We start from the raw sequence: 49,107 nt of genomic DNA, 5'->3' as shown, positions 1-49,107 counted from the left end.
AGCCGCCACATCTGGTTGCCCCAGCCGCCCTCCACCTCTCGCAGAGGCAGCCTTGCGAGGTCCGGGTGCTGATCCCCTAACAGCTCGAGGACGAGGGCGGCGGTGATCTCAGGCTCGGTCCGGGCCACGCAGGCGACCGTAGTGGGGCCCGCGGAGGACGGGGTGATGCAAGCTCTGCGGGCCGCACTGGCCTCCGGAGAGGAAACCACGACCGCAAGTTGACTGGCGCACGTGCAAAATTCAAGAGCTGCGCTGTTCGCAGCCCGCGGCGCCCCCAGCCGAGGCGTCCATCGTGATCAGCCGAGCCGGCCGAAGTCGATGATGGACTCGAAGTCGACCCCGCGCAGAGTGCCGTAGCCCGGGCCCCACCCGGTGCCGAGTCGGGAGGCGATGAACGCGTCCGAGACGGCGGTGGGCGCGTGCTCGACCAGCAGTGCGGCCTGGGTGGTAACTGCCAGTTTGGTGACCAGGTAGCGGGTGGTCTGCTCGGGGGCCATGACGAGCTCGTCGATCTCGTCGAGGGCGGCGGCGAGCAGCGGGTGCTCGGCCGCGGCGGGGCGGATCTCGTCGAGGACGGGTTCGATGGCCTTGGGCTCGCGGGTCAGGACGCGGCCCACATCCATGACCATCATGTTGGAGGTGCCCTCCCAGATGGCGTTCAGCGGTGCCTCGCGGTAGTAGCGCGGGCAGGGGTGTTCCTCGATGTAGGCGTTGCCGCCGATCGACTGGATCACCTCCTCGGTCACGCTCGAGACCCGCCGGCAGTTCCAGAACTTCGCCACCGGCGTCAGCAGACGGCTGACCAGACGCTCGGAGACGTCGTCGCGGGAGTCCTCGGCCCGGGCGACGCGGAAGCCGAGGTGCGCGGCGCCGGCCCACTCCAGGGCCAGGTCGGCCAGGACCGGCGCCTGGATGGGTAGCTGCGACAGCTTCGCGCCGAACGCGGAGCGGGTGTCGTTGTAGTGCAGAGCCTGGGACAGCGCGGCTCGCATCAGTCCGGCGGAGCCGACAGCGAAGTCGAGGCGGGTGTACTCGGCGGAGGACAGGATCGTGCGCACGCCCTTGCCCTCCTCGCCGACGAGGAAGGCCTCGGCGTCGTGGTACTCGATCTCGGAGGAGGCGTTGGCCTTGTTGCCGAGCTTGTCCTTGAGACGGTTGATCTTGAGGTTGTTGAGTCGACCGTCGGGAAGTCGCCGGGGGATGAGCAGGCAGGACACGCCGCCCTCGGTCTGGGCGACGGTGAGGTAGCAGTCCGACATCGGCACCGAGGCGAACCACTTGTGCCCGTTGACCAGGTACTTCTCGCCGGGGCCACGCTTGCCGACCGGGCGGGCGACGGTGACATTGGCGCGCAGGTCCGAGCCGCCATGCTTCTCGGTCATGAAGTAGCCGATGGTGGCGGCGGACTTGTGCTGGATCGGCACGTCGGCCGAGTCGTAGCCCTCGGCTTCGAGCGCGCGGGCGAACTCGGCGAGCTCGGGCTGGCTGCGCAGCACCGGGATCGATGCGTAGGCCATACCGATCGGGCAGGCGGTCGAGCCGTCGATCTGGTTCCACAGATACGACAGCACCGCGCGGGCGGAGTGCGCGCCGGGCTGCTCGGCGGTCCAGGCCAGCGAGTGCGCGCCGGAGCCGAACCCGAGCGCCATCAGCTCGTGGTAGGCGGGGTGGAACTCGATGTCGTAGACCTCGTCGCCGATCCGGTTCAGCGTCCGCAGCTCCGGGGTGTAGCGCTGCGCGTCACGGGCGTTCTTGAGGACCCGTGGGTCCCACACCTGACCGCCCAACGTCGCGGCCCGATCCCGCGCCCACGGCGCGAAGGTGTCGATGACCTGGGAGGCGACCTTGTCGGTGGTGAAGGCGTTGACGTGGTTGAGGTCGGGGACCAGGTCCTCCCGCGGAATCGGGCGCTGGTGGGTGTAGTCCGAATGCTCGGCGGTGGTGGTCTCATCGGTGATGGTCATGACTGTCCTCCGTGAATGACTCGGATGCGCGCATCCGGGGTGCTGGTGAGTGCTGCGCCGGCGACCGCTTGCTGGCAGAAGCGGGCCACTTCGGCGCTGACTGCGGCCCGGTCCAGCGGCCGGGTCACACGCTCGGCCAGCGGCGCGACCACCGCTTCGAGGAAGGCTCCGACGATGGCGGCACCGCGGATGCGCGCGTCCTGGGCCGGGAACTCCTCGGCTGTGACGCCGTTCTCGATGAGCTCGGCGAAGGCCTGTGCGAGCCCGGCTCGGGCCTCGAGCCGGACCTGGTCGACGTCGGGGTCCATCGGTTCTGCGATCACTGCATAGGCCAGGCCCTCACCGCGCAGGGCCCGGTCGACGAACGTCGCCACCGCATCACCGATGCGCTCGGTCGCGGTCCGGCCCTCCTCGGCGGCCACGGCACGGACCACCTCGAGCTCGCGGCGGCAGACGTCGCGCAGCATCTCCGAGAACAGCGACGCCTTCGACGGGAAGTGCCGATAGATCGACCCGGTCGCCACGTCGGCTACCGAGGCCACGACTGCGACCTGCGCGGCGGCGAACCCGTGCTCGGTCACTACTTCCCGGGCCGCCTCGAGGATGCGGCGACGGGCGTCGGCCTTGCGGGCTTCGACCCGACTCGACCGCACCGCGCCCCCAGCAGTGTGTGTAACCGACTCGGGCATCCCCACGCTCCTCCGATGACCCATGGATGAAATGAACCGAAGTTCAGTACTGAACCAATATTCATTTCGGGTGTCAACCACGGACTCGGAGCAGGGTCATCCGGCCAGCTCTCCGACGAGCAGACCGCCGGCACGGCGAGCATCGCCGTGCCGGCGGCTATCCGGGGTAGCGCGCGACCAGTCCGGGCGCGCCGCGGTGCCTGCGCGCGGCAGTGCCGACACCGGCGTGGGTGCGCGCCGTCCACAGCGCCGAACAACATCGTCTGAACCGCCGCCGGAGCTGTGTGACCTCATCGGAGCTTGCTTGCAGGAGCTCATCGCTGTCTTGTCCGTGCTCGGCCAGCAGGTGCTCGCCTGAAACGACGACGAGCAGCAAGGACGCACGTGCCGGACACCCTCTCGCTCGACGACGTCATCGGCGGCGTCGACAACCAACTGAACACCCATCACGGCGCAGTGATCGACGCCGTGGGGCGTCGGATCGACGACGCTCAGTTTCCCGCGACCGCCAGCGGCCAAAGAACAGCTGCTGACCTGAATGCGAAGCCGCGGCAACGTCGTCCGACTCGGTGTCGAGGGCACCGGGTCTTATGGGGCTGGGCTCGCGCGTCTGCTTGCCGCGCAGGGCCTGGCGGTGGTCGAGGTGGACCGTCCCGACCGTCGGGCGCGGCGCCGGAGCGGGAAGTCCGACGCGCTCGACGCCTACTCCGCGGCGATCGCCGACCTCAACGGCATATGGTCAGCGGACCGTCGCTGTGTCTGTGACCTGCGTGCCCCCGGCAGGATTCGAACCTGCGGCACCCGCTTTAGGAGGCCGGAAGACCGGGTGATCCGTGGCGTGCCACCTGGGCCTACATGGACCTCTGGCTCGACGTGCGGGTCGCTGTAGCGCTGCTGGGACCTGCAGTTCGTCCCACGACGCGTTCCACGAGGACGACCTCAGCCGATGGGCAAGGCCCTGGCAAACAGACACGGTCGAGGACGCAGGTTCGTTCGGCTATGCGGGCTGGGCTGTGGCGTCGATCGATCGCATCGTATGCGTGATCGCGTCGATGTCGACCTCGACGAAAAGATCTTCTGGTCCGCCGGGTGCGATGGAGGTGAAAGGCGGTCGATACAGCACGTCAACCTCGATCCTTCCGTTGTGTGTCACGTAATCGACCAACTCATTGACAAAGCGCAGCTGTGCCGAGGTGAGAGTTCTGCCCTGCTGGAACGCCCCGAATGCGGCGGCTGCAGCCGCCCGATCGAGACCTACGAGCGATCGAAGGAACAGGCCGAGCCCACCAGAGTTCTCCTTGGCCGTGCTGATCTCCGCCTCGGTACCGATGCCGGACTCGATGAATATGCCCTCAAGCTCGTCAAGGTCGAGCATGGTGATCTGGCGGTTGCGGCGAATCTTCTGGACAGCAAGCTGGTTCTCATGGGTGCGGAGGTAGATGCGTAGCTTCTGCTCGAAGCGGGAGAGATCGGCGCCGATCTCCATGCCGCGCAGTGACGCCGCGGACAGCTCGCCGAGCTCGTCCTCGAAGTCGGTGTAGACGACGCCGCGCCTGGTCTTCTCGATCAGCTTGACCAGGCTACGGATGCGTCGGCGCATCACCTCCAGCATGGGCAGCGTGACGTCCGCCCACCAATCGTCACCGGAAATCTCGTCGAGTAGCTCCTGCTGAGCGCGGACGGCGGGGATGGTGAGTTGATCGAGCAGTGCTGACGCGACTTCCTTGACCTGCTCTTGGAGCCGTCCGTACCCCGGTTCGGCGTTGATCTGGGCGAGCTGTAGGCGCAGCGCGAGCAAGTCGAAGCGCTTGGCCTCCTCGCTGCTGTCCTCGTCGCGGAAAGCGGTGGGGAGACCGGCGAGGTGATCGACCACCTCGGCGTGGGCCTCGGGGGTCAATGCGAGCCAGGCGTCGAAGTCTGCGAACTTGTCGATCTGCTCGCGATGCGGACGGACCAGGAAATTCTCCGGGTTCATGGCGCTCACCTCCTCGTGGAGGCGTTTCGCAACGTCGTGGCGCAGCCCGCCATCGCTCGTGGTGCCATCCGCTCCGTCCTCGGCAGCCGGGACCCGTTGCTCGTCCAGCGCGAGGAGCAGGTCGGCGCGGCGCTCGAACAGCCGCTCGCCCAGCGATGGGGCGAGGCCGCCCTCGGCGGGCATGAGGTTCTGGTTGAAGAACTCAACGTTCTGGCAGAGGTCGAAGACGAGGAACCCGGTCTTGTCGCGGTTCGGGCCGAACAGATCTGGGCATAGCCGAGTACCGCGGCCGATCATCTGCCAGAACTTGCTCTTGGAGCGCACCAGCTTGAAGAAGACCAGGTTGAGGACCTCCGGCACGTCGATGCCGGTGTCGAGCATGTCGACGGAGATGGCGATGTGCGGTGCCCCACCCGGGACGCCGAACGCCTCGATCATGCTGTCGGCGTACGTCTTGGCGTAGGTGATGACCTGCGCGAACGAACCCTTGTGCTCAGGGTAGTTCGCTTCGAAGCGCTTCTCGATGAAGTCGGCGTGATGAGTGTTCGCGGCGAAGATGATCGTCTTGCCCAACCGGTCACCGCCGGCGACCTTCAGACCATGCGTCATCAGGGTCGCCAGCGCCTTGTCGACGGTGTCCGCGTTGAACAGGTACTTGTTCAGCTCGTCGGAGGAGATCTCGGTCGGGACGCTGCCGTCGTCGTCCCATTCCAGCTCTTCCCAGCGCTGCTTGTCCTCCTCGGACAGGTCGTCGTACTTGATTCCACCGCGTTGGAACTTCAGCGGAACATCCACTACCCGAGGTGCGACGAGGTAACCGTCCTCGACGGCCTCGTCGAGGCTATAGACGTCGGTGGGGACGCCGTCCTCGAGGTGGAAGCGGCGATAAGTGTTGCGGTCGATCTCGTCCTTGGGGGTAGCGGTAAGCCCGACGAGTAGCGCGTCGAAGTAGTCGAAGATCGCGCCGTACTTCTGGTAGATCGAGCGGTGCGCCTCGTCGATGACGATAAGGTCGAAGTAGCCCGGCCCGAAGCGCCGCAGCCCACCGCTGTCCACATCGTTGATCATATTCATCAGCGTCGGGTAGGTGGAGACGACTACGCGCGCGCTGAGGTCCTTGTCCTCGACCAGGTTGACGACGGGCGTACCGGGAAGGTGCGCCTTGAACGCTCCGACGGCTTGGCGCACCAGGGCTTTACGGTCGGCGAGGAAGAGGATCCGCTTGGCCCAGTTCGCCCGCATCATCAGGTCGGTCAAGGCGATGATCGTGCGGGTCTTCCCCGAGCCGGTCGCCATGACCAGCAGGGCATCGCGCTGCGCGTCGTTCTCGAACGTCTCGGCGACACGGCGGATCGCGTGCGACTGGTAGCTGCGTCCGGCGATCTGCTCGTTGATCGGGAGCGTCGCGATCCTGAGCTGGCTGGCGCGGCGTTGGATAAGCAGCCGTAGCTCGTCCTTGGTATAGAAGCCTTGGACCTCGCGCGGCGGATAGTTGAGATTGTCCCAGATAAAGGTCGTGTAGCCGTTGGTGTAGAAGATGATCGGACGCTGCCCGAACTGCTCTTCCAGCCGGTCGGCATACAGCTGAGCCTGGTACTTGCCGGATTGGGCGTCGCGGGTGGTGCGCTTGGCCTCGACGAGCCCGAGCGGGCGCCCGTCGTCGTCCCACAGGACGTAGTCAACCTTGCCCTTGCCCGAAGGCGCAGCCGACACGGGCATCCCGGTGACCGGGTACTCGCGGTCCTGGGACTGGCCGAGCGTCCAACCTGCTTCCTTGAGGAGCAGGTCGATGATCAACGAGCGGGTTTGCGCCTCGTTGTAGTCGTGTGTGTCGGGCCGAGTCTCGTTCGCGGTCTTGGCCGCCTTGATCTCGGCGCGCAGCGCGGCCAGCTCGGTGTCGAGATCCTGGTTCCTGCGGCGTTGCGCGGCCAGCTCGGCGTCCTGCTGCGCGAACTTCTCCGCCCGCGCCTTGAGCTCCGCCTGCTTGGCCAACCGCACCTCGGCCGGCAACGGGCGCGGGATGACAGACTGGTCGAATGCCAGCCCGGGCCTGGGCAGGTCTTCGGGGTTGCGGGAGTACAGGCGGGCGACCCAGTACATGACGTGGAACAGCTCGGCGACCACGCGGACCGCGTCGTTCGACGCAACCGAGCCGCTGCGGTGTACTGCCGTATTGCCCTGCCGACGGACGACGTCCATCTTCGTGCGAATGGCGGGACCGGCCAGTTTCACCAGTGTCGGCTCGGCGATCTTCGCCGCCAGGTCGTCTCGGTAGGGGCGCTGTAGCGTGCTGTCGGCCTCGAACAGCCAGGTGAGCGTGAGCTCCAGGGTGCGGCGGGCGTAGAAGCATGACGCCCGTGGGTCCGCCAGGGCCAGACGCTCGGCCTGCAGCGCTTCGGTATGCAGGGAGGGCCATTCGGCCTGCAGGAACCCGAAGTTGCTCACGACGATGCCCTTCCTGGGGTAGACGATGTCGAGACTCAGGCGGCGGGGGAATCCCACAGCTCGCCGCGAAATGCGCGGTGCTGTAGAGAGATGAAGAGGGCGTCAAGCTCGGCGAGGTGTGCCCGGTGTGCGACCTTGAACCTTTCTAGCTCACCAACTCGCGCTGCGAATTCTCGCTGCAAAGCCAGCGGCACCTCGGCAATGTCAATCTCTTTCAGTTCGCGCGCGTTGATATTTGCCATGCCAACAATGCTTTTGCACATGTTGCGTAGTACGCGCTTTGCGTGAGAGGTATTCAGGAAGGCGGCGAGATACTCTCCGTTATTCTGGGAGTTGGCACGCACCCGGATTAGATAGCCCGCATAGGCCAGCGGCAAGTCTCCGCGGTAGATGGCAGACTTGCCGACTAGTTCGGGACTGTTCGTTCGATTGAACAATACATCACCACTGTGGACAATGTGGCGTTCATTGGTTGCGTCTCGATCCGTATACTTCAGATCGCTTAGGTCTATCTCGCCGGTGTACGATACATTGCCCATCCTTAGCATCGGCAGGTCACCCTCTGGCTTTGCCTTCTCGCTAGTGCCGTATTGGGTAGATTCGATCAGGTCGCCGATCTTTCTTATTGGCCAGGTAGTTGCGTTGCATGAGGGGTCGCCGAACATGTCAAGGAAGATCGACCGGATGAGGTCGTCGAGAAGGGTGACTGCGTTGCGGCGTTTGGTTCGGATAGCATCAGTCTGGCCAAGGATCGCGGCGATCCGCCGTTGCTCGTCGTACGAGGGGAGGGGGATCTCGACCTGGGCGATCGTTGTTTTGGAGATCTCTTTGAACGTTGCACCGTTACCCAGCGACTGGAGGTGGGAGCGATTGGCCTTCAGCCAGTACGCAAGATAATGCGCATCAATTTGGTTAGACTTCGGAATGAGGCTCTTGAAGCCTTGATTGGTCGCCATTGGACGGCTGTTAATGGCGACGTGCCCGATAGGGGCTCGTGAGCTGAGCAGGACGGAGCCAGCAGGCAGAACGGTTGCAGCACAACTATTCAGTCCAGCCTCAGTAATCTTCCGTGGAGTATCTCCGATCTCCATGCCGGTCAGTTTACTTAGATCTTTCGGGGTAGCCCAGTGGATCTCGCCATCCCAATAATGGCGGACTCCGCTCTTTGGGGTGGCGCCGGAGATGACTTCGCAGCACTCGCCGAGCGGCGTATCAAGAATCTGCTTCATCGGAGCGCCCTCTTTAGGTCGCTCATTCCGTGCTGGATCTCAGATTCGATGCGATCGAGTTCCTCAAGGATCTCGCCAGGCGTCCGGTGCTCGACTTCCTCGTGCACAATCTGCTTGTAACGATTGAGACTGAGGTCGTAGCCCTGCGCGACGATTTCCGCCTTAGAAACGCAGAAGCTCTGCTCGGTCCGCCCTCGCTCTTGCTCAGTGCCGTTGCGTCGGTTCCAGCGGGCCAGCACGTCAGGCAGGTTGTTCCTAGTGTGCTCGGTAGCATCCAGCGCTTCGGGAGGGACAGGCCCAAGCTTGTCCTCGAACAGCAGCGGGTCGCGCTTGTCGTCCAAACTCCAGCCGTCGGCTGTCATCTCGTAGAACCAGACGTTGTCTGTGCCGCCGACCGTGGTCTTGGTGAAGATCAGAATTGCCGTCGACACGCCCGCGTAAGGCTTAAACACTCCGCCAGGCAACTTCACTACAGCGTCGAGCTTATGTTCCTCGACCAAAATGCGTCGCAGTTCCTTATGCGCCTTGCTTGAGCCGAACAGTACGCCGTCCGGGACGATGACGGCGGCCCGGCCTCCGCTCTTGAGTAGTCGCAAAAACAGCGCCAGGAACAGCAATTCGGTCTTCTTTGTCTTGACGACCACCTGGAGATCTTTCGCGGTGACTTCGTAGTCCAGGCTCCCTGCGAATGGCGGATTGGCGAGGATCATCGAGTACTTCTCAGCCTCACCGGCCGTGCTCTCGGCAAGGGAGTCGCGGTAACGGATATCGGGATCATCGACCCCGTGTTGGAGCATGTTCATGCTGCCAATGCGGAGCATGGTGCTGTCGAAATCGAAGCCGTGGAACATGCTCCTGTCGAAGTGCTCGCGCCGTGTAGGCGTCATTAGCGCGTCGCGGTGCGTCCGGTTCACGTAGTCGGCCGATGCAACTAGGAACCCGGCGGTGCCACACGCTGGGTCGCAGATCTCGTCATGAGGCCCGGGTGCCATCATCTGGACGATCAACTCGATGATGTGGCGCGGGGTGCGGAACTGTCCGTTCTGACCGGCCGTTGCGATCTTGCCGAGCATGTACTCGTACAGGTCGCCCTTTGTGTCCTGCTCGGTCACAGGCAGATCGTCGAGCATAGCGACTGCCTTGGCGAGCAAGTTGGGCGTGGTGATCGAGAAGCGGGCGTCCTTCATATGCTGGGAGTATGTGGAGCCCTCGCCGCCGAGTTCACGCAGCCAGGGGAAGACGTCGTCCCGGACAATGATCAGCATCTCGTCGGGGGACCGGTTGGCGAACCATGACCAGCGCAGGGTCTGGGTCTTCTGTACATAGATCGGCTTCTCGACCGGCTTGCCGGTCCGGATGGCCTGGCGTTCCTTCCGGTTCTGAATCTCGTCTAGTCGGCGGATGAACATGAGATAGGTGATCTGCTCGATGACTTCGAGAGGGTTGGAGATTCCGCCGGACCAGAAGGCGTCCCAGACGCGGTCGATCTTGCTCTTGAGCTCGCCGGTGATCACCTGGAGAGGCTATCGGCTACGCGCGAGCAATCCAACTGGGCCCGCGTGCTCGCAGCAGCTGGCGAGCATCCTGCCCACGCGGACGAGATGGCGACCCCTCGGACTACTCAGCCTCAGACGCGCGGACGACCGCTCGGTGTAGCGGCCGGGCGTCCGAGGCTAAAGAGTCACGAGCGGAAGACGCCGGTACCACGATCAACCTGGTGGCTATGCGCTGGTTGCCGTCTCCCCATGCTCTAGGTATCCGGGTCCTGCGTCCGCAGTGGACCGGATCCGACGTGCGAGGCGCGGGATAACGTACTTCTCGAGGTCGTCGATATGAACCCACTCCCACCGATCCAACTCTGCCCCGTCGAGCTGCAGATTCGTTGCGTCCTCACCAAGCTTGCCGCAGTCGAACAGGAACAGCAGCTTGTCGCCTTCCTTCTCGCTGGGCGCCCAGTCAACCGAGAGGAGGCGACGGGGCTTTCGGTCGAGCTGCAGTTCTTCGACGAGTTCGCGCCGGCAGGCAGCCGCCGGCGACTCACCCCGCTCGACGTAGCCGCCCGGCAGATCCCAGGTGTCCTTGTAGGTCGGATGGACCAGCATGATCCGGCCCTCGTCGTCGAAGAACATCGCACCGGCGGCGACTCGGGGCGTTGCGAACGTCTCGCTCGGGTCGGTCACACGACCGAGCCTACGGCGGAGCGTCAGGCGAGATGGAGACGACCTGCGAGCTGTTCCAGGGCCACGCTCCGGGGTCCGCGGGAGTTGCGGAGCCAGCTGAGTACGAGCTGTCGGCTGATGGCGTGGTGCCGCACCTGCTCCGGCGCCATCCGCTCGGCATCGAGCAGCACGGTCAGTGCGTCGTCGCGGCGGTTGCGCGCGGTGTAGGCCCGGGCCGTCTCGATCGCGTGGCGGACCCTGCGCTCTGCGGGTAGTCCGGAGGCGTCAATGTTCGGGGCCAAGTCGACGGCGACCTGGACGTCGCCCAGCTCCAGCGCCGTCGTCATACGGTGGATCGCGACGTTCGTCGGTCCGAAGGCGGTCCACATCGCGTTGGTGTCCCGGCCGACACGGTTGGCGCTCTCGGTGGCCTCGCGCAGGAACGTTGTCACCGATGCTCGGTCCTCAGCGCGAGAGGCTGCCACCGCGCCGGTCAGGAAGAGGGTCCCGTAGACCGACAGGAATGATTCGTCCGAGCGAGAGCTGAGGTGCGGTTCGAGCACGCTGGCCGCGGTCTGCACCAGCTCGACGCCGGCGGCGAACCGTCCAGTGGAGTGCAGCGCGTACGCGACCGACCGGAACAGCGATCCGAGGACGACGGGGTTGCCGGACTCCTGGGCAGCGGCGAGGCCGCGCTCGGAGGCGATCCACGCGAGGTCGGACTCGCCGAGCTTCGTCAGGACCGAGACCGCGACCTGGTAGGTAAGCGCGAGTAACGACAGAGCGCGGCTCCTCTCGGTCTGCTCGGCGCCGCGGACCGCGCCGAGGGCGTCGGAGAGGACGAGAGGCGCTCGACCGGTCACGTAGCCGTACCGGCTCGCCTGGTACGCCTCGAACACTGCGCTCACGTCGGCGTTCAGCGTTTCGAGATCGACGGGTTCGCCCGCCGCCCCCGAGCCGGCCAGCAGCGGCGTGATCTGCCGGTAGTCCATGAGCGCTGCCCGCAGCGCGGGCACCGTCTGCACCCCGCTGTCCGCGGTCCAGTCGAGAAGCGTGGGCTCACCCACGAGGTCGCCGATCGTGACGTCCAGCGCCTCGGCGACGCGGCGGATGACGGAGAGCCGGTCCAGCTCGATCCGGTTGTTCTCGACCTTGCTCAGCCAGTCCTCGGTCCGGCCGACGAGCCCGGCGAGCACGAGCTGCGACTGGCCCCTCCGTCGGCGGTAGAAGGCGATCCGCTCGCCAATGGTCATCGTCTCTGTCATTCCGCGCATGACGATCACCCTCTCCGCGAACCACGAAGATACCCCGGAATTTCCTTCCGGGTCGCCGTCCGGAACTGGTCTCAGGCTATCCGTGCTGCCCGGCAGAGCGCAGCAGTTCACGGAGGAGAGATCAGATGAACGTACGAGCTACCAGCGGATCGTCCGGCGCGACAGTCGCGCCGGCGCCCCGCTTCTACAGCGTCGCGGACGCCGCGAAGGTCATCGGAACGTCGCCGGTGACTCTCTATCGCGCAATTCGCGATGGTGAATTCCCCGCGGTGCGGATCCGGGGCAGGTTGATCATTCCCGCCCGCGTGCTCGACGAGATGGTCAGCGCCGCCGTCGCCGAGTACAGCGCGGTCGACGCCGCCCAGTGGGTCGCGCCGACGCTTCCGGCGCCGCGCTCACCGCGGGAGGTCTGACCGATGGGCAGCGTGGGGCTACTGATCCTGTTCGCGATCGTCGGCGCGGTCATCTGCGCGAAGTCGCGGTCGGCGGGCGGAGCGGTCGTGTTCGCCGGTCTGGCGTTGGTCATGTTCGTCGCCACACCGGTCGGCCAGGGGGTACCGGGGGCGATCTCGACGTTCCTGGACGTCTTCGACGGCGCGGCGACTCCGGTGCTGAGCCGCGAGCAGCCGGCGGCACCGCAGCAGGCCGGGGCGGGTGAGCGGTGATGGCCGTCCCTGAGCGGGTGGGTCCGGCCGAGATCGCCGCGCTGACGGCGCGATTGAGGGCGTTGTCGTCCGGAGCGGAGGTCGACGAGGGGGAGCGCGAGCGGTTCCTCGCCGACAAGGACCAGCTGATCGCCCGGATCCAGGCCGAGCAGGCCGGTCGGCCCGTCCGACCGGTGGGCCGGAACCAGGCCCAGAACGGCGCGGACGACGGGGCCGACGAGTGGCACCACGATCAGCCGCCGGTCGGGTCTTGCTACGAGCCGCTGTGCGACGGCGCGGACGACGGGTGGGGTGCTTCGTGAGCCCGGCCGGCGGCGGGCGCGGCCGTGGGTTCGCGTTCAAGGCCACGCAGGCCGAGAACCCGGATGGACCCGCCTGCGGCGGGGTGGGCCCCTCGACCCGAGCTGAGCACGGCATCACTCACGAAAAAGGGTGCTGCGCATCGCCTTCGGCGACGGCCTGGCGGCCGCCCTTGATCGTGAGCCTCGGATGCCGTGCGGACGCGCCGAAGGGCGGCGGGGACAGCGCCCGCCACCCACGTCAACGGGTCGAGCGACCCACCACTTCTCTCGTGGAGGCCAGCATGAGTGTCACTGACATCGCCCGCCAGGGCGTCGAGGTCGAGCCGGACGAGCTGGTGTGTCCGGGATGCGCCGAGCAGGTGGCGTGTGCGCCGCCGTCGGGGTGGCCGGAGCGGGCCGGCGCGTGTCCCGGGTTCTCGCACCGGGACGGGTCGGTGTTGTGCCCGGACTCGCGGGGCCGGGTGCCCGAGCCGGTCGAGGCGAGCGGGCTGCGGTACGGGCTGACCGATGCTGGCGCTGCCGTGTCGCCGGACGAGGCGCGGTGGTGGCGATGACCGGGCGTACGGCACGTGAGTGGGCGGTCCCCGAGCGTGCGGCCAGCGGTGAAGAGATCGACCCGCGGCTGCTGCGCCCGACCGGGCGGACGGACCTCCTGCAGGTCTTGGTCGACCACGACACGCCTGCCGCCGGCCGCTGCCCCGGGTGCGGGTATCCGGTGCTGCAGCGGCGGGACTGCCCGTCGCGGGTGATCGCCATGTGCCTGCTGGAGAACAAGCCGCTCCCGGTCCGGTTGGCGCACCTGGCCGAGGTTGTCCCTGGTGCACGGACCGGAAGGGACCCCGCAGCGGATCGGCACGCGGAACGGGAGACGCAGGACGCGCTACCGGGCCTCTTCGAGGCACCGGCCCGACGTCCGGAGACAGGGAGCGGGCGATGAACGGCAGGGACACGGACGAGGTGGGACGGCCCGGCGACGGGTTCTTGGCGGGACACAGCCGCCGGGCCGATCTCCCCGCACATCAGCAGACGGCAGGAGAGGTTCCGATGGTAGGACGAGGACAGACAATCAGCGAGAGCCGGGACTGGCGGGCACGAGCGGCGTGCTGCGACGTCGACGGCGAGTTGTTCTTCCCGGCGGCAGAGGCCGGCCCGGAGCTGGAACGGGCCGAGGCCTCGGCGAAGCGGGTGTGCGCGGGCTGCCCGGTGCGATCCGAGTGCCTGGCCTGGGCGATGGAATCGTTGCCGTTCGGTGTGGCCGGCGGGCTGGGCGAGGCCGAGCGGGTCGAGCTGCGTCGCATCGGCCGCCTATCCCGGCGAGTTCGCCGGACACCGGCGACGCTGCCGGTACCGACCCGGTCGCCCAGCAACGGGCGTGCCTCGCTGCAGCGGGAGGCCGGGACCGCCGCACTCGCAGCGGGGCGCGACCGAGACCGGGTCGCGGCCGAATGCGGCGTCTCGCGCCGCACCGTCGACCGGTGGGCCGCAGCCTTGCGGACCGACTCTGTTCGCGCTGGCGTCGGGGGTGCGCGATGAACGTCGGAACCCTGGTGTTGCTGCTGGCCCTCGTGGCCGGCGCCGCGATCGCTCACCGGCGGCGGGCGACGATGTGGACGCTCGGCCTCGGTCTGGCCGCGCTGCTGCCGGGCCTGGCGATCGTGTCGGGGCTGGTGGCGGCGGTGTCGTGGCCGGTCCTGGTCGGTGTCGGCGCGGTGGTGTTGCTGGTGCTGGTGCACCGGTGGCGGCAGTCGTCGACGCTGCTGGCGCGGTGGGCGGCGCGCTCGCGGCGGAAGTCCGGCGTCGCCTCAGGTGTCGACGTGCTGCGCGCCCGAGCCCGGGTGAGGCGCAAGGCGCCGGTGGCGCGCCCGTCCCTGGCCGGGCTGCCGCGGTGGCGGCGGCTGGTGCTGCCGACCACCCGGGCCGGGGTGCGGTTGTGCCGTTCCGGGCTGTTGTGGGTGTGGGAGTCGGTGGAGGGTGTGATCCTCATCGTCGGCGGTCCCCGCACCGGGAAGACCGGGGCGCTGGTCGAGCACATCCTCACAGCGCCTGGCGCGCTGGTGGTGACCTCGACCCGTCCCGACACTTACCAGCTCACCCGCACTCTGCGGGCCCGCATAGGACCGGTGCTGGTGTTCAACGCGGCCGGGCTGGGCGGGATCGAGTCGACGCTGTTCTTCGATCCGCTGCACGGGTGCGCGGATCCGGTGACCGCGACCGAGCGAGCCCTGGACATGATCCCCTACGGCGCCGGTGGAACGGGCGGGTCGGCGGACCGGGAGACGTGGAACGAGCAGGCGCGTCGCGTGCTGGCCGGGATGCTCTACGCCGCCGCGCTGGGCGGGCACACCATGCGCGACGTGCAGAGCTGGGTGTCGGACCCGTCCGGCGCGGGCCAGGTGATCCCGCAGCTGCTGCGCCGCGCCGGTGACGGGGCGTTCGAGCAGGACGTGCTCCAGTTCCTGTCCACGAACGACCGCACCCGTTCGTCGATCACCAGCTCGATCGTGCTGGCGTTCGGCTGGATGACCCGGGCGTCGGCGGTGGCGGCGGCCCGGCCGGGGTGCGGCCTGGACGTGGAGTGGTTCCTCAACGCCCGCGCCACGATCTACCTGCTCGGCGCGGAGGAAGCACGGATCGCGCCGCTGGTGTGCGCTCTGACCGGCCACATTGCCCGCGAGGCCCGCCGGATCGCCGCGGAGAAGCCCGGTGGCCGGCTGGATCCGCCGCTGCGCCTGGCGCTCGACGAGGCCGCCCTGATCTGCCCGGTGCCGCTGCACCGCTGGACCGCCGACATGGGTGGGCGCGGGGTGTCGATCTCGATCGTGGTCCAGTCCCGCGCGCAGCTGCTCGAGAAGTTCGGCGAGCACGCCACCGCCACGATCCTGAACAACACGAGCTCGGCGATGGTGTTCGGCGGGATGAAGGATCGCGACGACCTCGCGTTCTGGTCCGCCCTGGCCGGGGACCGGGACGAGACGACGACCACGACCGACCGCAACGGCCGGGTGCAGTCGCGCAGTGTGCGGCGGGTGCCGGTGATCCCGCCCGCGCAGATCGCCGGCCTCCCGGACGAGCGGGTGCTGTTGATCCGTCGCGGGATGGCGCCGGTGATCGGGCAGGCCCGGATGGGCTGGAAGCGCCGTGACGTCAAGGTGCTCTCGCGTCACGACGCCCGGATGGAGCGGGCCGCGCAACGGTCTGCCCGCCTGGACCCGGTTCGCCAGGCGTGGGCGCGTGCGGCGGAGCGGGTCCTGGCGTTGGCCGCGGGCCGGTCGGACCGGTTTCACGAGGTTGCGCGCCGGCGCCGGGACCTCAACGCCATGTTCGAGCAGCTGGAGCGCATCCACCGCCAGCCGATGCACCCCAGCGAGCCACCGGCCGGACTCGGGCCACGCCCGCGCACCGGTGACGGGTGGGCCCGGCCCGGGGCGCCCTACCCGCCGCACGGCGCCCTGCCGCTGCCCGCCGCGGGCGATATGCCCGCGCCGAGGCCGCCCAACGAGGAGATACCGACCGAGCCGGACGACGAGAGCTTGACCGAGTACGGGCCCGAGGGCCCGGACCGACCGGACGGCGACCCGGGCCGACGTCCGGGGTGGTGGACGTGATGGGCGAGCAGCAGCCCCCGGGTGAGAGCTACGCGCGGGCGGAGACGGTGGCCGCGCTGGTGGGGCAGGTCGACGGCCTGCGCCGGGACCTCGCCGCCGTGAGCGCCGCCGCGGCGAACGCGGCCGGCTCCGGTGCCGAGGCGGCGACGACGCGGGTCGACTCTCTCGCCGGCCGCGTCGACGGGGTGATGGAGCGGGTGGCCGAGGTCGGCGCCCAGGTGGCCGACCTGGTGCGCACGGTGGCGCAGCTGTCCGACGCCGTGACGGCGTTGTCGGCGAAGCCGCGGACCGAGGTGGCCCCGACCTGGATGCTGCTGCCCGCCGATCCCGCCGCGGCCGGGGAGGTGCTCGACGGGCTCGCCGGCTGGATGACCGCCGTGTACCTCCGCTACTCGGATGCGGTGGTGGGGCTGCCGGAGTGCTGGTGCTGGCACCCCGATGTGGTCGAGGAGCTGCTCTGGCTGATGCACGCCTGGATCAGCGCCTACCACGGCCCCCGCGCGTCGGTGGGCCTCGCGGGGGACTGGCACGACCGCCACCGTCCCGGCGTCGTCCGGCGGGTCCAGGCCCGGGCCGGAACGTGCTCGCGGGAGCGCCACCAGTGGCGCGAGGGATGGGACATGGCGCCCTCGGGCGCGCCGGTCGTTCCCGCCGAGCCGCACCTGCCGGTGATCGCGCAGTGGTGGGGCACGGCCCGCGACCGGCCTGCACCCGAGCCGCCACCACGCGACCCGACGCCAGGACGCCCGCGACCGCCGTCACGCCCTGCCTGACGCGTCATCTCAGTCCAGTCCATCCGACCACCGGCCCGCAACGAGCCGGGAGGGAGCCCTGCCGTGACCAGCCACCATCCCGACACCGACCACCGCCGAGCCGAGAACGGCCGAGGAGAAGTGGAGCCCGTCAGCGACTCGGCGGGACTGTGCCCGACCGCGATGGACCCGAGGAAGTCGGGCCCGGGCGACGGGCGACCGGCATCAGCCGCGGTCTGGCTGGCCGGCGGCGCGGTCGCGGCCGGCGCGGCGATCGCGACCGCGCACGGCCTCTACGAGGTTGCTGCCGCTTCCGGGGTTCCTCCGGGGCTTGCCTGGATCTACCCGTTGATCACCGACGGCCTGGCCCTGGTCGCCTACGCCGCGACCTCCCGGCTTTCGGGCCGAGCGGCGCGGTACGCGTGGACCGTCGTCGTCCTGGCCGCCGGACTCTCCGGTCTCGCGCAGGCCGCCTACCTCGCCGCTGGACCGTCGGCCGGGGCAGCCGGTCTGGGCGGGCCGAGCCCGCTGCTGCGCTTCGGCGTCGGGGCTTGGCCCGCCGTCGCGGCGGCCGTCGTGGCGCACCTGCTCTACCTCCTCGCGACTCCGAGCACCGATCCCGTCCGGTCGTCCGACGGCGTGCGGGGGACGGCCGTCATTGACACGTCAGTGTCAGCGCGGGGATCGACGGACAGCCGGGCACTGCCCGCAGTGAACGAGCGTCGCGCCGTGGCGGCCGCCGTGCACGAGCCCGACACGAGCGCGGCCGTGTCCACCGACCATCCGGGCACCGTGCACGCCCGCGTCCACCCATCGTCCCGCACACCGGCCGGAGGCGAACCGGATGAGCCGACCGGAACGGCGAGTGCGCCACGAGACCGCGCGGCCCGAGCCGCGACGGCCCACCACGACGCCTACGGCGCCTGGCCGAGCGTTCGAGACCTCGCCGCCAGCGCCGATGTCTCTACCGGCCTCGCCGCCAAGGTCCTGCGCCGACTCCGCACCAACACCGCCTGCACCGAGACCACGGACCAGGACCCGTCATGACCGGTCATCAAGCCACTCTCTCGACCCGAGAGCGCCAGACACAGACTGCGACCAGCAAGAACTCACCAGAGCACAGCGACTACACCGAACGTAGGAACAAGAGCAGAAGATCAAAAGCTGCACACCCTTGCATCACGATCCGAAGGGGCGGGCCGGCCTCCGGCCGGCCGCCTACCGCCCGTGATCGTCGTGCGCCCGGCAAGACCGGGGGAGCGCTCTCATGGTGCTGAGAATCAACACCGGCTACAGCCCCGAGTACCTGCTCAAGGAGGTCGCGACCGGTCGGGAGAACTACTACACCGACGCGGTCGCCGAGGGCGAGCCGCCGGGCCGCTGGTGGGGTGCAGGCGCCGAACAGCTCGGTCTCACCGGCCTGGTCGAGGCCCAGGACATGCGGGCGGTGTTCGAGCGGTACCTCGACCCGCGCGCCGAGGGGTTCAGCGACCCAGCCGCGTGGGACGGGGTGTCCACGCTCGGACACACCGGTCGCAAGTACGCGACCGAGCAGGACCTGTTCGACCAGGCGATCGCGCGGGAGCCGGACGCCGATCCTGAACGGCGTGCACAGCTGTGGACGGAAGCCGGGCGCAGTGCACGCCACAACGTGGCGTTCTTCGACGCGACGTTCAGCGTGCAGAAGTCCGTCACGCTCGTGCACACGGCGTTCGAGGCCAATGAGGTCGCCGCCCGCAACGCCGGTCGTGAGGAGGAGGCCGCGGCGTGGGGGCAGCTCCGCGAGGCGGTCGAGGACGCGATCTGGGCGGGCAACAACGCCGGCCTGGCGCTGCTGCAGCAGGAGGCCGGCTTCACCCGCGTTGGGCATCACGGCGGCGCGGCCGGGCGGTACGCCGACGCGCACAACTTCACCGTCGCCTCGTTCCTGCAGCACGACTCGCGTGAGGGAGACCCGCAGCTCCACATCCACAACGGGATCTTCAACCGGGTGCAGGGCCCGGACGGCGAGTGGCGCACGATCGACGGCCGCTCCCTGCACCGTGCGCGCCCGGCCGCCGCGGCCGTCGCCGAGCGGACGACGTCGGAGCGGTTCACCGCCGCGGTGGGGATGCTGCTGGCGACCCGGCCGGACGGGAAGGCCCGCGAGGTCCTGGGTGTGTCGGCGGAGGCGATGGGGATCATCTCCAGCCGCCGTCACCAGGTGACGGCGAAGACCGCCGAGCTCGTCGAGGCTTTCGAGGCCCGGCACGGGAAGGCGCCGAACAGCTACCAGCTCGAACGCCTCGCCCAGACCGCGACGCTGGCCACCCGGAAGGGCAAGTCGCACGACGGCAAGACCCGCGAGCAGCTCCTCGACGAGGTCGAGGCCCGGATGCGCGGCGAGGTGGACACGAACCTGTCCGCGATCGCCGACACCGCCCTGGCCGCCCGTCCCGAGGAGCTGCAGGCCGGGCAGTGGGCGCCGCACGAGGTGATCGCCGTCGCGCTGCACGAGGTGCAGCAGTCCAAGTCGGCGTGGACGCGCGCGGACCTGATCGCCGCCCTGGACCGGGCGCTGCCGGACTATCTCGGGATGGCCGACGGGGACGAGGTGACCAAGCTGCTCACGACCCTGGCCGACGAGGCGATCGCCTCCGGCGTGTTGGGCATGCAGGAGAAGGGGCCGGCGGCGGAGGCCGAGCCGGACGTCTACCGGCTCGACGACGGTCGGTCGGCGTTCGTCGCGCCCGGCTCGGAGCTGTTCGCGACGCCGGAGCACGTGCACACGGAGCGGATCCTCGCCGGCGCCGCCACTGTCCGGGACGGCGCGGTCATGGCCGGCCCGTTGGTGGAGCGGTTTCTGGCCGGGCTCGCCGCCGAGGGGGTCCAGCTCGGGGCGGCGCAGGAGGCGGCGATCCGCGGCGTCCTCACCTCCGGTGCGCGGGTGGAGACCCTGGTCGGTCCGCCCGGCACGGGAAAGTCGTTCGTGGTGGGCACGCTCGCCCGCGGCTGGACCGACCCGGAGCTGACCGGCGGGACGCCGCGGCGGGTGTTCGGTCTGGCGACCGCCGAGGCGGCGACCGAGATCCTGCGCGAGCAGGGGTTGACCGCGCGGAACACCGCGAAATGGCTGGCTATCCAGGAGCGGCTCTTCAACGGCCGGGCCGGAGCCGACGATCACGGGTTCGCGCTGCGGGCCGGGGACATCGTGGTCGTGGACGAGTCGGCGATGGCCGACACGTCGGCGCTGTCCGCGGTCCGTGCCCGTGTCGACGAGGCCGGGGCGCGTTTGCTGCTGGCTGGCGACCCGCGCCAGCTCGCCGCGATCGGCGCAGGCGGCGGCATGGCCCTGGTCGCCGAGTCCGGTGCACCGCGATACGAGCTGAACGAGGCCCGCCGCTTCGACGCCGCGTGGGAACGCGACGCCTCGTTGCGGCTGCGCGAGGGCGACCCGACCGCTCTCGACGAGTACCACCGGCAGGGCCGGCTCCGGGACTGCGGCACCCTCGCCGAGGCCGAACAGTCCGCCGCGACGGCGTGGCTGGCCGACACCCTCGACGGCAAGCGGTCGCTGCTGCTGGTCGACGACAACAACGCCGCCGCGCGGATCTCCTCCCAGCTCCGCGCCCAGCTCGTCGACCTCGGGCTCGTCGCCGAAGACGGGGTCCAGCTCGGGCTCACCGGCGCCCACGCCGGAGTCGGGGACATCGTCGAGGCCCGCACGATCGGGCACGACCTCGTCGGGTACGAGGGCAACACCCGCCCGCCTCGAACGCGCGAGCTGCTCCGCATCGTCAGGGTGCGCGACGACGGCGGGCTCGAGGTGAGCACCGACCTCACCCGCTCCCGGTCCGGCGCTGCCGACGACGTCACCGATGCCGACGACCGCGAGCGGATGGTCCTCTCGCCGCGCTACGTCGCCGAGCACCTGGCCCTCGGTTACGCCGGGACGCGGCACTGCGGGCAGGGCGCGACGGTGGACTCCGCGCACTCGGTGATCACCCAGCGGACCGACGCCCCGGCGTGGCTGGTCGGCCTCACCCGCGGCACCGCCAACAACGTCGCGCACTGCGCCACCGTGATCGAGGTCGACGACCCCGCCCGGGGCGGGCAGGCGCAACGGCTGCACCGCTCCCCGAAGGCGATCCACGCCGACGCGGTCGCCGCCGCGGAGCCGGACCGCTCCGCACTCGCCATCTCCGACGAGGCAGCACAGCATGCGCGGTCGTTGCAGACGGTCGGAGAGCGCCTGTCCGACGTCGCCCACGAAGCCGCCACGGGACGCACTGCGGCATGGCTGGACCGGCTCACCGACCACCAGGTCCTCACCCCGGGACAGCGCGACCAGCTCGCCGCCGAGGACGGCGCCGCCAGCCTGACACGCATCCTGCGCCGGGCCGAGGTCGCCGGACACAACCCCTACGAGCTGCTGCGCGACTCGATCGCCGGCCACCCGCTGGACGGCGCCCGCAACCTCACCAACGTTGTCTACGGGCGACTGCGCGACGGCGGGCACGACTTCACCCCGCGCCACGAAGGCTGGGCCGGGTTGGTGCCCGCCCTCGACGACCCGCAGATCAGCCGCTATCTCAACGAGCTCGCGGACCAGGGCGACCGCCGGACGGCCGAGCTGGGCGCCGACGCGGCCACCGAGCCTCCCCGCTGGGCCACCGACCTGCTTGGGCCCGTCCCCGACGCGGACACGGCCGAGCGGACGGAGTGGGAGCGCAAGGCCGGCGCCGTCGCCTGCGCCCGCGAGTTCAACGGCCACGATGACACCCACTCCGGGAAAGCGGGTGCCACCGCGGTAGAGGCGAGCGAGGTCCTGGGCCAGGCGCCCCGTCCCGGCCGGGTGGAGGCGTATGCGGCATTCCACGCCGGCTGGACGGCCCTCGGTCGCCCGGAGGCGGATCGCGAGGAGCTGGAGCTGTCGGATGGGGCGCACTTCGCCCGAATCCGCGCGTGGGAGCGCGAGCAGCGTGCCCTCCCGCCGTTTGTCGCCCACGAGCTGGCCGGCACCCGTCAGGCCGCCGACGACCAGCGTCACGCTGCGACTCTGAGACGGGTCGAAGCCGACACCGCCGAGCCCGAGCGGGCCGCCGAGCTTCACGACCAGGCCGCCGCCGCGATCGCCCAGGCCGAGGAACTCGACAAGCGGGTGGAGCAGCTCGCCGAGACCCACCGGGTCCGCAACCTCGCGCTCATGGACGCCGCGGTCACCCAGCACCACGCCGAGCGCTCCCGGCTGATCGTCGCCCAGCGCGGCGCCGACCGCGCCGATGACCCGCCCGTGACCGCCGAGGAGTGGAACGCCGCCCACGACACCGCACAGCGCAGCGAGGACGTCCACCGCGACGTCACCGAGAACGACCTCGCCGACGACCGCGACCCACGCGACCAGGCCGACGCCGACCGCATCTCCGACGACCTCACCGACGATCGGGACGTTCAAGTGCTAGAGACCGACGTCGAGGACGTTCGCGACGCCGCCGAGCGTGACCAGGTCCGGCCGCAGGCCACCCACGACCGGATCCCGTCCAACGACGAGAGCGCGGAGAACGCCGAACGCGCTCGTCGCACGCTCGCAGAGCGGGCCGCGCGACAGGCGTACGAAGCCAGCCAGGTGACCGAGGAGGACCGCGACGTCGACGTGTCCCGCGACAATCCGTTCGTAGACACCGACGCCTCCGCGGACGTCGACGAGTAGGGGATGGGAGCCCCTCGCCCTTGGACGAGACCGCGGATGGTGATCTGGGTGTCAGCGGCAGTCGCGGTCGATCTCGGCCGCCGCGTCGGCCCGGATCCGTTCGATCTGTTCTGCGAGTTCGCGTGAGCGCCGGTCATTGGCCACGTTGCCGTCCTCGTCGCGTGCCGGGATCTCCAGCGGAGGCGTACGACCACCGCGCCAGCCGTCGCCGTTCGCGATCAGCCATCCGAGCGCCTGGTAGATGCCCGTGCCATGGTCGAGCGTCAGCCGCTCGAAGTCCGGGCGGTAGTAGCGGACGCCCTCCCGCGTACACACGCCTCGCAGCGTTCGCTCCGAGGTACCGCCACCGTCGTTCAGGGCCATGGCGGCCCACATCTCCGCCGTAACCAGCGCCCGCGTTAGGGGCGACTCGGACCGGGCCGTCGCGGGTCCGAGCTGGATAGCGCCCTGCACCCATGAGATGGCTGTACCAATCCCCTCTGCAAGCGCCACGTCGCACGGATGATCGTTGGCCATGGATCGGCCGTAGGCGAGTAAGTGCAGGTCCCGAACCTGCGCCAAGGAGGGCACCACCCACCCCGGCTGCCATCCGATCGCCATGCCACACAGTCTGACCCCAGCCCCCGACAATCCCGGCGAGGCAATCGCCAGCACCACCGTGTCAGGTCGCTGGCTCCTGACCGGGCGGGTTCCTGCGTGCCGGTAGCTGCCGTCTGCGCTGGGCGTTCGGGCTCGGTCATGTCACGGCTGCCTTGTCGGTGCCGGGGCTCACACTCTGGATGCGCTCCGGTTCAGCGCCACCCTCGCACTCCGGCTCAGCGGCGGCTCAGTGACGACCACCAAAGAGATCGTCGGGATCCACGTTCGGCCACCTCGACGACAGCGCCGGCATAGCGATGGCAGCGGCTGCGCAACGGGCTCACAGGTCAGCAACCAGGCAGGCGATTTTGTCGGTGGTGGTCGCTACGGTTAGCTCATGACGGCTGGTCCCCCACCCACTGGCCCAGGCCGTCGCACGCGCCGAGACGAAGCGTCAGAGATCATCACCCGTCTCCCGTTATTCTTATCGAGCTACACACCTCTTTTCGCAATAATAGCCGTTCGGTTCGACACTCCGATATGGGTTCGTCCCGTAGCGTGGAGCTTGACCGCCCTCGGAGCGCTGGCCACAGCCGCCATAATCCTGGCGATGCGCCGGACTCCCACATCAGATATTTCAGTGTTGAGAGTACGAGACTCCGGCGCAGAGGCAGGCGGGTACTTGGCCACTTATATTCTCCCATTCGTTCCGATATCGACGCCGACCGGTAACGATATGATCGGATACGGGTTATTCTTAATCGTGCTGGCGCTCGTGTACGTCAGGTCCGATCTTCTACAGATCAACCCCATTGCGTACCTACTTCTGCATCGTATCGTTAAGGTCACCTCTAGCTCCGGCGAGGACGTATACGTTATCGTTCGCGAACGGCCGCGCACTGGGCAGAACTTGTCTGTTCGTAGCTTCGCAGGTGTTCGCGTCGAGTCGAGAGGTGCATGAGAATGGCGAAGTCGTCCACTGACTGGGGGAGTATTCGGCTGTCGCCGACATCACTTACCCTCATGTTGGGATGGAGGCCGCAGGCCAAGCGTTTATCTGCGGAGACGATTGATATTAACAGCGATGTCGCCGTTGCCCTGCGTGAGATCTGTACCGAGACTCTGAAGAAGTTTTCCGACCTTACATTGCGGGAGTACGAGGACACCGCAACTCTCGATGAAGGTGAAGAATACTTCTCGATTCGTCTGGACCAGCTGCCCAAGACCGCTCCGTCCGCGTCGCCCAATGCCGGTATCGACGACGATGAGGCGGAAGAAGTCACTCAGATCGCTGATCTAATTCGCATACTTCAGGATCCTGGCGCGGCAAGACGCATGACACCAGGACAGGCTGGTAATGGATCGTTTCTCTTTTACGCAATTGTTTGCAAGGACGCTGATGGGCATCAAGTATCCTTCATTAAGCAGCACCGAGGATTTCGAGTCGCTCGCACAGGTCGACTGCTCACGCTTTTTAGCGACCGGTTGACACGAATTGAGAGTCCCGTGTTCTCATTTGCGAGCGACGTTGACTTAGTGATACGCAAGGACGAATTGGTAGTTCTTCGATCAGAGGCCTATGTCCAACTGTTCACTGACATTGATATTCTGCGAAGTGCGGTGCCCGCCTATGTGGAGCGCCTGTCATCTAGCATTTCCGTGACGCTTGACGAGACCGCATTGCAAGTCGTCGAAAAAGTATGCCAGGAGCGAGCTAGTCTCGCAAAGCGTTTGCGCCGCTTGAATCGGAAGAGTTGGCTTGCGTCGATAACTGAATCCTCGCTACGAGCGCAGATTGACAGTATGCCGGAGCTGCCGGATGGTGTCCGGCTTTCCGGGAGCATTGTTTCTGTTGACGAACGCTCGGTTCCAATTCTACTTAACCTACTCGAAGACGTCTACTATCGAGGGCATCACGATTCGAGTCTTCGGTCGGCTCAGGCATATCGTTTTGGTGTGTCATGAGTTTTGAGCCCGGTACGATACGTCAGCCTAGCTGAGCCAGATGTGTCCCGACGCGGAGAACCTGCCCGCCTGGTGAGGGCATACATCGATCCTTTGCTCCCAGGCGCTGACAGGCCCTCGTCGACATGCGGTCGGATCGGTGTCTGCGCTGGTGAGGCTTCGAGTGAAAGGCTGGGACAGCGTCGAGTGGTATCCGTGGACGTTCAGCGGGTCCAAGGTCGCCTATTGCGCAGTTGGCCACCCACTCATCCGCGCCCGGCTGTGCCAACCGGCGCCGTGCTGCCCCCTCCTCTAGCTCTCCCGATAGAGGCCATCCTGAGCGTGGTTCGGGTGGTGTCTAGGGTCTTTGTAGGCGATCGCGGAGCGACGGTTCCGTGTGGGGCTAGGGGTCGCCGCGCAGGTTCTCGCCGGACGGCAGCCGAACCACGTTCGGCCCTCGGGTCGGGACCCGGGGACAAGCGCCAATAGCTTGAGGCTCCGTCTGGCCAGGACTGTCGGTGGTGACAGCTAGCATGTGTATCGCCCAGACGGCTCTAGCAAGGATGCGGTATGCAGGATTCTAAGAACGCAGACGATTCTTCTAATACGTCGCCGAAGACACCGCATCCGCCGAGTCGATTTCGCGAATCTCTGATCTTTACGAAGAGCCTTATCAGGAGCATGTGGGACGAGGCGTGGGATCGCACTAGTCCAGACTGGCCGCCTTCATGGCTCAAGATATCCGTCGCGATCGCCGTCGTATTATTTGTCGGATTCACTGTTATTGACGTGGTATCAATTATCGCAGTGCGGATCGCGGCCACTTTGTTTGATATCGCTACAGCCACTGACTGGGCACAGATAATCACAGTCCCAGTTCGAACATTCTTGAGTGAAGGCGCTGCAGCGCTGCCTCTGGACCCGAGTCAGCTGTACTCTGCCTGGGCCATACTGGGGTCGGTATTTTTGGTTGCGGCCGTAGGCAGCAAACTCGGCCTACTCGGTTGGGCGATCTTCGGCGCTGCGACCGTCGGCATGGTTTGGTCCGCCACGCCCAACCCATCGCAATGGGTTGCGGCCGGTCTAACGGCGATCACTTGGGCCGCGTTAACCCTGGTTTTGAATGTGCGGACCGTATCTCGCTATGAAAACGGCATGAGCGGCAACGGCAGTAGGAGCCGGACGCGACCAAATGGAAGCGGGCGTACGGCCGAGCAGAGGGGAGCAGCTACTCAGCGCCGGGTAGATACGCGGGTACGGGTACTAGGCTACAACGATGCCGCCGCGTACTTCGCCGGCGATGAGCGGCGAAGTATCTCGAAAATCGCCGAGGATCTTCATATCAAGAAGAGCCAAGCTAAGGCGCTGCGAGTGACATATCTCGGCGACGAGAAGCAAGGCAGCCGCGGTCCATCGTTAGAAACCAAGAACAGTATTGCTCGGGAATATTTGGCGGGCGGCATCACCTATTCTGAACTGGCCAAAATACATGGTTACAGCTCGTCGGCGGTCAGTCGATGGACGCGCGAATATAAGGCGTTGCAGCCGACATCTGCGAAGCAGCAAGAAGTTCGAGATGCTTCAACTTCGGTGGGCGGCGAGGAGTAAAGGCGGGCCATGCGCCGGACAGGGACCGGCCGGAGGTCGCATGCCCCGGGAGGCGCAAGCGGGCGGGCCCCGGAGGCGCCGCCTTGATCAAGGAATGGAGAATCTGTACACACTCTCCACGCTGGTATCGAACGCGATCCTGTGCCCGAAGGTCACACGATTCCTCACCTACAGTTTGGCTCCCGGCGGTGTCGGAAGGACGACGGCCCGCCGTCCTCGGGCGACATCGATGAGGCCCTCCTCGCGGATCAGCGCCACCGCACGATGAGCTGTCCCGACCGCGCACGAATTGGCCACGGCCAGCTCAGCCATCGTCGGGAGTTGGTCGCCCGGTGAGAGCCGACCGGAGCGGATTTCCTCCCGCAGCGCTGCGGCGATGTCTTCGTACGGCCCTGGTTGGCGTCGTGACGGCACCGGTCGAGGCAGGACGGCCGCCATGGTCGTGGCGGCACGGCGGTCCGCTTCTTCGACCCAAGCGGCATAGACCCGCAGAGTCGTGGCGCCGCCACTCCCATGCCCGAGCCGGCCTGCGACCGTACGGATGTCGACGCCGGCGGCAACAAGCTCGGTCGCCGAGTAGTGCCGGAGCGAGTGAAGGCGAGTGCTCCGGAGGTTCAGCCGCAGAGCGAGCCGGCGGTAGCGCTGGCTGATCGCGCGCGGAGCGTAGGGAGTGACGCCGTCGGGGGACGGTGAGAAGACGAATCCCTCGGCCGTGAACTCGAGGCTCAGGTCGTCGCTGCGCTGGCGCCAGAGGTCGCTCTGCGAGCGGAGGAGATCCACGGTGTGGGGATCCAGAGCCACTCGCCGCTTGTGGCCGGTCTTGGTGTCCTTCTCGGTGACGCCGCCGCGGGTCTGGGTGTTGTTGCGCTCGACCCAGATGGTCGCGCGGTCGAGGTCGACGTGTCGCCATCGCAGCGCGGAGATCTCGCCGCGGCGCGGTCCGACGAGCATCGTCAGCCAGAGCAGCAGCCCCCACTCCGGGTCCCGCCATGACTCGTTGAGGATCGCGGCGGCCTCGGCAGCGCTCGGAGGGTCCGGCTCCGCCTTGCTCGGCGCCGGCGGCTCGGCCAGCGTGGCCGGGTTGACGCCGAGATGCCGCCACCGGACGGCGCGGTCCAGTGCGGCCCGCAGGATGTAGTGCACCTTGCGGGTCGTGCTCGCGCTGAGCGGGCGGCACACGTGATTCCGAGACCTGCCGGTGCACAGCTCGCGGCACTTCTGCAGGCGCGCGTAGAAGCGCTCCAACAGCTCGGCATCGAGCTTGCCGGCCTGGAGCGTGCCGAAGGTCGGCAGCACGTAGAGCCGGATCAGGTCGTCGTATCGCTCGCGGGTCGTGGTCTGGAGGTCCGCGACCTCTAGCCACTGCGCGACGGCCTGGCCGACGGTGATCGACGACTTGGGCTGCTTGTTCTCGTCGACCTGGCGCTGGAGCTTGGTGAGCAGCTTCGTCGCCTCGGCGTGCGTCCGCGCGGTCTCGCGGATCCGTCGCTCGCGGCCGGTCAGCGGGTCCAGGCCGGCGAACACGACGGCACGGAACGATCCGCTCGGTAGCTCCTCGATGTGGCCGCGTGACCTGCGCTTTCGCGGGGGCATGCCGGAGAGCGTAGAGCGGTTTCGTTCCACGATCCGTTCCACGCGCCGAATCTGTTCACACCTGCAAACAGCGTTTCCGCTGGTCAGGTGATGGTGCCCCCGGCAGGATTCGAACCTGCGGCACCCGCTTTAGGAGAGCGGTGCTCTATCCCCTGAGCTACGAGGGCGTGCGGCCAGAGTACCGGGACGTCCTCTCCACGCTCGCCGCCCGGTCCCTGTCCCGGGAGATGGCGCACGGTGGTCATCCAGAACGGTCACGACGCCGACGTCGACGGTGCTCAGAGCACCAGGGCGAGTCCCGACACGATCACCAGCGAGATCACCGACGCCAGTGACGTGACCAGGGTCAGGGCCTTGAGTGCGCCCCGGGTGGTGACCCCCAGCAGGGTCTGGAACATCCAGAAGAAGTTGCTGTTCACGTTCAACGCGAACAGCGCGCCCGACCCGATGGCCAGGCCGATCACCGCGGCCGGGACGCCGAGGCCCGGCAGGATCGGGGCCAGGATGCCGGCGGCGGTGATGGCCGCGACCGAGATCGAGCCGATGGCGATGTGCAGCAGCGCGGCGATCGTCCAGGTCAGCAGGACCGCCACCAGGACCGGGGTGCCGGCCTCGGCGGAGAACAGGCCCGCGAGGACGTCCTCGAGCCCGGTCTTGCCGATGACCTCGCCCAGGGAACCGCCGATGCCGGTGATCAGCAGGATCTGCCCGGTGGAGGAGAAGCCCCGGTTCAGGGCCTCCCCGACCTGCGCCCGGCCGAGGGTGCGGCGGGCGAGCAGGTAGGCGCCGAGGAGGCCGACGAACAGGGCGAAGGCCGGGTCGCCGACGAACGTCACGACGGCGGACTCCACCCCGAGGGCGTCGACGACGGCTCCGGCGGCGATCAGTAGCAGCGGGACCAGGACCGGCAGCAGTGACACGGCCAGCGGGATGCGCCGTCCGGCCGCGTCCGGTCCGACGGCGGCCCCTGGTTCGGTCGCGGCGTCCGGCTCGGTCGCGGGGGTCGGCTCGACCGCGGCCTGCGCGGACGGTTCCGGCGCGGACGCGTCGGCGGTGGCGGTGGCGTCGACCTCGTCCCGGTCCTCGTTCCACAGGCCGCGGCGGAGCAGCTGCCCGTAGACGAAGGTCGTGAGCACGGCGGTGACCGGCCCCAGCACGAAGCCGTAGAGCAGCATCGTGCCCAGCGGCACGTCCAGCAGTCCGGCGATCGTGACCGTGGCCAGCCCGGGGACGACGAAGACGTACCCGACCAGGATCCCGGCCGTCAGGGCCCCACCCATCATCGCGGTGCCGTGGCCGGGCATCCGCCGCGCGGCCGAACGGGCCAGCGGAGCGGCGAGCACGAGCTGCACGTCGACGTAGATGGCCGGGAAGACCGCACTCAGGGCCGCGGCGAAGGCGTAGGGCAGCTTGCGCGGGCCGAGTGCGCCGAGCAGCAGCGCGACGAGTCTCTGCAGTGCTCCCATCGACAGCAGCAGCGAGCCCATCAGGACGCCGAAACCGATCAGCAGGCCGACGTCGGCCATGATCGTGCCGAAGCCCTCGGCGATCGCGTCCATGGTGTTCGCGAAGCCCAGCCCGCCGACCAGGCCGAGGTAGATCGTGGCCACGATCAGGGCGATCACCGGGTCGAAGCGGGCCCGCACGATGAGCAGCACCGCCCCGACGATGGCGACGGCGGTGTGCAGCACGATCCAGCTGCCGGACATGGCGGTTCTCCTCGGTCGACGGTGATCTCGGAGCGGATCGGGGGACTGGGGGACTGGGGACCGCGTGGGGCGTCAGCGGCCCGGCGGGTGCTCGAGCTCGGCGAGCACGGCCTCGGTGTGCTCGCCGAGTGCGGGCACCGCGTCCATCCGGGCCCGCCGTCCGGCGACGGTGACCGGCGGGACGAGCGAGCGCAGCGGACCCGCGGGGGAGTCGACCTCGCTCCACCGCCCGCGCTCGGCGAGCTGGGGGTGCTCGGCCAACCCGGCGACGTCGCGCAGGCGCGCGTTGGCGATGGCCGCGGCGTCGAGCAGGCCCAGGACGGTGTCCGAGTCCGAGCCCGCGAAGACCCCTTCGACGATCTCGTGCAGCTCGTCGCGGTGGGCCGTGCGCGCGTCGTTGGTGGCGAACCGGGCGTCGACGGCCAGCTCCGGGCGCCGGAGGATCTGCTCGCAGAGCCGCACCCACTCGCGGTCGTTCTGCACCGCCAGGAAGATCGTCTGGTCGTCCCCGCAGCGGAACGGGCCGTAGGGGGCGATCGCGGCGTGCGCGAGCCCGGTCCGCGGCGGCTGGTGACCGCCGTAGGTCGTGAAGTAGAGCGGGTAGCCGACCCACTCGGTCAGCGAGTCGAACAGCGACACCTCGAGCGCCTGGCCCTGCCCGGTGTGTTCGCGCTCGTAGAGCGCCGAGAGGATGCCGCTGTAGGCGTACATCCCGGCGGAGATGTCGGCGATCGGGATGCCGGTCTTCACCGGCTGATCCGGGGTCCCGGTCAGGGCCGGCACCGCGGTCTCGCACTGGACGAGCAGGTCGTAGGCCTTCTTGTCGCGGTAGGGGCCGTCGCTGCCGTATCCGGAGATGTCGCAGACGACCAGGCGCGGGTTCTCGGCGCGCAGGGCCGCGGCGGAGAAGCCGAGCCGGTCGGCGGCGCCGGGGGCGAGGTTCTGCACGAACACGTCGGCGCCGGCCACGAGCCGCGACAGCGTGTCGCGTCCCGCGGGGTCCTTCAGGTCCAGTACCACCGACTCCTTGTTGCGGTTGAGCCAGACGAAGTGGCTGGACAGGCCGCGGACCGTGGTGTCGTAGGCGCGGGCGAAGTCGCCGCCTGCCGGCCGCTCGATCTTGATCACGCGGGCGCCGAGGTCGGCGAGCTGGCGGGTGGCGAACGGTGCGGCGACGGCCTGCTCGAGAGCGACGACGGTGACGTCGGACAGGGGCAGCATGCGGCGAGCCTAAATATCATTTACAAAATGTCAATGACGACGATCCGCTACTCTGTCGGGCGTGCCGCTGAAGCCCGTCGCGACGCCCACCAAGGGCGAGGCGGCCTTCGTCGCGCTGCGCGAGGCCATCTGGTCCGGCGCGCTGGCGCCGGGCGAGCGGGTGACGCTCAACGGCCTGGCCGGTCAGCTCGGTATGAGCCTGACGCCCGTCCGGGAGGCGCTCCGCCGGCTGGCCGAGCACGGGCTGGTCCGCCACGTGCCCAACCAGGGCACGGTGGTCACCGAACGCAGTGTCGAGCGCGCGGAGGAGATCTACGGCCTGCGTCTGCTGCTGGAGCCGGTCGCCACCGAGCGCGCCGCGGAGCGCATGACGCCGGACGTGCTGGCCGGGATCACCGCCGCGCGCGAGGAGATCGAGCGGGCGATCGAGGCCGGGCGCGGTGCCGAGGTGCCCGCCCTCAACGCCGAGCTGCACCGGCGCATCTACGCCGCGTCCGGGTCGGAGTACCTGCAGGAGTTCATCGGCAAGCTCTGGAACGGGGTGCCGTTCCAGGCGATCAGCCTCACCGGGCGCCACGAGCGGTCCGACGGGGAGCACCGGGGGATCGTCGACGCGCTGGCCGCCCGGGACGGTGCGCTCGCGGCCCGGCTGATGACCGCACACATCTCGAGCGCCTCGGAACACGCGCTGCGCCATCTCGCCGGCGCGCCCGGAGGGCCGGACTCGGCCTGAGGGGCCGGTCTACCCCAGCAGTGTCGCCGCGTGGTCGGGCACCGCGTGGTCGATCTCGCGGGGCGGGCGGGTGTAGGTGCCCCGGTCCTCCGGGCGCTCGGGGAAGACCAGCTCCGGGCGCTGCACCGGCTGCCACGGGATCGTGGAGAGCAGGTGCGCGATCGCGTTGATCCGGGCGCGGCGCTTGTCGTCGGACTCGACGATCGTCCAGGGCGCCCGGTCGGTGTCGGTGTGCACCAGCATGTCGTCCTTGGCCTTGGAGTAGGCGTCCCAGCGGCTGATCGACTCGAGGTCCATCGGCGAGAGCTTCCACTGCTTGAGCGGGTTCCCGGCCCGCTCGCGGAAGCGCTTCTCCTGCTCGGTGTCGCTGACCGAGAACCAGTACTTGACCAGGTGGATGCCGTCCTCGACGAGCAGGTCCTCGAACACCGGGCACTGGCGCAGGAAGCGCCGGTACTCCGGCTCGGTGCAGAACCCCATCACCCGCTCCACGCCGGCGCGGTTGTACCAGCTGCGGTCCATCAGGACGATCTCGCCGGCCGCGGGCAGGTGGTCGACGTAGCGCTGGAAGTACCACTGCGTGCGTTCCCGCTCGGTCGGTGCCGGCAGCGCGACGACGCGGCAGACGCGCGGGTTGAGGTGCTCGGTGATCCGCTTGATCACGCCGCCCTTGCCTGCGGCGTCGCGTCCCTCGAACACGACGACGACCCGTGCGCCGCTCGCCTTGACCCACTCCTGCATCCGTACGAGCTCGCCCTGCAGGCGCAGCAGCTCGCGTTCGTAGATCTTGCGGGGTACCCGGTCGGTCGCCATCCGGCCAGGATCCCAGCTTCGGTGGCCGCGGCACATTCCCGATCGGTGCGGGGTCACAGCGTGAGGGATCGGACAGCGCGCGGGCTGGATCCACCGGCAGCGGGCGCCGTAGCGTGGTTGTTCGCGCCAAGGACGTCGTTACACCTTTCGAATACTTAAGGGGAACGATGCGCGCTGCGCCCATCCGTACTCGTACACCGCTCGCGCTCGCCGCCCTGGCGGCCGGCGCGTTCGCGATCGGCACCGGTGAGTTCGTCATCATGGGTCTGCTGCCCGACGTCGCCGGCGGGTTGTCGGTGGACATCCCGGACGCCGGACGGCTGATCTCGGCCTACGCGATCGGCGTCGTGGTCGGTGCGCCGCTGCTGATCGCGGCCTCGAACCGGTTCCCGCGCAAGGCCGTCCTGATCGGGTTGATGGCGGCCTACGCGCTGTTCAACGTCGTGTCCGCGGTCGCGCCCACCTACGACTGGGTCCTGGTGGCCCGGTTCCTGTCCGGCCTCCCGCACGGCGCGTTCTTCGGCATCGGCGCGGTCGTCGCCGGCAACCTCGTCTCCCCGGAGCGCCGGGCCCGGGCGATGGCGAAGATGTTCGCCGGGCTGACGCTGGCCAACGTCGCAGGGGTGCCGGTGTCGACCCTGCTCGGGCAGCAGCTCGGATGGCGCTGGGTGTTCGGCGTCGTCGGGCTGATCGGCGCGCTCGCGGCCCTCAGCGTCGCGGTCTCGGTGCCCGACGTCCGGTCGGCGCCGGTCCGGCTCGGCCGCGAGATGCGGGCGTTGGGACGCCGTCCGGTGTGGATGGCGCTGCTGATCGCCACCGTCGGCGGGGCGGTGCTGTTCTCCACCTACAGCTACATCACGCCGATGCTCACCGAGGTCGCGGGCTTTACCCCGACCCAGGTGACGCTCCTTCTGGCGCTGTTCGGTGTCGGCATGACGGTCGGGAACCTGCTCGGCGCACGCCTGGCCGACCGGGCGACGATGCCGACGATCTACGGCGCGCTGGTCGCGGACATCGTGATCTCGCTGCTGTTCATCCCCGCCCTGCAGAACCCGGTGACCACGATCGTGGTCATGTTCGCGTTCGCCGTCGCCACGTTCATGCTGGTCCCGGCCGTGCAGCTGCGGATCATCAGCGGCGCCGGGGACGCACCGAACCTGGCCTCGGGGGCCAACCAGGCCGCATTCAACGTCGCCAACGCGGTCGGTGCCGCGCTCGGCGGCATGGTGATCAGTGCTGGGCTGGGCTACGCGTCGCCGAACCTGGTCGCGGCGGCGCTGGCGCTCGCCGGTCTGGGCCTGGCGGTGGTGGCCGGACGCTCCGACCGTCGCGAGCGGACGCAGGCCCTGCGGCGCGAGGAGCGCGAGCCCGCCGCCGTCGCGGCCTGACCGCGCACGGGTCCGTCAGCGGCGGTCGAGCGCCTCGGCGAAGACCGCGGCGATGCCGGCGTAGCCGCGGTCGTTGGGGTGGAAGCGGTCGGCGGAGAGCTTGCCGCGCCAGTGCCGGGTCCGCGGGTCGCGCAGCTCGGCGAGCACCAGGCCGCGGCGGGCGACCGCGTCGTCGATCAGGGCGTTGACCTCCAGCGCCGCGTCGAAGGTGCCGGGCTGGTTGCCGACGACGGTGCCGACCGGCAGGCGGGCGAGCAGCTCGTACATGCGGTCGCCGGTGCCCGGGCGGTGCCGCGGGTTCATCAGGTCGTTCGAGCCGATCAGGCACGTCACCAGGTCCGGGACGACGCCGAGGGCCTCCATCGCGGGCAGCTGACGGTCCAGGACATCGGCCACCAGCCCGCCGCTGATCGACAGGTTCACCAACCGGTACTGCGGGATGCTCAGAGCGAGCTGCCCGACCCAGCCCCGCCACGGCACGCTCGCCCCGATGCCCTGCGCCATCGAGTCGCCGAGCGCCACCCACAGCGGGCCGGACGCGGACAGGGCGGCCCGGTTGTGCTGGCCCCACTCCCGGGCGTAGGGCTCCACCTGCCGCTGCACCCGCCGGATCCCCCGGAACACCAGCCCGGCCGCGCCGATGAACCGGCCCGGGGGGCGTCCGCTCAGGTTCGAGTACTCGAACTCGCCGGTTCCCGCGTCACCCACGCGATCAGTCAAGCAGGACGCGCGGACCCGCGCGCCCGGTCCTACCGTGGCGGCCATGAGCGCTTCACCGACCGTGGCACTGCTGGGAACCGGGATCATGGGCGCCGGGATGGGACACAACATCCTGGCCGCGGGCCTGCCGTTGCGGGTGTGGAACCGCAGCCCGGAGAAGGCGCAACCGCTCGTCGACGCCGGCGCGACCGCCGCCACGAGTCCGGCCGATGCCGTCCGCGGCGCCGACGTCGTGGTGACCATGCTCGGCAACGCCGACGACGTGCGCGCGGTGATGGAGCAGGCCGCCGACGGGCTTTCGAAGGGCCAGGTCTGGCTGCAGACCACGACCGTCGGCGTCGAGCCGCTGACCGGGCTGCTGCCGATCGCGCAGGAGCACGGCCTGACCTTCCTCGACGCGCCGGTGCTCGGCACCCGGGCGCCGGCCGAGAGCGGGACGCTGACGATGTTCGTGGCCGGCTCGCCGGACGCGCGCGCCACCGTCGACCCGGTGCTCGACGCGGTGGGGCAGAAGACCGTCTGGGTCGCCGAGACCGCCGACGGCGCCGCCGCCAGCCGGCTCAAGCTCGTCGCGAACAGCTGGGTGCTGGCCGTGACGGCCGCGACCGGCGAGACGATCTCGCTGGCCCAGGGCCTGGGCGTCGACCCGCAGGCGTTCCTCGACGCCGTCGCCGGTGGCCCGCTGGACCTGCCGTACCTGCAGGCCAAGGCGAAGGCGATCCTGGGCGCGGACTACACGCCGAACTTCACCGTGGACAACGCGGCCAAGGACGCCGGGCTGATCGTGGACGCGGGCGAGGGCGCGGGCCTGCGGCTCGACGTCGCCGAGGCGGTCCGCACTCGTCTGCACCGGGCGTCGGAGCGCGGGCACGGCGACGACGACATGGCCGCGGCGTACGAGGCGTCCTGACGGGAACGGATCACAGCGGGGCCTCAGGGGCCTCTCAGGGTCGGGGTAGAGACTGGCGGGCATGCGCATTCTGGTCGTCGACGACGACAAGGCCGTGCGGGACTCACTGCGCCGGTCACTCGCCTTCAACGGCTACCAGGTCGAGCTGGCCGAGGACGGGCAGGCGGCGCTGGACCAGATGGTCGACTCGCGCCCGGACGCGCTCGTACTGGACGTGATGATGCCGCGCCTGGACGGTCTCGAGGTGTGCCGGCGGCTGCGCAGCGCCGGTGACGCGCTGCCGATCCTGGTGCTCACCGCACGCGACGCCGTCTCCGACCGGGTCGCCGGCCTCGACGCCGGCGCCGACGACTACCTGCCCAAGCCGTTCGCGCTGGAGGAGCTGCTGGCCCGGCTGCGCGCCCTGCTGCGCCGGCGCACGCCGGAGGAGATCGCCGACGCGGCGGCCGGGCGGACCAAGGCGCTCGAGTTCGCGGACCTGTCGCTGGACCCGGACACCCGCGACGTCCGCCGCGGGGAGCGCGCGATCAGCCTGACCCGCACCGAGTTCTCGTTGCTCGAGCTGCTGCTGGCCTACCCGCGACGGGTGCTGACCCGCGGTCAGATCCTGGAGCAGGTCTGGGGCTACGACTTCCCGACCAGCGGCAACGCACTCGAGGTCTACGTCGGTTACCTCCGGCGCAAGACCGAGGCGGAGGGGGAGCCGCGGCTGATCCACACCGTGCGCGGTGTCGGGTACGTGCTGCGCGAGTCGCCGCCGTGACCCGGACCGAACCGCCGCCGGGCGCACCCGCACGACAGGTGGTCCCGGACCGCGAGCGGTTCACACTGCGCGCCCGGATCGGGGTGCTGGCCGCGCTGGTCGCCGCGGCGATGGTGCTGCTGGTCTCCGCGGCGGCGTTCCTGGTCGTCCGGCAGAACCTGTCGAGCACGCTCGACGAGACGCTCTACCAGCGGGCCACCGCCGCCGCGCAGAGCGACCTGGCCAGCCCGCAGCTGCTGGCGACGATCCCGCCGGCCGTACTCGGCGCCGCCGACCTGCACATCGCGCTGGTCTACTCCTCCGGGTTGGCCTCGTCGGCGGACGACTCGTCGCGGCCGCCGGTCGGCGACGACGAGCTCGCGGTGGCCCAGGGCATCGCGACCGAGTCGATCCGGACGGGGTCGCTGGACCGGGTGCCCTACCGGGTCGTCGCGGTGCAGGCCGGACCCGGGCGGGCGTTGGTGATCGCCCAGAAGCTGGACAGTGTGACCAAGGTGATGTCCCGGCTGGGGACGGCGTTGCCGCTGGTCGGGCTCGGTGGGGTGATCCTGGCCGCGCTGGCCGGGGTCGCCGTGGCCCGCACCGGTCTGCGGCCGGTGCAGCGGCTGACCGCCGCGACCGAGCGGGTCGCCACCACCGGGGACCTGCGCCCGATCCCGATCAGCGGCTCGGACGAGCTGGCGCGGCTGACCCAGAGCTTCAACGCGATGCTCGGCGCGCTGGCCGCGTCCCGGGAACAGCAGCGGCGGCTCGTCGCCGACGCCGGGCACGAGCTGCGGACGCCGCTGACGTCGTTGCGCACGAACCTGGAGCTGCTCGCCGCGGCCGACCGGCCGGACGCGCCGTCGCTGCCGGCCGAGGACCGCGAGGAGCTGCTGCACGACGTGCGGGCGCAGGTCGAGGAGCTCTCGCACCTGGTCGGCGACCTGGTGGAGCTGGCCCGCGACGACGCGCCGATGATCACCACCGAGGCACTGGAGCTGGGCGAGATCGTGGAGCGGGCGCTGGCCAGGGTCCGGCGCCGGGCCGGTGAGACCACGTTCGACGTCACGCTGCACCGCTGGGCGGTCGACGGCGACTCGACGGCGCTGGAGCGCGCGGTGCTGAACCTCCTCGACAACGCGGTGAAGTGGAGCCCGCCCGGGGGCCGGGTCCGGGTGTCGATGATCCCGATGCCGGACGCGTCGATGGTGATCGAGGTCGCGGACTCCGGGGCGGGCATCGCGGCCGAGGACCTGCCGCACGTGTTCGACCGCTTCTACCGGGCCGACACGTCGCGGACGATGCCCGGGTCCGGCCTCGGCCTGTCGATCGTGGCCCAGGCCGCGGCCCGGCACGGCGGAGCGGTGTGGGCCGGGCAGGCGCCGGAGGGCGGGGCCCTGCTCGCGCTGCGTCTCCCGGGTCGCCCCCCGGAACCGGATCCGAGCCCATAGCCTGGACCCCGCGGGTCGTGCAGGTGGCCCGCGCAGGTGACGACGGACGGTGGATGCATGCCCCAGGACACGCCGCACGGCGACGGCGATACCGGCCGGACGACCGGCCCGTCGCCGGAGGCCGAGGACGCGACGCCCACCCCGGACGCGACGCCGTCCGACGGGGAGGGCATGAGCGCCGGGCCTTCGGGCGACGGGCCTTCGGGCGACGCGGCGCCGAGTGACGGGGCGCCGAGTGACGGGGCGTCCGGTGCGGGCTCGAACCCGTGGGCCCGCCCCGGGCAGGTCGGCGAGCCCGCGCAGACGGGTGCCCCGACGGAGGCCCCCGGCGACGGTGCCGGCGGCCCGACACCGCAGGCCGCCGACTCCCAGGGCCAGTACCCCCAGGCCCAGGCCACGTACGGGCCGGGCCAGTACGCGCAGTACCCGCAGAACCCCTACGGTCCCGCCGCCCCGGGTCAGTACGGGACAGGCCAGTACGCCCCGGGCCAGTACGGGGCAGGCCAGCACGGCGCGGCGCAGTACCCGACGGGCCAGTACCCACAGGCCCCGTACGCCCAGGCCCCGTACGCCGCGGGCGGGCAGCCGCCGTACGGCACGTACCCGCCCGGCGCGACCCAGCCCGGCTGGGCTGGCGGCCCGCCCCCGCCGTCGCGTCGCGGACGCGGCGGACGGCTGGTCGCGGCCGGGATCGCGCTCGCGCTGGTCGCGGGCGGGGTCGGTGGCGCGATCGGGACGGAGGTCGCGACCTCGACCGGGTCCGGCGACGGCGGCGTGCTCGGCGGCCCGCTGCCCGAGGCCGACTCCGACCTGCCGCTGACGCCGATCGAGCAGGTCGCCCAGAAGGTGCTGCCCAGCGTCGTGCAGCTGCGCGTCGAGGGCGGCGCGCTGTCCCGCGGCGAGCAGGGCGAGGGTTCCGGGATGGTCGTGAGCGGGGACGGCCTGGTGCTGACCAACAACCACGTCGTCGAGCCTGCGGCCACCGGCGGCACCCTGCGCGCGATATTCCAGGACGGCCGCACGGCTTCGATGCGGATCATCGGCCGGGACCCGCAGTCCGACCTCGCCGTGGTCAAGGCGGACGACCTGCCCGGCCTGAGGCCGATCGAGCTGGGCAACTCCGAGGGCGTGCGGGTCGGCCAGCAGGTCACCGCGATCGGCTCCCCGCTCGGGCTCGGCGGTTCGGTCACCACCGGCATCGTCTCCGCACTGAACCGCGCGGTCAGCGTCGGCGGCGAGAGCGGGCCGAGCTCGGCCACGGTCCTGAGCGCGCTGCAGACCGACGCGGCGATCAACCCCGGCAACTCCGGCGGCCCGCTGGTGGACATGCAGGGCCGGGTCGTCGGGATCAACTCGGCGATCGCCACCACCGGTGGCGGCGGCGGGTCGATCGGTGTCGGCTTCTCGATCCCGATCAACCAGGCCAAGCGGGTCGCCGACCAGCTGCGCACGACCGGGAAGGCCACCCACGCCGTCCTCGGCGTCGAGGTCACCGACGACCCGCAGCAGACCGGTGCGCGTCTGCGCACCGTCGCGCCGGGCGGTGCCGCCGCGACGGCCGGGCTCAAGCCCAACGACCTCGTCGTCCGTCTGGGTGATCAGCGGATCACCACGGGGACCGATCTGCAGGCCGCGGTGCGGTCGCAGGCGCCCGGTTCCACGGTCGAGATGCAGCTCGCCGACCGCACGGTGCAGGTGGTCCTCGGCGAGAACTGAGGGCCCGCCCGCGCCGGACCGACTTGGGTCGGCGTTCACCCGGACTCTCCGGGTGGTTGCGATCGCGTTTCGTTGACGCATGAAACACCGGCGTGATGGTGTAGACCGGCCCGGCGCGGTGGTGCCCCTCCGGCCGGGTTGTCGACGGGTCGTGTCGGCGCAGGATCCCCCTCTCTGCGCCGACACGACCCCTCCGTGTGCCCCGGCCCGTGCCGGGCCGGCCGGGCGACGACGGCCCCGCCCACCTCCGGCGTTAGGCTGGTGACCATGGAGATGGCGGGACCACAGATCGGCCGGGCCCTGGTGGTCATCGTCGACGACCGGGTCAGCGGGGGCGAGCGCTCCGACCAGACCGGGCCGCTGGTCACCGAGCTGCTCGAGGAGGCGAACTTCCTCGTCGACGGCGTCGTGTCCGCCCCGGGGGAGGTGGTCGCGATCCGCAGCGCGCTGAACACCGCGGTGATCGGCGGTGTCGACCTCGTCGTGACGGTCGGTGGCACCGGCGTGTCCCCGCGCGACGTCACCCCGGACGCGACGTCCGGCGTGCTGGACCGCCCGATCCCCGGCATCTCCGAGGCGCTGCGGGCGTCCGGGCTGGCCGCGGGTGCGGTGGACGCGGGCCTGTCCCGCGGGCTGGTCGGCGTGTCCGGCAGCACGCTGGTGGTGAACCTGGCGCCGTCGCGGGCCGCCGTGCGTGACGGCATGGCCACGCTGACCCCGCTGGTCCCGCACGTGATCGCGGAGCTGTCCGGGCTCGACGCCTGAGAGACGACCCCCGGACGACGACGGGCCCGGCGGTGGTGATCCACCGCCGGGCCCGTCCGCGGGTCGGGACGCAGGCGCCGGGACTACCGGTCGCCGTCCGCCGGCGGCGGCGGGACGGCCGGGGTCTGGCCCGGCCGGCTGGCCGGCCCGTCCGGCTTCGGGTCCTGCGCGGAGGGCTTGTCGCCGCCGGGCGGGGGCGGCGGCACGGCCGAGACCGGGTTCGGCGTGGTGGAGTCCGCCGGCCTGCGGTCCTGCGGGGACAGCGCGTCACCGCCGGGCGGCGTCGGCGGGACGGCGGAGACCGGCCCCTTGTTCGACACGGTGTCCGGCGTGCCGACGCCACCCGCGGGCGGCGGGGTCGACGAGGTGCCGCCGAGCGCGTCCTCGACCTTGCCCTTGGCGTTGCCGATCTGCTCGGTGTACTTGCCGCCGGTCGCCTTGTCGACCTGCTCGGCGGCCTTGCCCACGTAGGGGGCCGCCTTCTCCTTCGCCTGCTCCAGCGCGGGCCCGGCCTTCTCCTTCGCCTTCTCGATGTGCGGAGCGGCCTTCTCGATCGCGTTCTCCGCGGCCTCGCGGGCCTTGTCCAGGAATCCCATCGCGGGTCCCTCCCTCGGTGCTCGTCCGCATCGTTCGCTGCGGGTGTGTGACCCCATCGTTCCACTGTGCGCACCGGTTGTGCGGAAACGGCACGATGGGGCCATGAGCGAACTGCCGGACGAGGTGCGCCGCCGGATCGCCGAGGTCTTCGGCGACGAGGTGCAGACCACGCGCGACGAGCACGGCGACACCGGCTCCGCGGCCGAGCGCGAGGATCCCGACGCCGACCGCTGGCTCCGCGAGAACCGCCCCCCGCACCACGGCGGCTGACCCGCGCCGGTCGGCCCCGTCGGGCCCGGTCGGTCCCGTCAGCCCCGTCAGCCCCGTCGGTCCCGTCGGCCCCGTCAGCGCAGTGTCACGGCGATCTCACCGGCCAGCGAGGCCGCGGCGACGTCGGTGGCGGCGTCGCGGGGGAGCGCGACCAGCACCAGCGGCCCCGCACCGGACCGGCCCACGCCCTGGGTCTGGGCGGGCAGCACGGTGAGCACGGTGGCCCGCCCGGCGATGACCCGCGCTCCGGACCCGCCGTCGCCGGCGTCCGCCCCGGGTGCGGCGTCGCCCGGACCCAGCGTCACCACGTCGACGACGGTGCCGGGTGCGAGGAGCGCGGCCACGGCCGGGTCGGCGGGACGCAGCGGGACCGCCGCCGCGTCCGGGCCGCCCGCCCGGACGGTCAGCTCGACACCGACCAGCCGCAGGTCGGTCAGGGGCTCGCCGGCCCGGACCGCGCCGGCCGCGACCCGACCCTGCGCGTCCGGCGGCGCGCGCAGCGCCCCGGCCGGGACGAGCGCCGACGGCCACGTGCGGACCGCCAGGTCCTCGGCCCGGATCGCCGAGCCGGGTGCCAGGTCGCGCACGGTGACCAGGACCGGGGCCTGGTCCGCCGACCCGTCCGGGGCCACCGCCAGCACCACGGCGACCGTGGCGAGCGCCCCGGCACCGACCCGTCGCGCCAGCGCGACGCGGGCCCAGCCCGGCCCGCGCAGGACGGCGAGGAACCGGCGCCAGGGGCGGGCGGCCAGCGCCGCACGCTCCCGGCGCCCGCCGCCGCGCCGATCGTCGTCGCCCATGCGTCGCCTCCACCGTCGATGTGCTCCGACGGTAGGACGGGAGGTGCACCGTGCACGGCCCGGTCACGGACCTGTGGACGGCCGCGTCAGGTTGTGGACAACCCGGGCCCCGGCGACCCGCGCCGGGGGTGTGGAGCGGTCAGGACGACGCGGCGGCCGGGGAGCTCGACGAGGAGCTCGACCCGGACGATCCCGAGCCGGACGATCCCGAGCCCGAACCGGACGACGTGCTCGAGCCGGCGGAGGACTTCGAGTCCGACGACGAGCTCGAGGACCCGGAGTCCGAGCCCGAGGAGCTACCGGACGAGTCGGACTTCGACTCGGTGGTCTTGGAGTCCGACGACCCGCCGCCGTTCACCGCGCCGGCGCGGCTGTCGGTGCGGTAGAAGCCGCTGCCCTTGAACACGATGCCGACCGAGGAGAAGACCTTGCGGAGCTTGCCCTCGCAGTTCGGGCACGTGGTGAGCGCATCGTCGGAGAACGCCTGTACCGCCTCGAATCGGTGGTCACACGCCGTGCATGCGTACTGGTAGGTCGGCACAACTTCCTCCGTGACTCAACGCTGGCACTCCGCTGGTGCGAGTGCCAGCATAACCCTGTCGGGTCAGCCGTTGTTCCGCACCGCAACCGCACCGCGCGTCGGGACTATGACCTGCGCCACCGTGACGTCCAGCTCCCCGGCCGGGACCAGGTCGATCAGCTCGTCGTCGTGCAGCAGTACGGCCAGCGGGGTCGGGGCCGGGACCGCGGGCAGGGTCCGATCGTAGTAGCCGCCGCCGCGCCCGATCCGGTGCCCGTGCACGTCCACGGCCAGCGCCGGGACCAGCACCAGCCCGGCCCGGGCGATCGCCGCGGTGCCCAGCCGCCGCCCGCCCGGCTCGCGCACCCCGAGCTTCCCGGCGGCCAGCGCGTCCGGGCCCTCGTAGCGGGTCCAGTCCAGCGGGCCGGGCTCGGCCGGGACGATCGGGGCGAGCACCTCGTGCCCGGCGGCGAGGAGCGCGTCGGGGACCGTCGAGGTACCCGAACCGGCAGCGCCCGGCTCCGGGCCGACCGGCAGGTAGCAGCAGATCGGGCCCTCGACCCCCTCGGCGAGGGCCAGGGCGTGCCGGGTCAGGGCCTCGGTGGCCGCCGCGCGGGCGTCGTCGCCGCGGGCCTTGCGGGCGTCGAGCAGGCGTCGCCGCAGCGCACGCTTGTCCTCCCGGAGTGAATCCGTGCCAGATCGTGCGGGTGAGTCCTTGCGAGCCGTCACACCTCCACGCTAGCCGCGCAGATAGGCTCGCCGACCATGACCGCGCAGTCCTGGCCCCCGGCCGCGTTCCGTACCGCCGTCGTGCCCGCCGCCGGCCTGGGCACCCGGTTCCTGCCGACCACCAAAGCGGTACCGAAGGAACTGCTCCCGGTCGTCGACACGCCGGGCATCGAGATCGTCGCCGCGGAGGCCGCACAGGCCGGCGCGCAGCGGCTGCTGATCGTCACCTCGCCGGGCAAGGAGTCGGTCGCCGAGTACTTCCGGCCCGACCCCGCGCTGGAGAAGACCCTGGAGGACCGGGGCAAGGACGCGCTGCTGGAGAAGGTCCGCCGCGCCCCCGGCCTGCTCTCGGTCGACTCCGTCTACCAGTACGAGCCCAAGGGCCTCGGGCACGCCGTCGCCCAGGCCGGGCCCGCGCTGGACGACGACGAGCAGGCGATCGCCGTGCTGCTGCCCGACGACCTGGTGCTCCCGACCGGGGTCCTGGAGCGGATGTCGGAGGTCCGGTCCCGGCACGGCGGCAGTGTGCTGTGCGCGTTCGACATCCCGCGCGAGCAGATCTCGGCCTACGGCGTGTTCGACGTCAGCGACACCGACGACGACGACGTCAAGCAGGTGCACGGGATGGTGGAGAAGCCCGCGCCCGACGACGCGCCGTCCACGCTCGCCGCGGCCGGCCGCTACGTGCTCGACCGGGCCATCTTCGACGCGCTGGACCGGATCACGCCCGGTTCGGGCGGTGAGCTGCAGCTCACCGACGCGGTGGCCCTGCTGATCTCCGAGGGGCACCCGGTGCACGTGGTCGTGCACCGCGGCGGGCGCCACGACCTGGGCAACCCGGGCGGGTTCGCGCGGGCGTTCGTCGACTTCGCCCTGCAGGACCCGGAGTACGGCGACGACCTGCGGACCTGGCTCGACGACCGGCTGAAGGGCTAGACGTGCGCACGGTCGACGAGCAGCTCTCCCGGATCCTGGACTCCGCGGTGCGCCCGGCGCCGGTCCGGGTCGCGATCTCCGACGCCCAGGGTCTGCGCAGCGCCGAGGAGGTCATCGCGGCGCGCCCGCTGCCGGTGTTCGACCAGGCCGCGATCGACGGCTACGCCGTGCGCAGCGTCGACGTCGCCGGGGCCGGCGAGTCCGAGCCGGCGACCGTGCCGGTCGTCGGGGAGATCGCCGCCGGGTCCCGGCAGCCGCTGCGGCTGCAGCCCGGGCAGGCCGTCCGGGTCGCGGCCGGTGCGCCGCTGCCGACGCTGGCCGACGCCGTCGCGCCGCTGGGCTGGACCGACGGCGGGTCGGCCCGCCTGCAGGTGCACCGCGGGGTGCCCTCGGCCGGGTTCGTCCGGCGGGTCGGGGAGGACGTGCAGCCCGGCGACGTCGCAGTCCGGGACGGCGCGACCGTCGGAGCCGTACAGGTGGCCATGCTGGCCGCGGCCGGGCGGGACAAGCTGTTGGTGCACCCGCGCCCGCGGGTGTCGGTGGTCTCGGTCGGCGACGAGCTGGTGGAGGTGTCGCGCTCGGCCTCGGCCGGTCAGGTGGCCGACGTCTGCTCGCACGCGCTGACCGCGGCCGCGCGCGAGGCGGGCGCGGAGACCAACCGCTCGCGGACCGTCGGCGGCAACGCGGGCGAGATCCGCGCCGCCGTGGAGGACCTGCTGCCGGCCAGCGAGATCGTCGTGGTGTGCGGGGCGGCGGGCGGGGCGGCCGGGGCGGAGGCCAAGGCCGGGCTCGCCGACCTCGGCGGGATCGATGACACCCGGGTCTCGATGCACCCGGGCTCCGCACAGGCCTACGGGCGGCTCGGCCAGGACGCGGTGCCGGTGTTCCTGTTCCCGTCGCACCCCTCGACCGCGCTGATCCTGTTCGAGGTGTTCACCCGGCCGCTGATCCGGCTGGCGCTGGGGCTGGAACCGCAGCGGCGGCCGATCGGTGCGCGGCTGACGTCGCCGCTGACCTCGCCGGCCGGTCGGCGCTCCTACATCCCGTCCCGGCTGCTGCGCGAGGAGGCCGGCGGCGGGTACCTGGCCCAGCCGCTCGGTGCGTCCGGCACGCACCTGCTGGCGGTGCTGGCCGAGGTCAACGCGCTCGCGGTGGTGCCGGAGGCGGTGACCGAGCTGACGGTCGGCGAGCAGGTCGAGCTCCTCCCGCGCGGTCGTGGCTGAGCGCGCGTAGCGAACGTCGAGACCGAGCGGACCGCGCATGCCCCCACCCGTTCCCGAGCCGCTCGGCGGGCACCCCGGCTGGCCGGCCCGGCTCGGGCCGCTGCGGGTCGCCGCGGGCGAGGTGGCGCTGCGCCCGGTCCGGCTGACCGACGCGGGGGCGTGGTCGACGATCCGGCTGCGCGACGAGGCCTACCTGACCCCGTGGGAGCCGACCCCCTACGGCGGCTGGGCCCGGCGCAACGCGAGCGTCGAGTGGCCCGGTCGCTGGTACCTGCTGCGCACGGCAGCCCGCCGCGGCACGACGCTGCCGTTCGCGATCACCGTCGACGGGCGGCTGGCCGGGCACGTGATGATCGGCAACGTCGTCCGCGAACCGCTGCTCTCGGCCTACGTCGGCTACTGGTGCGACAGCCGCATGGCCGGTCGCGGGGTGACGACGGCGGCCGTCGCGCTGGTCGTCGACCACTGCTTCACCGCGGCGCGGCTGCACCGGATCGAGGCGACCGTCCGCCCGGAGAACGTGGCCAGCCTGCGGGTTCTGGGCAAGCTCGGGTTCCGGCACGAGGGTGTGCTGCGCCGCTATCTCGACGTCGACGGTGACTGGCGCGACCACCACAGCTACGCGATGACCGCCGAGGAGATCCCGGCCGGTGGCCTGGCCGGCCGGCTGGTCCGGGAGCGCCGCGCGGGCTGGGCCTGAACGCGTTCTTGTTGCACACTGTAGTCGGTGAGTACGGTGTGTGATCGAGTCGTTGACCCACACTGGTCACAGACGCAACATCAACCTCGGGTGAATCACGATCTGTCCGGGTGATGACGGCGCGTCGCTTCCCGGACCCTGGTCGCTCGCTGGTTACGGTGATCGGCACGTGACCGCGGAGTCGGGGCCGGGGTCACGGGTGGACTGCGCCGGTCGGGGAGGAGGCAGCCGTGCCCAGCTCGTTGATATTCGTCGGGTTGGTCGTGCTGTGGCTGCTGATCCTGGTTCCGACGGTCGCACGGCGTCAGCAGGAGGTGGCCCGGCTCAGCCCCGCGCTGCTCTCCGGGCGGGTGCTGGAGCGGCCCATGCGGCATCGATTCCCGGAGGTGGGCGTGATGGAACGGCTCGACGACCGAGGTGCGACGACGGTGGGTGAGCTGGTCGAGCGCCGGGACGACGTCCCGGCGCCCCGGGACCGGGACTCCGCCGACGACCGTCCGGACCTGCGGGACGAGGACCTGCGTGACGAGGACCTGCGCGACGACCTCGAACAGGAGCTCGACGACGAACTGGTCCCGGACTCCGAGGCCGAGCTCGATCTCGGGGTCGAACGCGACGTCCACGATCTCGGGGACGGACACGACGTCCACGACGAGGACGACCGGCAGTGGGAGCGTCCGCCGGCCCGGTACCGCCCCGGTCGCGGTGGCTACGACCCGGAGGCCGCGGCCGTCGCCGCGCACGCCAAGTACGCGTTCCGCCAGCGCGTCGTGCTCGGTCTGCTGGTGCTGCTGCTCGCCTCCGTGGCGGCCGCGCTGCTGGTCACCGGCCTGTTCTGGTGGGCGACCGGAGTACTCGGCGCGGGCCTGGCCGGCTACCTGACCTACCTGCGACGCCAGGTCCGGATCGAGGAGGCGATCCGGGACCGCCGGGCCGCGCGACTGGCCGGCACGCGGCGCAGCGCCGCAGCCGACGACCCCGAGCTCGACGACTGGGCGCGGCGCGGGCGTGAGGCCGGTCTCGTCGACCAGGACGACGTCCACGAGGCGGCCGGGAACGTGGACGCGGTCGAGGAGACCGCGCTCGACGACGACCAGGACCACGACGACGACTGGACCGCCGACGACGGCGAGCCGTCGCGGATCCGCGGCACCGGCGAGCCCCTGGGCGTGCTGCCCGCCCGCCGCCGCACCACCGACGGGGCCGGCGGTGACGAGCCGGAGTCCAGCCTTCCGCGCCTGAGCGCCGCCCCGCCGCCGCCGATCCCGGCCGGAACCTCGCTGGTCGACGTCGACGACGAGGAGCAGCTCGACGCCGTCCCCACGCTCGACATCGCGCCGACTCCCGGTTCCGCGCTCGACACCGACACCGACGACACCGCGGGGCCGATGATCGAGCACCGGCGCGCGGTCGGTGAGTAGCCCCTGATATGGTTCTCGAGTCCGCCTGCGAGGCGGGCCCTTGGGGCTGTGGCGCAATTGGTAGCGCGTCTCGTTCGCATCGAGAAGGTCAGGGGTTCGATTCCCCTCAGCTCCACTCCTGCTTCCCGTCACCCCGGTTCGCCTCCCGCGGACCGGGGTGACGTCGTTCCGGGGCTCGGCCGGGCAGCCCCGCTCCCGGGCGGGTCGCTGTGCGGAAATTAGCTCACCAACTCTGAGAGTTGGTGAGCAAAATTTCGGGAAGAGGGTCCCCGCCTCTTCCGCGGGAGTGCCCCGGGGAACCGCCCGGCAGTGGGCCGATGCCGTCAGGCGGTCTGGCCCAGGGTCGCCGCGAGACCGACCGCGACCGACATCACCAGGATCTCCACTCCGGCCCAGCGCAGCACCGGCGTCCGGCCCGCACGCAGCCGGGCCCGCGCCGCGCCGCCCAGCAGACCGGCCAGCCCCAGACACGCGACCTTGGCCAGGACGAGTCCGCCGTACCCGGTCGTCAGCAGCTCCGTCCAGGTCCCGATGCGGGTCGTCGCCGACACCACCCCGGACACGGCGACGATCCCCAGGCACCATCCGGCCAGCCGGGACCAGCGGGTCAGGACGCCCTCCGGCAGACCACCCTCCAGCAGGACCGCGCCGAGCCCGCCCACCCACAGTGCGGCCGCGACGACGTGCAGGGACACCGCCGTCACCGCGAGGGCGGCCCCGGACCCGGCCGCCGCGGCGTGCCCGGTCGCGGCCGGTCCGGCGAGCCCGGCCAGCGCCACGACCAGGAGCGCCGTCGGTGGCGGGACCGGACGTTCCGGTGCGCCGGCCCGGGCCGAGGCGCCCACCAGAACCAGCGTCGCGGCGGCGGCGGCGACCAGCAGACCGGCCCCGGCGGCGGGGCCGGTCAGGAACCGGGTGAGATCGGCCGTGCCGATCTCACCGATCGGGCGTCCGGCGACGAGCGCCGCCCGCGAGACGAGGTCGAGCCCGCCCAGCCCCAGCCACACGCCGGAGGCGACCAGCAGCACCCGGTCCGGGACGCGACCGGCCCGCCCGGGGACGAGCCGCCCCAGCAGCGCGGCGCCCACACACACGACACCGCACACATCCATCCCGATCCGGGTGAGCGCCGCACCGATCCCGGCCGCCGCGCCCGAGGACAGGCCACCGGTCAGCCCGGCGGCGACGACCCCGGCGCCCAGCGCGACCGCGACCCATCCGGCGGCGACCACCGGGTCGGCCGGGCGGTCTCCGGGGCGGTCGGCCGG

General features: G+C 70.6%; 41 protein-coding genes, 2 tRNA genes and 1 pseudogene. 25 read left to right on the top strand and 19 right to left on the bottom strand.

Going from position 1 to position 49,107, the window contains the following annotated elements; all coding sequences use genetic code 11:
• Positions 1 to 296: 296 nt before the first annotated feature.
• The 7 genes from I4I78_RS03510 to I4I78_RS03480 all read right to left on the bottom strand — a co-directional run bounded on the left by I4I78_RS03510 (position 297) and on the right by I4I78_RS03480 (position 11,735).
• The gene (locus tag I4I78_RS03510; protein WP_218609711.1) at positions 297 to 1,964 is read right to left on the bottom strand and encodes an acyl-CoA dehydrogenase family protein; all 1,668 of its coding nucleotides are present in this window, start codon (positions 1,962 to 1,964) and stop codon (positions 297 to 299) included.
• A complete protein-coding gene (locus I4I78_RS03505; RefSeq protein WP_226379023.1) occupies positions 1,961 to 2,653 on the bottom strand; it encodes a TetR/AcrR family transcriptional regulator in 693 nt (230 codons plus the stop codon). The genes I4I78_RS03510 and I4I78_RS03505 overlap by 4 nt, the downstream gene beginning before the upstream one ends.
• Before the next feature lie 997 nt (positions 2,654 to 3,650).
• Positions 3,651 to 7,073, bottom strand: a complete 3,423-nt coding sequence (locus I4I78_RS03500) for a DEAD/DEAH box helicase family protein (protein ID WP_218609709.1) — start codon at positions 7,071 to 7,073, stop codon at positions 3,651 to 3,653.
• A 35-nt stretch (positions 7,074 to 7,108) separates the two neighbouring features.
• Positions 7,109 to 8,302 (bottom strand): restriction endonuclease subunit S, encoded by a 1,194-nt coding sequence (locus tag I4I78_RS03495; protein ID WP_218609708.1) that lies wholly within the window; start codon positions 8,300 to 8,302, stop codon positions 7,109 to 7,111.
• Positions 8,299 to 9,816: a class I SAM-dependent DNA methyltransferase gene (locus I4I78_RS03490; protein ID WP_218609707.1), complete on the bottom strand. Its 1,518-nt coding sequence runs from the start codon at positions 9,814 to 9,816 to the stop codon at positions 8,299 to 8,301. The genes I4I78_RS03495 and I4I78_RS03490 overlap by 4 nt, the downstream gene beginning before the upstream one ends.
• Before the next feature lie 207 nt (positions 9,817 to 10,023).
• Positions 10,024 to 10,482: an NUDIX hydrolase gene (locus I4I78_RS03485; RefSeq protein WP_218609706.1), complete on the bottom strand. Its 459-nt coding sequence runs from the start codon at positions 10,480 to 10,482 to the stop codon at positions 10,024 to 10,026.
• Positions 10,483 to 10,505: 23 nt separating this feature from the next.
• Complete coding sequence (locus I4I78_RS03480; protein ID WP_226379014.1) at positions 10,506 to 11,735, bottom strand: helix-turn-helix domain-containing protein; 1,230 nt, start codon at positions 11,733 to 11,735, stop codon at positions 10,506 to 10,508.
• A gap of 125 nt (positions 11,736 to 11,860) precedes the next feature.
• Between I4I78_RS03480 and I4I78_RS03475 the strand changes: the two genes are divergently transcribed.
• The 9 genes from I4I78_RS03475 (at position 11,861) to mobF (ending at position 22,748) form a co-directional block, all read left to right on the top strand.
• Complete coding sequence (locus tag I4I78_RS03475) at positions 11,861 to 12,148, top strand: helix-turn-helix domain-containing protein (protein ID WP_218609705.1); 288 nt, start codon at positions 11,861 to 11,863, stop codon at positions 12,146 to 12,148.
• Positions 12,149 to 12,151: 3 nt separating this feature from the next.
• The gene (locus I4I78_RS03470) at positions 12,152 to 12,400 is read left to right on the top strand and encodes a hypothetical protein (protein ID WP_218609704.1); all 249 of its coding nucleotides are present in this window, start codon (positions 12,152 to 12,154) and stop codon (positions 12,398 to 12,400) included.
• A complete protein-coding gene (locus I4I78_RS03465) occupies positions 12,400 to 12,702 on the top strand; it encodes a hypothetical protein (protein ID WP_218609703.1) in 303 nt (100 codons plus the stop codon). Before I4I78_RS03470 ends, I4I78_RS03465 begins: the two co-directional genes overlap by 1 nt.
• A gap of 281 nt (positions 12,703 to 12,983) precedes the next feature.
• On the top strand, positions 12,984 to 13,256 hold the full coding sequence (locus tag I4I78_RS03460; protein WP_218609702.1) for a hypothetical protein: 273 nt from the start codon (positions 12,984 to 12,986) through the stop codon (positions 13,254 to 13,256).
• 379 nt (positions 13,257 to 13,635) lie between these two features.
• On the top strand, positions 13,636 to 14,235 hold the full coding sequence (locus I4I78_RS34160) for a WhiB family transcriptional regulator (RefSeq protein WP_374225832.1): 600 nt from the start codon (positions 13,636 to 13,638) through the stop codon (positions 14,233 to 14,235).
• Positions 14,232 to 16,307, top strand: coding sequence for a type IV secretory system conjugative DNA transfer family protein (locus I4I78_RS03450; RefSeq protein WP_218609700.1), 2,076 nt, complete (start codon positions 14,232 to 14,234; stop codon positions 16,305 to 16,307). The genes I4I78_RS34160 and I4I78_RS03450 overlap by 4 nt, the downstream gene beginning before the upstream one ends.
• Positions 16,307 to 17,080, top strand: coding sequence for a hypothetical protein (locus I4I78_RS03445; protein WP_218609699.1), 774 nt, complete (start codon positions 16,307 to 16,309; stop codon positions 17,078 to 17,080). The genes I4I78_RS03450 and I4I78_RS03445 overlap by 1 nt, the downstream gene beginning before the upstream one ends.
• A 63-nt stretch (positions 17,081 to 17,143) precedes the next feature.
• Complete coding sequence (locus I4I78_RS03440) at positions 17,144 to 18,106, top strand: hypothetical protein (protein ID WP_218609698.1); 963 nt, start codon at positions 17,144 to 17,146, stop codon at positions 18,104 to 18,106.
• Between the two features lie 220 nt (positions 18,107 to 18,326).
• Entirely contained in the window at positions 18,327 to 22,748 is a 4,422-nt protein-coding gene (mobF, locus tag I4I78_RS03435; protein WP_218609697.1) for a MobF family relaxase, read from the top strand.
• Between the two features lie 51 nt (positions 22,749 to 22,799).
• On the opposite strand, the gene I4I78_RS03430 is transcribed toward mobF, so the two are convergent.
• Positions 22,800 to 23,348: a hypothetical protein gene (locus I4I78_RS03430; protein WP_218609696.1), complete on the bottom strand. Its 549-nt coding sequence runs from the start codon at positions 23,346 to 23,348 to the stop codon at positions 22,800 to 22,802.
• A gap of 942 nt (positions 23,349 to 24,290) precedes the next feature.
• Here I4I78_RS03430 and I4I78_RS03425 point away from each other — a divergent pair.
• Together I4I78_RS03425 and I4I78_RS03420 are read left to right on the top strand one after the other, a co-directional pair.
• Positions 24,291 to 25,292, top strand: coding sequence for a Kiwa anti-phage protein KwaB-like domain-containing protein (locus tag I4I78_RS03425; RefSeq protein WP_218609695.1), 1,002 nt, complete (start codon positions 24,291 to 24,293; stop codon positions 25,290 to 25,292).
• Positions 25,293 to 25,841: 549 nt separating this feature from the next.
• On the top strand, positions 25,842 to 26,879 hold the full coding sequence (locus tag I4I78_RS03420) for a helix-turn-helix domain-containing protein (protein WP_218609694.1): 1,038 nt from the start codon (positions 25,842 to 25,844) through the stop codon (positions 26,877 to 26,879).
• A gap of 168 nt (positions 26,880 to 27,047) precedes the next feature.
• Here the strand turns inward: I4I78_RS03420 and I4I78_RS33675 are convergent, their stop codons facing one another.
• The 4 genes from I4I78_RS33675 to I4I78_RS03400 all read right to left on the bottom strand — a co-directional run bounded on the left by I4I78_RS33675 (position 27,048) and on the right by I4I78_RS03400 (position 31,402).
• Positions 27,048 to 28,514: a tyrosine-type recombinase/integrase gene (locus I4I78_RS33675; RefSeq protein ID WP_218609693.1), complete on the bottom strand. Its 1,467-nt coding sequence runs from the start codon at positions 28,512 to 28,514 to the stop codon at positions 27,048 to 27,050.
• A 49-nt stretch (positions 28,515 to 28,563) separates the two neighbouring features.
• Positions 28,564 to 28,639 (bottom strand) — tRNA-Arg (locus tag I4I78_RS03410).
• Positions 28,640 to 28,750: 111 nt separating this feature from the next.
• Positions 28,751 to 30,181, bottom strand: coding sequence for a GntP family permease (locus I4I78_RS03405; protein WP_218609692.1), 1,431 nt, complete (start codon positions 30,179 to 30,181; stop codon positions 28,751 to 28,753).
• Between the two features lie 72 nt (positions 30,182 to 30,253).
• Positions 30,254 to 31,402, bottom strand: coding sequence for a CaiB/BaiF CoA-transferase family protein (locus tag I4I78_RS03400; protein WP_218609691.1), 1,149 nt, complete (start codon positions 31,400 to 31,402; stop codon positions 30,254 to 30,256).
• Positions 31,403 to 31,463: 61 nt separating this feature from the next.
• On the opposite strand from I4I78_RS03400, the gene I4I78_RS03395 reads away from it, so the two are divergent.
• Entirely contained in the window at positions 31,464 to 32,135 is a 672-nt protein-coding gene (locus I4I78_RS03395) for a GntR family transcriptional regulator (RefSeq protein ID WP_218609690.1), read from the top strand.
• Between the two features lie 9 nt (positions 32,136 to 32,144).
• Here the strand turns inward: I4I78_RS03395 and ppk2 are convergent, their stop codons facing one another.
• On the bottom strand, positions 32,145 to 32,948 hold the full coding sequence (gene ppk2 / locus I4I78_RS03390) for a polyphosphate kinase 2 (protein ID WP_218609689.1): 804 nt from the start codon (positions 32,946 to 32,948) through the stop codon (positions 32,145 to 32,147).
• A gap of 167 nt (positions 32,949 to 33,115) precedes the next feature.
• Between ppk2 and I4I78_RS03385 the strand changes: the two genes are divergently transcribed.
• Positions 33,116 to 34,336, top strand: coding sequence for an MFS transporter (locus I4I78_RS03385; protein ID WP_218609688.1), 1,221 nt, complete (start codon positions 33,116 to 33,118; stop codon positions 34,334 to 34,336).
• Between the two features lie 15 nt (positions 34,337 to 34,351).
• Here I4I78_RS03385 and I4I78_RS03380 read toward each other — a convergent pair whose 3' ends face one another.
• Positions 34,352 to 35,044, bottom strand: coding sequence for a GDSL-type esterase/lipase family protein (locus I4I78_RS03380; protein WP_308251875.1), 693 nt, complete (start codon positions 35,042 to 35,044; stop codon positions 34,352 to 34,354).
• A 55-nt stretch (positions 35,045 to 35,099) separates the two neighbouring features.
• Between I4I78_RS03380 and I4I78_RS03375 the strand changes: the two genes are divergently transcribed.
• From I4I78_RS03375 to I4I78_RS03355, 5 genes are all read left to right on the top strand, one after another.
• Complete coding sequence (locus I4I78_RS03375; protein ID WP_218609686.1) at positions 35,100 to 35,966, top strand: NAD(P)-dependent oxidoreductase; 867 nt, start codon at positions 35,100 to 35,102, stop codon at positions 35,964 to 35,966.
• A 61-nt stretch (positions 35,967 to 36,027) separates the two neighbouring features.
• The gene (locus tag I4I78_RS03370) at positions 36,028 to 36,729 is read left to right on the top strand and encodes a response regulator transcription factor (RefSeq protein WP_218609685.1); all 702 of its coding nucleotides are present in this window, start codon (positions 36,028 to 36,030) and stop codon (positions 36,727 to 36,729) included.
• The gene (locus I4I78_RS03365) at positions 36,726 to 38,162 is read left to right on the top strand and encodes a cell wall metabolism sensor histidine kinase WalK (protein WP_218609684.1); all 1,437 of its coding nucleotides are present in this window, start codon (positions 36,726 to 36,728) and stop codon (positions 38,160 to 38,162) included. The genes I4I78_RS03370 and I4I78_RS03365 overlap by 4 nt, the downstream gene beginning before the upstream one ends.
• Positions 38,163 to 38,219: 57 nt before the next feature.
• Positions 38,220 to 39,878 (top strand): trypsin-like peptidase domain-containing protein, encoded by a 1,659-nt coding sequence (locus tag I4I78_RS03360; RefSeq protein ID WP_218609683.1) that lies wholly within the window; start codon positions 38,220 to 38,222, stop codon positions 39,876 to 39,878.
• A gap of 273 nt (positions 39,879 to 40,151) precedes the next feature.
• A complete protein-coding gene (locus tag I4I78_RS03355) occupies positions 40,152 to 40,643 on the top strand; it encodes a molybdenum cofactor biosynthesis protein B (RefSeq protein ID WP_374225833.1) in 492 nt (163 codons plus the stop codon).
• A gap of 83 nt (positions 40,644 to 40,726) precedes the next feature.
• On the opposite strand, the gene I4I78_RS03350 is transcribed toward I4I78_RS03355, so the two are convergent.
• Positions 40,727 to 41,239: an antitoxin gene (locus I4I78_RS03350; protein WP_218609682.1), complete on the bottom strand. Its 513-nt coding sequence runs from the start codon at positions 41,237 to 41,239 to the stop codon at positions 40,727 to 40,729.
• Between the two features lie 103 nt (positions 41,240 to 41,342).
• Here I4I78_RS03350 and I4I78_RS03345 point away from each other — a divergent pair, with 103 nt between their 5' ends.
• Entirely contained in the window at positions 41,343 to 41,510 is a 168-nt protein-coding gene (locus I4I78_RS03345) for a hypothetical protein (protein ID WP_218609681.1), read from the top strand.
• A gap of 74 nt (positions 41,511 to 41,584) precedes the next feature.
• On the opposite strand, the gene I4I78_RS03340 is transcribed toward I4I78_RS03345, so the two are convergent.
• A complete protein-coding gene (locus I4I78_RS03340; protein ID WP_218609680.1) occupies positions 41,585 to 42,310 on the bottom strand; it encodes an SAF domain-containing protein in 726 nt (241 codons plus the stop codon).
• Positions 42,311 to 42,438: 128 nt separating this feature from the next.
• Here I4I78_RS03340 and I4I78_RS33670 point away from each other — a divergent pair, with 128 nt between their 5' ends.
• Positions 42,439 to 42,696: a hypothetical protein gene (locus I4I78_RS33670; protein ID WP_308251876.1), complete on the top strand. Its 258-nt coding sequence runs from the start codon at positions 42,439 to 42,441 to the stop codon at positions 42,694 to 42,696.
• A gap of 62 nt (positions 42,697 to 42,758) precedes the next feature.
• Here I4I78_RS33670 and I4I78_RS33665 read toward each other — a convergent pair.
• Positions 42,759 to 42,851: pseudogene (locus I4I78_RS33665) on the bottom strand (FmdB family zinc ribbon protein); the annotation flags it as partial.
• Positions 42,852 to 42,914: 63 nt separating this feature from the next.
• The gene (locus tag I4I78_RS03330) at positions 42,915 to 43,559 is read right to left on the bottom strand and encodes a 5-formyltetrahydrofolate cyclo-ligase (protein WP_308251874.1); all 645 of its coding nucleotides are present in this window, start codon (positions 43,557 to 43,559) and stop codon (positions 42,915 to 42,917) included.
• Positions 43,560 to 43,595: 36 nt separating this feature from the next.
• On the opposite strand from I4I78_RS03330, the gene I4I78_RS03325 reads away from it, so the two are divergent.
• The 5 genes from I4I78_RS03325 (at position 43,596) to I4I78_RS03305 (ending at position 47,954) form a co-directional block, all read left to right on the top strand.
• Complete coding sequence (locus I4I78_RS03325) at positions 43,596 to 44,495, top strand: UTP--glucose-1-phosphate uridylyltransferase (RefSeq protein WP_218609678.1); 900 nt, start codon at positions 43,596 to 43,598, stop codon at positions 44,493 to 44,495.
• Positions 44,496 to 44,497: 2 nt separating this feature from the next.
• Complete coding sequence (gene glp, locus I4I78_RS03320; protein WP_218609677.1) at positions 44,498 to 45,718, top strand: gephyrin-like molybdotransferase Glp; 1,221 nt, start codon at positions 44,498 to 44,500, stop codon at positions 45,716 to 45,718.
• 37 nt (positions 45,719 to 45,755) lie between these two features.
• On the top strand, positions 45,756 to 46,418 hold the full coding sequence (locus I4I78_RS03315) for a GNAT family N-acetyltransferase (RefSeq protein WP_218609676.1): 663 nt from the start codon (positions 45,756 to 45,758) through the stop codon (positions 46,416 to 46,418).
• A 230-nt stretch (positions 46,419 to 46,648) separates the two neighbouring features.
• Positions 46,649 to 47,839 (top strand): gephyrin-like molybdotransferase receptor GlpR, encoded by a 1,191-nt coding sequence (gene glpR / locus I4I78_RS03310; protein ID WP_218609675.1) that lies wholly within the window; start codon positions 46,649 to 46,651, stop codon positions 47,837 to 47,839.
• A 42-nt stretch (positions 47,840 to 47,881) separates the two neighbouring features.
• A tRNA-Ala gene (locus tag I4I78_RS03305) sits at positions 47,882 to 47,954 on the top strand.
• 208 nt (positions 47,955 to 48,162) lie between these two features.
• Here the strand turns inward: I4I78_RS03305 and I4I78_RS03300 are convergent.
• Positions 48,163 to 49,107 (bottom strand): CopD family protein (locus tag I4I78_RS03300; RefSeq protein ID WP_218609674.1); only part of this gene is annotated, 945 nt, incomplete at its 5' end.

It is taken from the genome of Pseudonocardia sp. KRD291 (assembly GCF_019263595.1).
Classification (GTDB): Bacteria; Actinomycetota; Actinomycetes; order Mycobacteriales; family Pseudonocardiaceae; genus Pseudonocardia.
The sequence above is the reverse complement of the archived record's forward strand: the minus strand, read 5'-3'. Positions and strand labels throughout refer to the sequence as shown.

Excerpts from the sequence above, each read along its gene's own strand:
- I4I78_RS03510 (WP_218609711.1), bottom strand. The coding sequence starts at position 1,964 with ATGACCATCACCGATGAGACCACCACCGCCGAGCATTCGGACTACACC.
- I4I78_RS03505 (WP_226379023.1), bottom strand. The coding sequence starts at position 2,653 with ATGCCCGAGTCGGTTACACACACTGCTGGGGGCGCGGTGCGGTCGAGT.
- I4I78_RS03495 (WP_218609708.1), bottom strand. The coding sequence starts at position 8,302 with ATGAAGCAGATTCTTGATACGCCGCTCGGCGAGTGCTGCGAAGTCATC.
- I4I78_RS03480 (WP_226379014.1), bottom strand. The coding sequence starts at position 11,735 with ATGCGCGGAATGACAGAGACGATGACCATTGGCGAGCGGATCGCCTTC.
- I4I78_RS03475 (WP_218609705.1), top strand. The coding sequence starts at position 11,861 with ATGAACGTACGAGCTACCAGCGGATCGTCCGGCGCGACAGTCGCGCCG.
- I4I78_RS03470 (WP_218609704.1), top strand. The coding sequence starts at position 12,152 with ATGGGCAGCGTGGGGCTACTGATCCTGTTCGCGATCGTCGGCGCGGTC.
- I4I78_RS03465 (WP_218609703.1), top strand. The coding sequence starts at position 12,400 with ATGGCCGTCCCTGAGCGGGTGGGTCCGGCCGAGATCGCCGCGCTGACG.
- I4I78_RS03460 (WP_218609702.1), top strand. The coding sequence starts at position 12,984 with ATGAGTGTCACTGACATCGCCCGCCAGGGCGTCGAGGTCGAGCCGGAC.
- I4I78_RS34160 (WP_374225832.1), top strand. The coding sequence starts at position 13,636 with ATGAACGGCAGGGACACGGACGAGGTGGGACGGCCCGGCGACGGGTTC.
- I4I78_RS03450 (WP_218609700.1), top strand. The coding sequence starts at position 14,232 with ATGAACGTCGGAACCCTGGTGTTGCTGCTGGCCCTCGTGGCCGGCGCC.
- I4I78_RS03445 (WP_218609699.1), top strand. The coding sequence starts at position 16,307 with ATGGGCGAGCAGCAGCCCCCGGGTGAGAGCTACGCGCGGGCGGAGACG.
- mobF (WP_218609697.1), top strand. The coding sequence starts at position 18,327 with ATGGTGCTGAGAATCAACACCGGCTACAGCCCCGAGTACCTGCTCAAG.
- I4I78_RS03430 (WP_218609696.1), bottom strand. The coding sequence starts at position 23,348 with ATGGCGATCGGATGGCAGCCGGGGTGGGTGGTGCCCTCCTTGGCGCAG.
- I4I78_RS03425 (WP_218609695.1), top strand. The coding sequence starts at position 24,291 with ATGGCGAAGTCGTCCACTGACTGGGGGAGTATTCGGCTGTCGCCGACA.
- I4I78_RS03420 (WP_218609694.1), top strand. The coding sequence starts at position 25,842 with ATGCAGGATTCTAAGAACGCAGACGATTCTTCTAATACGTCGCCGAAG.
- I4I78_RS03405 (WP_218609692.1), bottom strand. The coding sequence starts at position 30,181 with ATGTCCGGCAGCTGGATCGTGCTGCACACCGCCGTCGCCATCGTCGGG.
- I4I78_RS03400 (WP_218609691.1), bottom strand. The coding sequence starts at position 31,402 with ATGCTGCCCCTGTCCGACGTCACCGTCGTCGCTCTCGAGCAGGCCGTC.
- ppk2 (WP_218609689.1), bottom strand. The coding sequence starts at position 32,948 with ATGGCGACCGACCGGGTACCCCGCAAGATCTACGAACGCGAGCTGCTG.
- I4I78_RS03385 (WP_218609688.1), top strand. The coding sequence starts at position 33,116 with ATGCGCGCTGCGCCCATCCGTACTCGTACACCGCTCGCGCTCGCCGCC.
- I4I78_RS03375 (WP_218609686.1), top strand. The coding sequence starts at position 35,100 with ATGAGCGCTTCACCGACCGTGGCACTGCTGGGAACCGGGATCATGGGC.
- I4I78_RS03370 (WP_218609685.1), top strand. The coding sequence starts at position 36,028 with ATGCGCATTCTGGTCGTCGACGACGACAAGGCCGTGCGGGACTCACTG.
- I4I78_RS03360 (WP_218609683.1), top strand. The coding sequence starts at position 38,220 with ATGCCCCAGGACACGCCGCACGGCGACGGCGATACCGGCCGGACGACC.
- I4I78_RS03355 (WP_374225833.1), top strand. The coding sequence starts at position 40,152 with ATGGCGGGACCACAGATCGGCCGGGCCCTGGTGGTCATCGTCGACGAC.
- I4I78_RS03350 (WP_218609682.1), bottom strand. The coding sequence starts at position 41,239 with ATGGGATTCCTGGACAAGGCCCGCGAGGCCGCGGAGAACGCGATCGAG.
- I4I78_RS03345 (WP_218609681.1), top strand. The coding sequence starts at position 41,343 with ATGAGCGAACTGCCGGACGAGGTGCGCCGCCGGATCGCCGAGGTCTTC.
- I4I78_RS03340 (WP_218609680.1), bottom strand. The coding sequence starts at position 42,310 with ATGGGCGACGACGATCGGCGCGGCGGCGGGCGCCGGGAGCGTGCGGCG.
- I4I78_RS03325 (WP_218609678.1), top strand. The coding sequence starts at position 43,596 with ATGACCGCGCAGTCCTGGCCCCCGGCCGCGTTCCGTACCGCCGTCGTG.
- I4I78_RS03315 (WP_218609676.1), top strand. The coding sequence starts at position 45,756 with ATGCCCCCACCCGTTCCCGAGCCGCTCGGCGGGCACCCCGGCTGGCCG.